Annotated in this window: 23 protein-coding genes; 6 read left to right on the top strand and 17 right to left on the bottom strand. The window is 70.2% G+C overall.

Going from position 1 to position 42393, the window contains the following annotated elements; all coding sequences use genetic code 11:
* The 3 genes from ACZ3H8_RS37360 to ACZ3H8_RS37350 all read left to right on the top strand — a co-directional run.
* The coding region (locus tag ACZ3H8_RS37360; RefSeq protein WP_467409397.1) for an SDR family NAD(P)-dependent oxidoreductase at positions 1 to 2730 on the top strand (2730 nt) is incomplete at its 5' end.
* Between the two features lie 52 nt (positions 2731 to 2782).
* Entirely contained in the window at positions 2783 to 13507 is a 10725-nt protein-coding gene (locus ACZ3H8_RS37355; RefSeq protein ID WP_467409395.1) for a type I polyketide synthase, read from the top strand.
* A 13-nt stretch (positions 13508 to 13520) separates the two neighbouring features.
* Positions 13521 to 14588 (top strand): ketoacyl-ACP synthase III family protein, encoded by a 1068-nt coding sequence (locus ACZ3H8_RS37350; RefSeq protein ID WP_467409394.1) that lies wholly within the window; start codon positions 13521 to 13523, stop codon positions 14586 to 14588.
* A 60-nt stretch (positions 14589 to 14648) separates the two neighbouring features.
* On the opposite strand, the gene ACZ3H8_RS37345 is transcribed toward ACZ3H8_RS37350, so the two are convergent.
* The 7 genes from ACZ3H8_RS37345 to ACZ3H8_RS37315 all read right to left on the bottom strand — a co-directional run bounded on the left by ACZ3H8_RS37345 (position 14649) and on the right by ACZ3H8_RS37315 (position 22181).
* A complete protein-coding gene (locus tag ACZ3H8_RS37345; RefSeq protein ID WP_467409392.1) occupies positions 14649 to 15422 on the bottom strand; it encodes an FkbM family methyltransferase in 774 nt (257 codons plus the stop codon).
* Positions 15423 to 15548: 126 nt separating this feature from the next.
* A complete protein-coding gene (locus ACZ3H8_RS37340; RefSeq protein ID WP_467409390.1) occupies positions 15549 to 16316 on the bottom strand; it encodes an ABC transporter permease in 768 nt (255 codons plus the stop codon).
* 1 nt (position 16317) lies between these two features.
* Positions 16318 to 17238 (bottom strand): ABC transporter ATP-binding protein, encoded by a 921-nt coding sequence (locus ACZ3H8_RS37335; RefSeq protein ID WP_467409388.1) that lies wholly within the window; start codon positions 17236 to 17238, stop codon positions 16318 to 16320.
* A gap of 76 nt (positions 17239 to 17314) precedes the next feature.
* Entirely contained in the window at positions 17315 to 17665 is a 351-nt protein-coding gene (locus ACZ3H8_RS37330) for a hypothetical protein (RefSeq protein ID WP_467409385.1), read from the bottom strand.
* 161 nt (positions 17666 to 17826) lie between these two features.
* Positions 17827 to 18042: a DUF5988 family protein gene (locus ACZ3H8_RS37325; protein ID WP_467409383.1), complete on the bottom strand. Its 216-nt coding sequence runs from the start codon at positions 18040 to 18042 to the stop codon at positions 17827 to 17829.
* Between the two features lie 170 nt (positions 18043 to 18212).
* Positions 18213 to 21152 carry an ATP-binding protein gene (locus ACZ3H8_RS37320; RefSeq protein ID WP_467409380.1) on the bottom strand — a complete coding sequence of 980 codons (2940 nt, stop codon included), beginning with the start codon at positions 21150 to 21152 and terminating at the stop codon, positions 18213 to 18215.
* Positions 21153 to 21407: 255 nt separating this feature from the next.
* Entirely contained in the window at positions 21408 to 22181 is a 774-nt protein-coding gene (locus ACZ3H8_RS37315) for a thioesterase II family protein (protein ID WP_467409379.1), read from the bottom strand.
* Positions 22182 to 22500: 319 nt separating this feature from the next.
* Between ACZ3H8_RS37315 and ACZ3H8_RS37310 the strand changes: the two genes are divergently transcribed.
* Complete coding sequence (locus ACZ3H8_RS37310) at positions 22501 to 23208, top strand: 4'-phosphopantetheinyl transferase family protein (RefSeq protein WP_467409377.1); 708 nt, start codon at positions 22501 to 22503, stop codon at positions 23206 to 23208.
* 71 nt (positions 23209 to 23279) lie between these two features.
* Here the strand turns inward: ACZ3H8_RS37310 and ACZ3H8_RS37305 are convergent, their stop codons facing one another.
* The 7 genes from ACZ3H8_RS37305 to ACZ3H8_RS37275 all read right to left on the bottom strand — a co-directional run bounded on the left by ACZ3H8_RS37305 (position 23280) and on the right by ACZ3H8_RS37275 (position 35694).
* Complete coding sequence (locus ACZ3H8_RS37305; RefSeq protein WP_467409374.1) at positions 23280 to 26162, bottom strand: ATP-binding protein; 2883 nt, start codon at positions 26160 to 26162, stop codon at positions 23280 to 23282.
* A gap of 226 nt (positions 26163 to 26388) precedes the next feature.
* Positions 26389 to 26646, bottom strand: coding sequence for a hypothetical protein (locus ACZ3H8_RS37300; protein WP_467409373.1), 258 nt, complete (start codon positions 26644 to 26646; stop codon positions 26389 to 26391).
* 518 nt (positions 26647 to 27164) lie between these two features.
* The gene (locus ACZ3H8_RS37295) at positions 27165 to 28688 is read right to left on the bottom strand and encodes a PucR family transcriptional regulator (RefSeq protein ID WP_467409371.1); all 1524 of its coding nucleotides are present in this window, start codon (positions 28686 to 28688) and stop codon (positions 27165 to 27167) included.
* A complete protein-coding gene (locus tag ACZ3H8_RS37290) occupies positions 28685 to 29806 on the bottom strand; it encodes a DUF917 domain-containing protein (protein ID WP_467409369.1) in 1122 nt (373 codons plus the stop codon). Before ACZ3H8_RS37290 ends, ACZ3H8_RS37295 begins: the two co-directional genes overlap by 4 nt.
* Complete coding sequence (locus ACZ3H8_RS37285) at positions 29803 to 31200, bottom strand: hypothetical protein (RefSeq protein ID WP_467409368.1); 1398 nt, start codon at positions 31198 to 31200, stop codon at positions 29803 to 29805. Before ACZ3H8_RS37285 ends, ACZ3H8_RS37290 begins: the two co-directional genes overlap by 4 nt.
* A 443-nt stretch (positions 31201 to 31643) precedes the next feature.
* Positions 31644 to 32429: a LuxR C-terminal-related transcriptional regulator gene (locus tag ACZ3H8_RS37280; RefSeq protein WP_467409366.1), complete on the bottom strand. Its 786-nt coding sequence runs from the start codon at positions 32427 to 32429 to the stop codon at positions 31644 to 31646.
* 472 nt (positions 32430 to 32901) lie between these two features.
* The gene (locus ACZ3H8_RS37275) at positions 32902 to 35694 is read right to left on the bottom strand and encodes a helix-turn-helix transcriptional regulator (protein ID WP_467409365.1); all 2793 of its coding nucleotides are present in this window, start codon (positions 35692 to 35694) and stop codon (positions 32902 to 32904) included.
* Positions 35695 to 36719: 1025 nt separating this feature from the next.
* Between ACZ3H8_RS37275 and ACZ3H8_RS37270 the strand changes: the two genes are divergently transcribed.
* On the top strand, positions 36720 to 37436 hold the full coding sequence (locus tag ACZ3H8_RS37270) for a VC0807 family protein (protein ID WP_467409364.1): 717 nt from the start codon (positions 36720 to 36722) through the stop codon (positions 37434 to 37436).
* On the opposite strand, the gene ACZ3H8_RS37265 is transcribed toward ACZ3H8_RS37270, so the two are convergent.
* From ACZ3H8_RS37265 to ACZ3H8_RS37255, 3 genes are read right to left on the bottom strand one after another with little or no spacing between them, the layout of a single operon-like run.
* The gene (locus ACZ3H8_RS37265) at positions 37412 to 38179 is read right to left on the bottom strand and encodes an NAD-dependent epimerase/dehydratase family protein (RefSeq protein WP_467409362.1); all 768 of its coding nucleotides are present in this window, start codon (positions 38177 to 38179) and stop codon (positions 37412 to 37414) included. The two genes, ACZ3H8_RS37270 and ACZ3H8_RS37265, sit on opposite strands and share 25 nt — an antisense overlap.
* Before the next feature lie 2 nt (positions 38180 to 38181).
* Positions 38182 to 39180, bottom strand: a complete 999-nt coding sequence (locus ACZ3H8_RS37260) for a Gfo/Idh/MocA family protein (RefSeq protein WP_467409360.1) — start codon at positions 39178 to 39180, stop codon at positions 38182 to 38184.
* Positions 39181 to 39182: 2 nt separating this feature from the next.
* Complete coding sequence (locus tag ACZ3H8_RS37255) at positions 39183 to 40595, bottom strand: NDP-hexose 2,3-dehydratase family protein (protein WP_467409358.1); 1413 nt, start codon at positions 40593 to 40595, stop codon at positions 39183 to 39185.
* 355 nt (positions 40596 to 40950) lie between these two features.
* Between ACZ3H8_RS37255 and ACZ3H8_RS37250 the strand changes: the two genes are divergently transcribed.
* Positions 40951 to 42393, top strand: a 1443-nt coding sequence (locus tag ACZ3H8_RS37250) for a type I polyketide synthase (RefSeq protein WP_467409357.1), incomplete at its 3' end; no start/stop codon positions are given.

Genomic DNA, 42393 nt, shown 5'->3' with positions numbered 1-42393 from the left:
GGCCTGGCGGCGGTCAACGGTCCGGATGCGGTGGTGCTCTCCGGCGTTGAGGAGGCGGTCGGGGAGATCGCCGAGTACTTCCGTGGTCTGGAGCGCAAGACGACGTCGTTGCGGGTGAGTCATGCGTTCCACTCGCCTTTGATGGACCCGATGCTGGAGGACTTCCGCCGGGTCGCGGAGAGCGTGACCTTCGAGCCGCCGCGGATCGTGGTCGTGTCCAATGTGACCGGCGCGCCGGCCACGCCGGAGGAACTCACCTCGCCGGAGTACTGGGTGGGGCACGTCCGCCACGCGGTGCGGTTCGCCGACGGCATCCAGCGCCTGGAGGAGCAGGGCGTCAGCCGGTTCCTGGAGTTGGGCCCCGACGGCACGCTGACCGCCATGGCCCAGGGATGTGTTGAGGACGCCGAGCAGTTGCTCGTGCCGGTCCTGCGCAAGGACCGGTCGGAGGCGGGCGCGCTGCTGTCGGCCGTCGCCGGGGTGTTCACCCACGGTGTGCGGGTTGACTGGAAGGCACTGTTCGATCGTGCGCGGCCGTCGAGGGTGGACCTGCCGACGTATGCGTTCCAGCGTGAGCGTTACTGGCCGGACGGCGCGCAGCCGGGTTCCGGACCGGTCGCTTCCGATGGAGCGGACGCGGGCTTCTGGGACGCGGTCGAGCGTGGAGACGTCCAGTCGTTGGCAGGTTCGCTGGGCGTCGACGAGCAGGTGCTGGGCGGCTTGGTACCGGCCCTGTCGTCGTGGCGGCGCGGGCAGCGCAAGCGGTCGCGGGTGGACGAGTGGCTCTACCGGGCGAGCTGGAAGCCGCTGGGCACGGTTTCCGGCGCCGTATCAGGGCGCTGGCTGGCCGTGGTTCCGGCGGGCCTGCAGAAGGACGCCTGGGCCGGATCCGTGATCGAGGCCCTGGCTTCCAGAGGGGCCGGCCTGGAGCCGGTGGCGTACGAGCCCGGCATGGGCAGGCCGGAGCTTGCCGCCGCCCTCGGTGCAGCCGGGAGCGAGGGGCCGGTCGAGGGTGTGCTGTCCTTCCTGGGGCTCTCCGGTGTCGGTGAGGACGGGGTGCCGGCGGGTCCGGCGGCGACGGCGGCGCTGGTTCAGGCGCTGGGTGACGCCGATGTCCGCGGGCGGGTATGGGTGCTGACGCGGGGAGCCGTGTCGGTGGGGCGCTCGGACGGGGCTCCGGATCCGGCCCAGGCGGCAGTGTGGGGTCTGGGCCGGGTGGCGGCGCTGGAGTACCCGGACCGCTGGGGCGGTCTGGTGGATCTGCCCGAGGTGGTGGACCGGCGGGCGGCGGCTCGTCTGGCAGGGCTGCTCGCAGGTGCGGAAGGTGAGGACCAGGTCGCGGTCCGGGCGTCCGGTGTGTTCGGGCGTCGGCTCGGACGGGTCTCGCCCGGCGGCCTCGGTGGGGGATGGAAGCCGTCAGGGACGGTGCTGGTCACCGGTGGCACGGGTGCGCTCGGCGTACGAGTGGCGCGCTGGGCCGCGGCGGGAGGTGCGGAGCATCTCGTGCTGGTGAGCCGTCGTGGCCTGGAGGCGCCCGGCGCGCCCGAGTTGCGCGACGAGCTGGCCGCTTCGGGTGTGCGCGTGTCAGTGGTGGCGTGCGATGTGGCCGATCGTGACGCGGTGGTGGGTCTGCTGGCGGAGTATCCGGTGGATGCGGTGGTGCACGCGGCCGGTGTGCTGGACGACGGGGTGATCGAAGCACTGACGCCGGAGCGGTTCGCCGCGGTGCTGCGGGCAAAGACCGCTGTGGCCACACACCTGGACGAGCTGACACGAGAGCGTGACCTGTCGGCGTTCGTACTGTTCTCGTCGTTCGCGGGAAGTATCGGTTCTCCGGGGCAGGGCAACTACGCGGCAGCGAACGCGTATCTGGATGCGCTGGCCGAGCAGCGCCGGGCGCTGGGGCTGACGGCGACGTCGGTGGCCTGGGGACCGTGGGCCGATGGCGGCATGGCGGTTGACGAGGGACTGGGAGAGTACCTGCGCCGACGGGGTCTGAGCGCGCTGGATCCGGAGTCCGCGTTGGTGGCCCTGGACCGGATCGCCGGCGGTGAGGAGCCTGCCGCCGTCGTGGCCCAGGTGAACTGGTCGCAGTTCATACCGGCGTTCACCGCCGGCCGGGTGAGTCCGTTGCTGGCGGATCTTCCCGAGGCGCGCGCCGCATGGGAGGCGGCGCGGTCGACGGCAGGAGCCGATGGGCTGCGGGAACGGCTGGCGGCATGCCCGGCCGAAGAACGCGGCCGCATGCTGGTGGATGTGGTGCGGGAGCAGGCTGCTCTGGTGCTGGGGCACGCGAATGCGGAGTCGGTCGACGCGGCCCGTGCCTTCAGGGAGTCGGGTTTCGATTCACTGACGGCGGTGGAGTTCCGAAACCGGCTGAATGCGGTGACGGGGCTGCGCCTGCCCGCCACCCTCGTGTTCGACCATCCGGCTCCGCTCGACCTCGCCTCGTTCCTGCACAGCGAGCTCCTCGGTCCTGACACCGATGCTCCGGAAAGCACCGGGGTCGTCGCCGACGTCGACAAGCTGGCAGCTGTGCTGGCCGCGGCCGGGCCGGCGGAGACGAACGGGGAAGCGCACCTCAGGGTCACCGCCAAGTTGAGGGAACTCCTGGCCCTTTGGACGGGCGTCGAGGCTGCGGACGATGCGGGCCGCAAGGTGGCGAAGCTCGACGAGGCCACCGATGACGAGATGTTCGATCTCATCAACAAAGAACTGGGAATCTCCTGACCCCAGTCTCTGTAACGCTCGCTCATACCTCACCTCGGGAAAGTGGTAGACGATGGCGAACAACGAAGAGAAGCTGCGGGAATACCTCAAGCTGGTCACAGCAGATCTTCGGCAGACCCGCAGCCTCCTTCAGGAGGCGGAGACGCGTCGGCAGGAGCCGGTCGCGATCGTCGGTATGGGGTGCCGGTTCCCGGGCGGAGTGGATTCGCCCGAGAGCTTCTGGCGGCTGCTGACCGAGGGAGAGGACGCGGTTTCGGAGTTCCCGGCGGACCGCGGGTGGGACCTGGACGGGATCTACGACCCGTCAGGCCGGCAGGGGACGACGTATACACGCCAGGGCGCCTTTCTCTACGATGCACCGCGCTTCGATTCGTCCTTCTTCGGGATATCGCCGCGGGAGGCGGCGGCGATGGACCCGCAGCAACGGCTGCTGCTGGAGACGTCCTGGGAGGCGCTGGAGCGGGCGGGCATGGAAGCGGGTGCGCTACGGGGAAGCCGCACCGGCGTCTTCGTGGGATCCAACGGCCAGGACTACCTGGCCCTCATGCTGAACCGGCCCGAGGACGCCGACGGGTATCTCGCCACGGGCATCACGGCGTCCGTGATGTCGGGCCGGATCGCGTACGTACTGGGTCTGGAGGGCCCCACGCTGACGGTGGACACGGCGTGCTCGTCGTCGCTGGTGGCGCTGCATCTGGCCGCACAGGCCCTGCGGTCGGGGGAGTGTGACCTCGCGCTCGCCGGTGGTGTGACCGTGATGGCTACGCCGCATGTGTTCGTGGAGTTCAGCCGGCAGCGCGGGCTGTCGGCGGACGGCCGGTGCAAGGCGTTCTCCGACGACGCGGACGGCACGGGGTGGGGCGAAGGCGTCGGCGTGCTCGTGGTGGAGCGGCTGTCGGACGCGCGGCGCAACGGGCATCCGGTGCTGGCGGTGGTGCGGGGCAGTGCGGTGAACCAGGACGGTGCGTCGAACGGCCTGACCGCGCCCAACGGGCCGTCGCAGCAGCGGGTGATCCGGGCCGCCCTGACGGGCGCGGACCTTGCGGCGTCCGATGTGGACGCCGTGGAGGCGCACGGCACGGGTACGACGCTGGGCGATCCGATCGAGGCTCAGGCGCTGCTGGCCACGTACGGGCAGGACCGGGATGAGGACCGGCCGTTGTGGCTGGGTTCGGTGAAGTCGAACATCGGTCACACGCAGGCGGCTGCGGGTGTGGCCGGTGTGATCAAGATGGTGCTGGCGCTGCAGCACGGTGTGCTGCCCCGCACCCTGCACGCGGACGTGCCGTCCTCGAGCGTTGACTGGTCGGCAGGCGCGGTGGCACTGCTCCGGGAGAACACGGACTGGCCGGTGGACGGGCGTCCGCGCCGGGCCGGGGTGTCCGCGTTCGGGGTGTCCGGGACCAACGCGCACGTGGTCCTGGAGCAGGCTCCGGCCGATGTTCCAGCCGAGGGCGACGAGCAGAGCGACGAGCCCGCGGCGTCCGGGCCGCTCCCGGTGGTGCCGTGGGTGGTGTCGGGGCGCAGCCGTGCGGCGCTGCGCGCCCAGGCGGAGCGGTTGTCGGAATGGGTGGGTGCCCGCCCTGAGCTGGATACGCTGGAGGTCGGCGGATCCCTGGTGACGACGCGGTCGGCGTTCGAGCACCGGGCGGTCGTGCTGGGCTCGGATCGGGCGGAGTTGCTGGCGGGACTCGATGCGCTGGCGGCCGGTGGGGCCGCGCCATCCGTGGTCACCGGTACGGCGGGTGGCGCGGGGAAGACGGCTTTCCTGTTCGCGGGTCAGGGTTCGCAGCGGTTGGGGATGGGCCGGGAACTGTACGAGGCGTTCGACGTGTTCGCGGACTCCTTCGACGCGGTGTGCGCGCACGTGGACGTGGAGCTGGAGCGCCCGCTGCGGGACGTGGTCTTCGGCGAGGACGCCGCACTGCTGGACCGGATCGACTATGCGCTGCCCGCGCTGTTCGCCCTCGAAGTGGCTTTGTTCCGGCTGGTGGAGTCGTGGGGCGTGCGGCCGGATGTGCTGCTGGGGCACTCGACCGGTGAGTTCGCGGCAGTGCATGTGGCGGGGGTGTGGTCACTGGAGGATGCGTGCCGTCTCGTGGCGGCACGCGGCCGGTTGATGCAGGCCCTCCCGGCAGGCGGCGCCATGGTCGCTCTCCAGGCGTCGGAGGCGGAGGTGCTGCCGCTGCTGGCAGGCCGCGAGAGCGAGGTGGGCATCGCCGCGGTCAACGGTCCCGACGCGACCGTGATCGCCGGCACCGAGGGCACGGTCACCGAACTGGCGGAGCGCTTCCGTGAACTGGGCCGCAAAGCGACGCGGCTCCGGGTGAGCCTTGCGTTCCATTCGCCGCTCATGGAGCCGATGCTGGACGATTTCCGGCGGGTTGCGGAGAGCGTGACCTTCGAGACGCCGCGGATCGCGATCGTCTCCACCCTCACCGGGGAGTCCGCCAGGCCCGAGGACATCGCGTCTGCGGACTACTGGGTACGCCACGTCCGGCAGGCCGTGCGGTTCGCCGACGGCATCCGCCGGTTGGAGACGGAAGGCGTCACCCGCTACCTCGAGGTGGGCCCGGACGGCACCCTGACCGCCATGGCCGCGCAGAGCCTGTCTTTGGACGGCGGGCTGCTGGTCCCCGCCCTCAGCAAGAACCAGCCCGAGGACCGTGCGTTCACGGCGGCGATGGCGGGCCTGTACGCCCACGGGACGGCCGTGGCCTGGCCGGCGTTGTTCGCCGGGGCCGGGTCGCAGCCGGCCGGGTCCCAGCCGGCCAGGTCCCAGCGGGTGCAGCTGCCGACGTACGCCTTCCAGCGTCGGCACCACTGGCTGCCGACCTCGGGCTCCGCCTCGGCCGGGGTCGCGGCGGCGGGTCTGGGCGCCACGCGCCACCCACTGCTGGGAGCCGCCGTCGAACTCGCCGATGCGCGCGGCATCCTGCTGACGGGACGGCTCTCCCTGCAAGCTCAGCCCTGGATCGCCGATCGCAAGGTGGCGGGGGCGGTGCTGATGCCGGAGACGGCGCTGGTGGAGCTTGCGGTCCGGGCCGGGGACGAGGTGGGGTGCGGCCTGCTCCAGGAGCTGACGGTTCAGACCCCGCTGGTGCTGCCGCGCAGGGGAACAGTCCAGCTGCAGATCCTCGTCGGGGCCGCGGACGAGGCCGGGCGGCACACGGTGACGATCCATTCCAGGCCGGGCGACGAGGAGTTGGAGCCCGCCTGGACGCGCCATGCAGCAGGGGTGCTGGCACGCGAGGCACCGGTCCCCTCCTTCGATCTCGGTGTGTGGCCGCCGAAAGGCGCAGAGCCCGTCTCCGTGGACCGGCTCCACAACCGGCTCGCCGCAGCCGGGTACGAGTACGGCCCCGCGTTCCAGGGGCTGCGGGCGGTCTGGCGGCTCGGCGGGGACTACTTCGCCGAGGTGTCCATGGAGGAGCCGGGGCAGGATGCCGGTGCGTTCGGGCTGCACCCGGCGCTCCTGGACGCGGCCCTGCAGACGATGCTGACGGCCCTCCCGGAGGCCGACCCGGCAGAGATGGCTCTGCCCAGTGCCTGGAGCGGTGTGTCCCTGTTCGCCTCGGGTGCCACGGCCGCGCGGGTGAAGCTCTCCGGCGTGGGGACGGACACGGTCTCACTCGCCCTCGCGGACACCATGGGCCGTCCCGTGGCCACGGTGGATGCGCTCTCGGTGCGGCCTGTCCCCACGGAGGCGCTGGCGGGAGCGGGAAGCGCCCAGCGCGATGCGCTGTTCACACTGGACTGGAAACCGGTGACCGTCGTTGCGGACGCCGCGCCGATCGAGACGGCGGCCGACGGATGGGCGGTCCTGGGCACGGGTGGTGTGCCGATGGCGGCCGGGCTCGCGGCGGCCGGAGTGTCCGCGCAGGCGTACGCGGACCTGGCAGCCCTGGGTGCGGCCCTGGACGCGGGTGCCGCGAAGCCCGGGGTGGCGGCGCTGGTCCTCGGGCCGGAAGCAGACGCAACGGGGTCCGGTGTCGCTGAAGCGGCGCAGGAGGCTACGGCGGACGTACTGGCGTTCCTTCAGGCATGGTTGGGCGACGAGCGCTTCGACGCGACGCGGCTGGCCGTGGTGACCTGCGGGGCCGTTGCCGCCGGAGCGGACGACCCGGTGTCGGACCTGGTGCATGCCCCGGTGTGGGGACTGGTGCGTTCGGCGCAGTCCGAGCATCCGGGGCGCATCGTGCTGGTCGACCGGGAATCCGCGGAAGGGCTGCCGACCCAAGCGGTGCTGAGCGGTGAGACGCAGGTCGCGGTGCGGGCAGGTGAGTTGCTGACGCCTCAGCTGGCCCGGATGCGCCCGCCCGCGGACGAGGGAACGGACCCGCGGTTCGGTGCCGAAGGGACCGTGCTGATCACGGGCGGCACCGGAGGACTGGGCCAGGTGTTCGCCCGCCACTTGGTGAACGTGTACGGCGTCCGGCGTCTGCTGCTGACCAGTCGCCGCGGACCGGATGCACCCGGAGCGGCGCAGCTCCGGGACGAGTTGACCGCCCTCGGGGCCGATGTGACGGTCGAGACCTGTGACGTGGGCGACCGGGAGGCGCTGGCGGCGCTGCTGGCGCGGATACCGGCCGAACACCCGCTGACCGCAGTGGTCCACACCGCGGGGACGTTCGCCGACGGGTTGCTGACATCACAGACGCCCCAGAGCGTTGCCAACGTCTTCCGGGCGAAGGTGGATGCGGCGGTGAACCTGCACGAGTCGACCCGTGGCCTCGACCTGTCGGCGTTCGTGGTGTTCTCCTCCGTCGCTGGTCTGGAGGGGAACCTGGGACAGGCCAACTACGCGGCTGCGAACACCTTCCTCGACGCCCTCGCGCATCACCGGCGGGCGGCCGGCATGCCGATGACCTCGCTCGCGTGGGGGCCGTGGGAGCAGGCCACCAGCGGGATGACCGCGCAACTGGCCGAGGCGCACATCGCGCGTATGACCCGGGGCGGCGTGCTGCCGCTGTCGACCGAGCAGGGGGTGGCCCTGTTCGACGCCGCAACAGCGGCCGACGGGGCGTTGTTCGTGGCGACCCGGCTGGACATCGCGTCGCTGCGGTCGCGTGCGGAGGCCGGCGAACTGCCCGGTCTGCTGCGCGGTCTGCTGCGTGCCCCCACCCGTCGGGCCGCCGAGTCCGGCGTCGGGGCGGCTGATTCCGGGCTCGCCCGGCGACTGGCCGCGATGGGGCAGGCACAGCGGCGCCGGGTGGTCTCGGATCTGGTGCGTACGCAGGTGGCCACGCTCCTCGGATACGACACGGCCGAACTGGTCGAGTCCGAGCGGCCGTTCAAGGAGCTGGGTTTCGACTCGGTGACCACGATCACCCTGCGGAACCGGCTGAGCCAGGAGACCGGTCTCCGGTTGCCCGCCACGCTGGTGTTCGACCATCCCACCGCAGGCGCCCTGGTGGGGCATCTGCTGTCCGCGCTCGGTATGGACGGCGACGGCGCAGCGGAGGACGTGCCCGCGGCAATGCCGCCGCTCGTGGCGGTGAACGACGACCCGGTCGTGATCGTGGGGATGGGGTGCAGGTACCCCGGCGGAGTGGACTCTCCTGAGTCGCTCTGGCAACTGGTCGCCGAAAGCCGGGAAGGCCTCGGGCCGTTCCCGACCGACCGCGGCTGGGACATCGAGGCACTGTACGACCCGGATGCGGACCGGCCCGGCACGACATACCTGCGGCAGGCCGGATTCCTCTACGACTCCGGAGAGTTCGATGCGGAGTTCTTCGGGATATCGCCGCGCGAGGCCCTGGCCATGGACCCGCAGCAGCGGCTGATGCTGGAGACATCGTGGGAGGTGTTCGAGCGGGCCGGCATCGCCCCCGCCTCACTGAAGGGCAGCCGGACCGGGGTCTTCGCCGGTGTGACGTACCAGGACTACGTGTCGGGCATGCAGATGGGGACGGCCGGCAACGTGATAGCCGGGCGGGTGTCCTACGCCTTCGGACTGGAGGGGCCGTCGGTCGCCGTCGATACCGCGTGCTCGTCCGCCCTGGTGGCGCTGCACCTGGGTGCCCAGGCGCTGCGGTCGGGCGAGTGCGACCTGGCTCTTGCAGGTGGGGTCACCGTCATGTCGCAGCCCGATCCCTATCTGGCGTTCAGCCGGGAGAGGACGCTGGCCTGGGACGGGCGGTGCAAGCCGTTTGCCGCGGGCGCGGACGGGACGAACCTCTCCGAGGGCGTCGGCCTGCTGCTGCTCGAACGGCTCTCCGACGCCCGGCGCAACGGTCACACAGTGCTGGCCGTTGTCGCAGGTAGCGCGGTGAATCAGGACGGAGCCTCCCACGGGCTCACCGCGCCGAACGGCCTGGCCCAGCAGCGGCTCATCCGGCAGACGCTGGCGAGCGCGGGGCTGTCCGCCTCGGACGTCGACGCGGTGGAAGCCCATGGAACGGGTACGCCGCTGGGCGACCCGATCGAGGCGCAGGCACTGATGCTGACGTACGGACAGGGCCGTGAGCCCGGCCGGCCGTTGTGGCTGGGATCGATGAAGTCGAACTTCGGGAACAGCCAGGCGGCGTCGGGTGCGGGCGGCGTCATCAAGATGATCATGGCCATGCGTCATGAGCTGCTGCCGGAGAACCTGCACACGGACGAGCCCACCCCGCACGTGGACTGGTCCCAGGGCGACGTCCGGCTGCTGTCCGAACAGACGGCCTGGCCGAGCAGTGGCCGGCCCCGCCGGGCAGGGGTGTCGGCGTTCGGTATCAGCGGCACCAACGCGCATGTGATCATCGAGCAGGCCCGCGACGAGGACGGCTCCGCAGCCGGCTCGTTCGGTACGCAGAGCACGGGCGGGCAGACCGGCTCGGGAGACTGGTCCGAGCTGTCGGTGGTTCCGCTGCCCGTCTCCGCCCGGAGCGCGGATGCGCTGCGGGGACAGGCGGCACGGCTGTGCTCGTTCCTGGAGGCCGATCCGAAGTTGCGGCTCCGCGATGTGGGCCTGTCCCTGGCCACGACCCGGTCCGCGCTGGAGCACCGTGCGGTGGTCCTGGCCTCCGGGCGGGAAGCCGCCCTGCGGGAGCTGCGGACGCTCTCCGAGGGCGATCCCGGCGGCACGGTGGTGCGAGGCAGGGCCAGATCCGGTGACAACGCCCCTGCGCTGGTATTCGTCTGCCCGGATCCGGGGCGGCCGGTGCCGGGCCCGCTGACCGCGGCGGCCGCGCAGCTGCTGGAGTCCTCACCCGCGTTCGCCGAGTCGATGGCCCACTGCGAACGCGCGCTGTCCAGTTACGTGGAGTGGTCGCTGCTGGAGGTGGTGTCGGGATCGGCGGAGCCGGGATGGCCTGACCGGGGCGACATCGCCCTGCCCGTCCAGTGGGCGGTGACGGTCTCGCTCGCCTCGCTGTGGCGCTCCTACGGAGTCGGGCCGGCGGCGGTGGTCGGCCATTCCCAGGGGGAGATCGCGGCGGCCTGTGTGGCCGGTGCCCTCTCGCTGGAGGACGGCGCGCGGGCGGTGGCACTGCACAGCAGGGCGCTCGCCTCCCAACGGCTGTGCGGGGGTGCGGTGTCGGTCGCCCTGCCGCTCGCGGAGGTGCAGGCCCGTCTGCCGCGGTGGGAGGGAAGGATCTCGGTGACCGAGGTGAACGGACCGGCCTCTGTTGTGGTGTCCGGCGAACCGGACGCACTCGACGAACTGCTCGCCCAGTGCCGGGCCGACGGTGTCCCCGCACAACGGGTACCGGGGGGACGGCCGTTGCCCTCACAGGTCGAGCAACTGCGCGAGGAGCTCGTCGAGGCGCTGTCGGACATCCGGCCGGTGCACGCGCAGGTGCCGTTGTGCTCGACGGTCACGGGCGGATGGCTGGACACGGCCGGGCTGGAACCGGAGCACTGGCTCGCGCACCTGCGGGAACCTGTGCGCTTCGGGGATGCCGTACGCACGCTGCTCGACAGCCGGCATGGCGTGTTCGTCGAGCTGGGCACTCACCCGGTGCTGGCCGGCGCGGTCTGTGAGACCGCGGAGGAGGCCGGGGCGGCCGCGGTGACGGTGTGCTCGGAAGAGGCCGGCCAGGGCGGTGCCCCCCTGATGGCGGCGGCGATGGCCGAACTCCATGTGCACGGGGTCGAGGTGGACTGGCGCGCGGTGTTCGCGGGCTCCGGAGCCCGCCGGGTGGACTTGCCGACGTACGCCTTCCAACGCCGCCACTACTGGATGAAGCCGTCCGCACTGCCGTCCGGCGTCACCGGCACGCCGGACGGTCCCGGGCGGGCCGACCACCCGTTGCTGGACACGGCGGTGGAACTGCCCGATGCGGACGGCTGGCTTCTCACCGGCCGTCTCTCGCTGACCTCGCACCCGTGGCTCGCCGAGCATGCAGTCGTCGGTATGGTGCCGCTGCCGACGTCCGTATTCGTGGAACTCGCAGTCCAGGCCGGTGACCAGGTCGGGTACGACCACGTGCAAGAACTGACGGTGGAAACCCCGCTGGTGCTGCCCGAGCGGGAAGGCGTTCGGCTGCGGCTTACGGTCGGAGCGGAACAGGAGCCAGGCAGGCGCACACTGCGCGTGTTCTCCCGGCCGGAGGCCGCGCTGCCCGGGGAACCCTGGACGCGTCACGCCACTGCCATCCTGGCCCCGGCCGTCCCGCACGTGCCGTTCGACCTCGAACTGTGGCCGCCCGCGGAGGCGGAGCCGGTGGAACTCGACGGCTTCTACGACGCCCTGTCGCAGGCGGGTGTTGTGTACGGGCCGGCCTTCCAGGGGCTGCGGGCGGCATGGCGCCGGGGCGACGACCTCTTCGCGGAGGTCGTACTGCCGGAGGAACAGCGCGAGCAGGCAGCCCGGTTCGGTCTGCACCCCGCCCTGCTGGACGCCTCGCTGCATGCGCTGGCATCCGGGGCGGACGACTGCCGGGCGCCGGGGCTTCCGTTCGCGTGGCGCCACGTGGCGCTGTACGCCTCGGGCGCCTCCTCGCTACGGGTGCGGCTGTCCTGGACGGAACCGGACGTGATCACGGCGGCGGTGGCCGACGACACCGGACTGCCGGTCGCGTCGATCGGCGCTGTCGCACTCCGGCCGGTCGCCCCCCGGCAGCTCAGGAGCGCTCGCGCGGAGCAGCGCAGTCGGTTGTTCCGGCTGGACTGGCTCGAAGCGGCGTGCAACACGCCTGAGTCCGGGGCCCGCTGGGCCGTGGTCGGCCATGACGCCCTGGCAGCCAGGCCGTCACTGATGAATGCCGGGGTCTACACGGAGGTGTACGCGGATCTGGCCGCGCTGGGCACGGCGCTCGACGCCGGAGTTCCTACGCCGGAAGCAGTGATCGTCAGCGGCCTGCAGGAGTCTGCGGCATCTGCCGCCCGCCGGGCACTGGAACTCGCCCAGGACTGGCTCTCCGACGAACGGTTCGCCTTCTCCAGGCTGGTGTTCCTCACCCGGGGGGCAGTGGTCGCCGGTGACAGCGCTGCCGGTCCGGATCTGGCCGCCGCACCGCTGTGGGGTCTCATCCGCTCGGCACAACTGGCGGACCCCGGGCGGTTCGTCCTGGCCGATCTGGACGGACACCGTGCGTCCTGGCGTGCGCTGCCTGCGGCGCTGGCGGCCCAGGAGCCCCAACTGGCGCTGCGCAAGGGCACCCTCAGGGTCCCCCGACTCATCAGGACGCAGGACCCGGCGGCCTCGGTGGGCGCCGCCTTCCCGTCCGGCCCGGAAGGCACCGTCATGGTCACCGGTGCCACCGGGACGCCAGGTGCGGCCGTCGCCCGGCACCTGGTCGCCGAGCACCAGGTGCGGCGGCTGCTTCTCACCGTCCGGCCGGGCCTCGAGGACAGTGCCGGCGCTGCCGCGCTCAAGGACCGGCTCACCGCCCTCGGCGCTCACGTCACGGTCGCCGGCTGCGATCCGGCCGACCGCGACGCGCTGGCCGGGCTGTTGGCCGGGATCCCGCCGGAGCACCCGCTGACGGCGGTCGTGCATGCCGCGGGCGCGCCGGACGGCGCAGAAGCTGCCGCAGCGACCCCCGAAGGCCTCGACGCGCTGCTGCGCCCGGGCATCGACGCGGCCCTGAATCTTCACGAGCTGACCGCCGATCAGGATCTCTCCGCATTCGTGCTGTTCTCGTCCATCGAGGGGACGCTGGGAGCTCTCGGCCGGGGCGGCCACGCGGCACTCAGCGCCTTCCTGGACGCACTGGCGCAGCACCGGCGGGCGGGCGGCCGCGCCGGCCTGTCGCTGGGCTGGGGTCCGTGGGACGCGGGGGACGGCGCGGAGCCGGCGGGGGCAGACCAGCGCAGGGCGCTGCACGCAGGTCTGGCCGAGCTGTCCTGTGCGGAGGGCCTGGACCTGTTCGATACAGCCTGCCGTCTGGACACGGCAGCCGTCGCGCCGGTGCGGTTCGACCTCGCGGCCCTAGACACACAGGAGGTCACCGGCGAGGGTTCCGCCCCGCTCCGCGGTCTGCTTCGGACGCCGACCCGGCGCTCCGCAGAGCAGCCGGGCAGTCCGTCGGGAGTCCTCAGCCTCCTGAAACGACGTCTGGCGGGTCTGCCCGACCCCGAGCGGGACTCCCTGCTGATGGACCTCGTACGGGCGGACGTGGCGACCGTACTGGAGTACCCGTCGTCCGACGCGGTGGAGATGACACGGGCGTTCAGGGAGATCGGGCTCAACTCGCTGACCGCCTTCGCCCTGCGCAACCGGCTGCGGGAGACCACGGGGCTACGCCTCCCGGCGGCGCTCCTGTTCGAACAGGACACTCCTCAGCGGCTGGCATCGCACCTCAAGGAAGAGCTTCTGCGCCCCCGGGCCGCAGTGGACCCGCAACACTAGGGAAAGGCAGTAAATGAAGATAGACGGCGTCTACGTCGACACAGTCGGGGTGCACCTTCCGGACGAGTGGGTGAGTGCGGAGAAGGCAGTTGAGGAGGGCCTCTACGATGAATACTCGATTCAGTACGGCACCGGGCTGACCGGTGCCTACATCGCCGGCGACCTCCCGGCGGTCGACATGGCGGTCTTCGCCGCGCGGCAGGCACTTGGCCGGTCGGAAGAGGACGTCGACTCCCTCGACTTCCATATCCACTGCACCTCCGTACAGCAGGGGCCCGAGACGTGTCACCTGCCCGGCTACATCCTGCGGGAGCTCGGAGCAGGCGACGTTCCCAGCGTCGACGTACGCCACCACTCCAATGGGATGCTCGGGGCGTTCGAGATCGCAGTCGGGCAGATGACGGGTGCGGCGGCGGCCTCCTCGGTGCTGGTGACCGGGGCGGAGAACTTCACCTCCCCCATGATCGACCGCTGGAAGGGATTCGGCACGGGCTTCACCGCGAGTGACGCGGGCGCCGCCGTGCTCTTCAGCGGCGAAAGTGGCTGCGCGGCGCTGCGGGCGGTCAATTCCGGCACGCTGCCCGAGCTGGAGCAGTGGCACCGCGGTGAGGAGTCCCTGCTGCCGTTCCGGGAGAAGACCAACGGTGCTTCGAGCGTTCTTGAGCTGCTCTCGTATTTCAACCAGCATGTCGTCCCGCTGGACAAATGCATGGAGATGATCCGGGACTTCGAACTCGAGATCGTGCACCGGTCGCTCGTCGATGCCGGTCTCAACGCCTCGGATCTCGCATGGGTGGTGGCGTCCAACACCGACGCGCGCATGATCGACCAGATGAAGATGCAGCCCCTCGGGCTGCCGATGTCACGCTCCAACTGGGAATTCGGCAGGATCTTTGGGCATATGGGTGGTTGTGATATGGCCGTGTCGCTCAACCATCTGCTGACGACCGGACAGGTGGCCCCGGGCGACCACATCCTGATGACGAGTTCGGGGCCGGGCTGGGTCTCCTCCTCGGCAGTGCTCACCATCCTCGACGTGCCGTCCTGGGCCAGGCAGGAGGCTTCGGGCAATCCGGCCTGAGGCCACAACGCAACGGCCCGGCACCTCAGCCGAGGTGCCGGGCCGAGCTGCCGACGGGCGTCACGGCTGACGCGTGGCGTACACCATGAAGTAGTGGAAGACCTCGGGCAGGTCGGCGCGTTCGACGGTGACGGAGAAACCGTGGCTCTCCAGGATCCCGGTGATCGTGTCGAGTCGTCCGTCGAGGTCCTGGACCTCGATGACGGTCTGCCTGATCCGCTGCCAGTCGTCCGCGTCCAGGCCCTCCAGGACGTCCAGTTCGGCTCCCTCGACATCGACCTTGAGCAGATCGACCGGGCCGTCCGGAGCCCACTCGCGAAGGACCGTGGACAGCCGGTCGACCTCGACGTCGACCTCCACGCCCTGCATGACGCGGTCGACGGCCTCCTGCCCGATCTGCTGGACGGTGACGTCCTGGCCGACCTTCTTCTGCTCCGGATAGCGGGTCGAGTTGCCGGGGATCGCGGGATAGAAGGTGAAGCGCACGCCCGGCTCGTGCTTCAGCCCGAGCGCCATCCTGCGGGTGTCGACGCCTTCGACGCCGTGCGCGTCGAGGTTCTTCCGCAGGGCCTCGTGGATGTCCGGGATCGGCTCCAGGGCGAGCACCTGCGCGCCGGGAAACTGCTGCTTGACGAAGATGGTGAAGAGCCCGACATTCGCACCGGCGTCGACGATCCGCGACGAGTCCGAGAGCTCGATGCCGTGCCGGAGATAGGTGCGGTCCTCGAATATCTCGTTGTAGATGAAGCCGATCTCGGAGAACAGCACCCCCTCCGCCTGCGGTACGAAGAACGAGACGCCGTCGGCGACCTGTACAGACCTGATGTCGGTCATGATGGATTCTCCCGGAACGGTGTGTAGTGCCGCAGGTCATTGGCGCCCGCTGTGGAAGCGTGCACCAATGGGCCCCGGCATTCTCCTAAAAGGGAACGTGGATTCAGGTTCCGAAGGTCGGTTGATTCAGGCGTCCCGCTTCCGCAGCAGCACATAGCCGCCGATGACCGCCACAGCCACCCACAGCATCATCACGCCGAATCCGCCCAACGGGCCGTACGGTGAGTCGGAGTGCTGCACGACGCGCGCCATCGCCGCGCCCGCCTGGTCCGGTAGGTACCGGGAGACCTTCTTGGTGCCGGGCACGGACGCCAGGATCTGGGTGATCAGGAAGAAGAAGGGCATCAGGATGCCCATGGCCAGCATGGTGCTGCGCAGCATCGCCGCAACACCCATCGAGAGCAGGGCGATCAGCGCCATGTACAGTCCCGCACCGATCACCGCGCGCAGCACATGGTCCTCGCCGATCGTCGTGCTGTGGGTACCGAGCGCTGCCTGCCCGGCGAAGAAGGTGGCAACGCTCGTCACCAAGCTGACGACGGTCGCGACGACCGTCGCGACCGTGAGCTTGCAGACGTAGAAGACGCCGCGCCGCGGCACGGCCGCCAGTGAGATACGGATCATCGTGGTGGTGTACTCGCTGCCGACCACCAGCACACCGAACGCGACCATCGCGAGCTGGCCCAGTACCCCGCCGGCGAAGGCGGTACCGGCGGCGTCGAAGGACAGTTGGTCGGCCGTCGACAGATCGTCGAACTGACTGTTGGACAGAGCGCAGATCAGGGTGCCGAATCCGACGGTGATCACAAAAGCGGCGGCCAGCGTCCAGCCGGTGGAGCGGACCGACCTGATCTTGACCCACTCCGAGTGGAGGACTGCGGACAGTGCGGGCATGTCAGGCATCCTTTCCGCCCGGCTCGGTGCGGTACTCGGCCGCTTCCCCGGTCATCCTCATGAACGCCTCCTCCAGCGAGGCGTGCTGTGTGCACAACTCGTGCAGCGGCACCTGCTGTTGCCAGGCCAGTTCGCCCAGCCGCTCCACCGGGACGTCGGACACCTCGAAGGCGCCCTCCGAGGTCATCCGCGGGGTGATGCCGGCGTCGGCGAGCGCGTCATGCAGCTTCTCCGGCTCCGGGGTGCGGATACGGACGTACGAGTGGGAGTTACGAGCGATGAAGTCGGGCATGGGCGTGTCCGCCAGCAACCGGCCCCGGCCGATGACCACGAGGTGATCCGCCGTGAGCGCCATTTCACTCATCAGGTGGCTGGAGACGAAGACCGTGCGTCCCTTGGCCGCCAGATCCTTCATCAGCGTGCGGATCCAGACGATGCCCTCGGGGTCGAGCCCGTTGACCGGCTCGTCGAACATCAGGATTTCCGGGTCGCCGAGCAGCGCGGCAGCGATACCCAGCCGCTGACCCATGCCCAGTGAAAAGCCCTTGGAGCGCTTTCTGGCCACCGAGCCGAGCCCCACCTCTTCCAGGACCTCGTTCACCCGGTTGAGCGGAATACGGTTGCTCACCGCCAGGCACTCAAGGTTGTCGTAGGCGCTGCGCCCGCTGTGCATCACCTTGGCGTCCAGCAGCGCGCCGACGTGCCGCAGCGGCTCCGTCAGCTCGGCGTAGTGCTTGCCGCCGATCCGCACATGGCCGGACGTCGGGCGATCCAGGTCGAGCACCATGCGCATCGTGGTGGATTTACCGGCCCCGTTGGGACCGAGAAAGCCCGTGATGGAACCGGGCCGGACCGAGAACGTGAGGTCGTCGACCGCCACCTTTTTCCCGTACCGCTTGGTCACGCCCGTAAGGTCGATCATTCGGCCAAGGTAGGGGGCCCGTCCAAGGCGTGTCTGGGGGGTTCCCAGGACCTTTAGGAGTTTGTTCAGTTGTTTTTCAGCGCCTCGCCCGGTCACCCGGGAGGTCCACGCCGAAATCGAAAATGGCGGCCAGCGCCCTCGCGACCGCCTTCGGGGAATCGACATGGACCACGGGAAACGGGCAGGCCGGCACATCTGTGATGCGCGACGGGCCGATGACGAGCCCGAGCTGTGCACCGTGCCGCTTCATGACCGCGCCGAGGCACACCGGGAACAGATCACGCCGCCGCAGTGAGCCGGCGACGCAACTGCTCACCATGCCGCCGAGGCTGAGGCCTCCGACGATCCCCGGGCGGATGCCCTGCTCCGCCAGCGCGTCGTGGATGCCGAACTGTGCGGCGGCCAGGGCGATGGAGACCGCTCGCAACCGGAGCTGCTCGTCACCGTCGAACCCCTGCTGGTGCCCCCTCGAGAGGAGAGTCCGGTGATTGTCCCTTTGCGCGGCCCGCTCCCGATGCAGGCACGGGCGGCGGCCGGGCTCCCCGTACATCCAGCGGGTGCCCGGCTGCCGTCAGGTCGCCTTGGGGGCTACTCGGCCATGTAGGTGCAGCCCGTCCAGACGAACACCTGGAGCGTCTGGCCGTTCTGCCGGACCATTTCCGTCGTCGGCTCAAAGTGCTCGTAGCGGTTGCCGCATGCGAGCTTGAGCTTGGAGGTCACGTCCTTTACGTAGCGGACCCTCTCCTTGTCCGCGACCAGGTTGGGGCCACCGCGAAGCAGTACATTCATTTCGTTCATCAGCATGGCCAACTGCCCTTCTTCAAGGCCGTTCGACTGCTCACCGACCGATTTCCGGGAAGGCGATTCATTACAGGCCATTGGAGCAGCGGCAGCGCTCGGGAAACCCCTAAAGGCGTGCCGTGAGGCGGGCCTCGCACGGAGTCCCGGCACGTCGGCCGCGGGTACGGGGACGCCTAACTCCAGGAAGGGCGGCCCGCCGACGCCGACGCCGACGCCGACGCCGACTTCGCAGTGAGCAGGGCGTCGCGCAACTGGACCCGACCGGTGATGCCCAACTTGCGGTAGCTGCTGGTCAGGTGAGTCTCGACGGCCCGGGGCGTGACGAAGAGGGCCTGCGCGATCTGGTGGTTCGAATGCCCCGTGGCCGCCATCCCGGCTATCTGGTACTCGCTGGCTGTGAGCGGCTGCCGTTCCTGCCGCTGCCCGCGTCGTGGCCGGGAACCCGTGGTGCGCAGGGCCGCTCTGGTCTTTTCCGACAGGGCGGTTGCGCCGCACTCTTCCGCCAGGTCGAACGACCGGCGCAGCGTCGTACGCGCCGTCCGCATGTCCCCCGCGCGCAGTTGCGCCGCTCCGAAGTCGTACAGTGACTTGGCCAGTTCGAGGGGTGCGGGGGAGTCCTCCAGCCGGTCCACGGCCTGACGGAGAAGGTCGAATCCGGCGTCGCCCCCGGTGACCAGCCCCAGATGTCGCAGGCTGACCCCGATCATGCGTGCCGTGCCCCAGTTGCGCGAAAGACGCAGCTCCTCGGTGGCCATCTCGATGGCCTCCTGTCGTTTGCCCAGGGCCGCGTACGCGAGCGCGGCCTGCGACCGCCAGGCGGTCACCGCCGGGTTCACCAGTCCCGCCGCGTCCTGGCGTTCGCCGCAGTAGAGCAGGGTTTCCAGCGCGGCCTCGGTGTCTCCGGAAACGAGCTGCCAGCGGCCCTGGGCCAGCAGATACGGACCGCGGTCCCACACCGCGTCGGGGCTGTCGTAGCGGCGGTTCGCCGCAAGCACCTCTCCGGCCGCTCGGAGGTCCCCCAACTCGATCAGGTTGTTGACGATGAGGGCCGCTATCGGAAGGGTCGAGTAGCCGAGGTCGGGTGAACGGTCGAGCAGGGCCTGCGCCTGCATCAGCGCGTCCACCACCCGTCCCTGTCGTGAGGCCGCCGAGGCCTTCCCGTACGACGCACCGATGGAAATACGCTGGGCCCCGCAGCGTATGGCCTGGTCGCTCAACTGGTCGTACCAGGTGACGGCTTCCTGCAGCCGGTCGGTCGTGATCAGCCCGAGGGTCGAGAGGGCGAACAGCATTTCCGTCGGCCCACTGAGATTGATGCCGCCGCGCAAGGCGCGGTCGGCCAGTTCGTTGGCGTGCGCCGCGCTCTCGTGGCCCGCCATGGCGTGGATCAGTGAAGCCGCCAGCACCGCGCGTTCGCCCGGGGTGTCCCCGCGCAGCGAGGCAGGGGACACGCTCGCGATGAGCGGGCCGACCAGCTCGATCGTCGTCTGGTCCTCGTACGCCACCTGGATGAGCTGTGCCTTGAGATGGAGCAGCAGTTCGCGCTGCGGGCAGTTCTCCGCCGGGTCTTCGAGACCGGCCACCGCCTGCTGGAGCACCGTGACGGCCTCCGGGCCGCGCTGTGTCATCTGCAGAGCGGCGGCGAGCATCGCCGAGACCCGCCCGCGGACCGCCGGATCCTCGATGATGAGCAGGCTCTCGCGCAGCCGGCCCACCGCGGTATGCGGCACGTGCATCAGTTCGTCGGTGCCCAGCTCGACGAGGACCGCGGCCCGCTCGTACTCGGACAGCGGTTCGTTCAGGGCCCGTTGCAGATAGCGGACCGCGGCGTCGGGCGCGCCACGGTGCCGCGCGACGCGCCCCGCGTCCTTCAGCACCTCGGCCGGCCAGCTGCCCCCCGCGCCGGGCTCGCAGTGCATGAGGTGCGCGGCGACCTGCTCACTGGAGGCGCCTTCCTGGTGGAGAATGCGGGCGGCCCGCACGGAGCCGGCGGCCAGGTCGTCGGGGGTCATCGTGTCCTCGATGATGGCGGTCCGGATCAGCGGGTGCCTGAACCGCGTCGGGGCGTCCTCGTGCAGTACGCCGATGCGGCGCAGCACCAGCTCGTGCCTGGCCACCTCGGATGCGCCGAGCCCGGAAAGTGCCGCGGCGACGCGGGTGGGAGTGTCGTCGCCGAGAATGGCCAGGGCGCGGGCGAGTTCGACCGTATCCTCGATCTGGCGGCCGACGCGGTGGAGCACGGTGCGGGCGAGGACGTGCCCTCGGAATTCCTCCACGGCCCCGATGTGCTCCGCGTAGGGCGGCACCCGGTTGTCGACGAGGGTGCGCAGCAACTCCACCAGCAGTAGGGGGTTCCCCTCGGAAGCCTGCTCGCAAGCATGGCAGAACGCGTCGTCCGTGTCGCCGTCCGTGGCAGCGCGCACGATCACGGCCACGTCCGGGCCGGTGAGTGGCGAGAGGGGGATGAGTCGGCAGTCGGGCTGGGTGGCGATCTCCGTGAGCTGGGGGCCGGTCGGGTGTTCCTCACCCGTCCGTTCGGTGAGGACCAGCAGGACGGGCAATCCCTCGATGCGGCGGGTGATGTAGGAGATCCAGCGCAGCGACGGCGCGTCGCACCAGTGGGCGTCGTCCACGACGATGACGAGCGGGCCGCGAGCTGCGAGATGGATGAGCAACCAGTACAGACCGTGCAGCAACGCGAACGAGGCATCGCTCCGCACCGGGCCCTCCTCCGGACTGCCGTCGTCCGTGCCCAGCGTCCGGGCAGCGAGCTCCGCGGGCCCGGCCAGTAGCTCTGCGCGCTCCTTCTCGTCAGCGTCGGCCAGGACCGGGGCGAGCAACTGGCGTACCAGCGAGAACGCGAAGTCCGTACGTGTCTGGCCGCAGGTCGAGCGCAGGACGCGCATCCCGTTCCGGCGCTCGATGCCGACCCAGGCATCCACGAGCGAGGTCTTGCCGATCCCGGCCCCGCCCTGGACGACAGCCACACCGGCGCGGCCGTCGCGCGCACCGGCGGCGAGGGTTCGCAGAACTGCCAACTCGGCATCCCGGCCGACCAGCCCGTCAGTACCGCTGCCGTCGGAATCCGGGGAGGGCTGAGTCGGGTCTGCCATCGTCGCCGCCGTTTCTGCATCGCCCCCCTCGGAACGCCACGCTGCGCGCCGGGCAGGTGGCGACCACCCTAGTTGCAGCGTGTGTTCCGCTTGTGGCGGGAACGAAAAATCGACGGCAGCCGCCCGGACGGGACCGGTGACCGCGGAGGGCGGCGCCGGCCTGCTCAGTGGGGACCCGTCACCTCAGCCCCGGGAGTGCCCAGGGCCTCGGCGCGGTCTCTGCCGCATCGTCGGCGCTGGAGTTCAGGCAGGTGATCACGACGCACGGCCGGACACGGCGGTGGAGGCGAAGTGATCGCCGAGCAGCCTCATGACCTCGGTCTGCTGATCGGTGAGATAGAAGTGCCCGCCCGGCAGGACCTGTAGGTCGAATCCGCCCCTGGTGTGATCCTCCCAGGCCAGGGCTTCCTCGAGGGAGGTCTTCGGGTCCTCGTCCCCCACGATCGCGGTCACGGGGGAGCTCAGCACCGCCCCCGGCTCACAGCGATAGGTCTCGATCGCCCGGTAGTCGCAGCGCAGTGCCGGCAGGACCATCCGCAGCATCTCCTCGTCGCCGAGGACTCTGGTGTCCGTACCGCTGAGCGCCTTCAACTCGGCGACGATCCCGTCGTCGTCGCGCTGGTGCACGTTCTCGTCGCGGTAACGGGAGGGCGCCCGGCGCCCGGACGCGAACAGCCGCAGCGGCGCCACGCCTTGGTCCTCCAGGCGCAGGGCGACCTCGAACGCCACCAGTGCACCCATGCTGTGGCCGAAGAAGGTCAACGGCCGGTCGGTCCAGGGCCGGAGGGCGTCGACGACGTTATCGGCCAGCTCACCGATCGTGTCGATGCCTGCTTCCCTGCGCCGGTCCTGCCGGCCCGGGTACTGCACGGCGAGTACGTCCACGGCTGGGCTGAGCGCGGAGGCCACCGGGAAGTAGAAGCTCGCCGAGCCCCCGGCGTGGGGAAAGCAGACCAGGCGGTCGCCCGCGTCAGGAGCCGGATGGAAGCGCCGGCACCACAGACCCTCGTCCACAGAGGATGAACTCATGGGGCTGATCCGTCCTTTCCAGTAGACCGGCGCCTCGGAGTCGGTACGAAGCGGGCGACGGTTGTCCCGAGCCGATCGGGAGATGCGGGCTGTTGCCCTGGACATATCCAGGCAGTGCGGGCTCCGCGGCGCAAGGGCTGTCAGCAGGATGCGGGGGAAGTCTGGTCATTTCCCCCGTACTTCACGGGCGGTCTTCGACTTCGGTGGTCCGCTCCGCGGGCGCAACCTAGTCTCACCCCTGGCCAAGCACGGCGAGTGGCTGCTCTGCGCCGAAGTCTCGCGAGGTCAACCACCACAGGTGCACCGACGGGAGACTGCGATGATCGACGAGCTGCTGCCCGACTCGGCCTCCGTGGCGGAGCTCTTCGGCGACCCGCCGGCCGGAGCGCTTCTGAGCCAAGAGGAGTCCTTCGTCTCTCGCGCGGTTGACAAGCGCAAACGGGAGTTCGCGGCAGGCCGCTGGTGCGCCCGCCGGGCAATGGCCGGGATCGGCGTGCCGCCCGCACCGATCCTGCCGGGGCCGCGTGGGGAACCGCGGTGGCCGTCCGGAGTCTTGGGGGCCATAACCCACTGTGACGGGTACGCCGCCGCCGTCGTGGCGCGGCAGGGGGACGTGCTCTCTCTGGGTGCCGACGCGGAGCCCGCGAGTCCACTGCCGGACGGGATCCTGGAGGCCGTGGCGCTGCCCGGGGAGCGTGCCGGGCTTCTCCGGTGCCGCCGCCGCGAACCGTCGTTGCCCTGGGACCGGCTCCTGTTCAGTGCCAAGGAGTCCGTGTACAAGGCGTGGTTCCCGATGACCGGGCGTCCGCTGGAGTTCGAGGACGCGTTCATCACCTTCGACCCGGACGGCGGGACCTTCACCGCACAGCTGCTGGTGCCCGGATGGCGGCTCGGTGACTCCGTGCTGACCGGATTCGAGGGGCGCTGGGCCGTGCGGGCGGGCCTGGTCATGACGGCAGTCGCCGTACCCTCCGATCGCTCACGCACGGCGCACGGAGCCGGGATCGCGATGGGGGCACGGCGCTGACAGTCTGCACACCCTGACGCCGACGGCCCACGTGGCGCAGCCGTCGGCGACATGGTCCCGCGGTCGGGGCGTTACTGTGCCGCCCGCCCGGCGCCGAAGAACGTACCGAGACCCCGGCGCCCGGACACCCCGAGCTTGCGGTACACGGATGTCAGATGCAGCTCCACCGTGCGCTGGGTCACGAACAGTTCTTCGGCGATTTCCCGGTTGGTCTCGCCGGCGGCGGCCAGTTGAGCCACCTGGGCTTCGCTCGGGGTCAGCGACTCCACGCCGCTCGACGTGACGGTGCGCGGTCGGGCACCGGTGGTCAGCAGCGCGTCATTGGCCTCGGCGCGTAGCACTGCGGCGCCGATCGAATAGGCCAGATCGAGCCCCTGGCGGAGCGTCTCTCGCGCCGCCTCGGTGCGTCCGCACGCATGGAGCGCAGAGCCGTAATCGACCAGCACGTGGGCCCGTTCGAGCCGCGCGGGGGAATCCTCGAGGACGGACAGCGCTTCCTCGAGGAGGGGCAGTTTCCCGGGGCCACTCTCCGTTTCCGCGAGGAGCCGCAGACCGGCGCCGAGCGCGTCGGTCAGGTTCCCCTTCCGGGCTCGCGCCACTGCGGTCTCGGCGAGCTCCCGGGCGGGTGCGAGGGCCCCAAGCGCTAGGTGCGCACGGCCTGCCCAGGCCCACCAGGACGAGACGGCAGGGCTCGTCCGGGTCCACTGGTGCTGTCGTCTGCCTGCCTCCAGGAGGTACACCAGCGCCGCCTGCGGTTCGTGGTGGGCGAGCCGCAGCCGTCCCCTCGCACACAGGAACTCGTTCCACTGCCAGGTGTCCAGGCTCGTCGGCGGGAATTCCTGTGCGGCCGCCGCATCGGCAGCCGCGAGGTCACCGGAATCGATCAGCGCGTGTATCTGCGTCGCGATGGGCAGCGCCAGTGTGCGGCCCCAGGTTTCGGGCGGTACCACGTTCAGCGCCGATCTAGTGGCCGCCACCGAGTCGGACAGCGCGCCCACCCGGTACAGCGCCTCGGCCCGCAACGCCAGGCACAGGCCGTACAGCTGGCGCTGGCTCTCCCGGGTGCTGTCGATGACCCGCTTGTAGGCGGCATCCGCCTCGTCCGACAGGCCCGCGTACAGCAACGCCGTCGCCGCCGTGGCCAGGAAGAACGGCGAGTCGATGCCGGGCACGCTGCGCTCCAGCATCCGGCGGGCCGCGGCAGCCGACTCCTCCGCCCGCTCCTCACGTACGGCGCTGAGGCCGGCCCCGGCGGCGATCAGGGCCCGTTGACCCGGGGAGTCGCCGGGCAGGCTGATGTCGAAGGGGTACTCCTTCAGCGTCGCTCCGAAGCTCTGCAGGTCCTCCGCAGAGGCCAACAGCCGCTGCCCCTCCAGAAGCCGCTGCAGATCGCCCGTGACGTCGCGGACCGTCGGCGCCTGCTCGGCGAGCAGGCGCACCGCCTGGAGGGACTGCTCACTGCGGATCAGGCCGCTGGCCAGCGAGGTGAGCACGAAGAAACGCGGAAGCGGTTCGTTCACGTACTCCAGAGCCGACTGGAGATGCCGGACACTGGCCTGAGGGTCCACTCCCGCCTCGGCCAGCCCCAGTTCCACGAGTACGGAGGCGTCCTCGGGCACCTGCACCTGCTCACGCAGGCAGTGCCGCAGCAGATCCACGGCCAGTGCGGGGGCGCCGCGGAACGACGCCTCGCGGGCGGCCTCCCGTAGCACGGTGACCGCCCATTCCTCGGTGGCCGGCAGCGCGGTCATCAGGAGGTGTCCGGCCACCTGCTCGGCGCGCGCGCCCACGTCCAGCATCAAGCGGGCGGCGCGCTGGTGCGCCTCCGCGCGCTCCTCGGGCGGTATGTCCGCCACGATGACTTCCCGTATCAGGCCGTGGTTGAAGGACCATGTCCGGCCGTCGTCGACCTCCGAGACCAGGCCGTTGGACTGCAGTGCCTGCATCGCGGCGAAGTGGGTCGCGTCATCGAGCCCGGCCAGCCGTGCGCATACCTCCGTCATGGCCTCGTCACCCATGACGGCCATCGCGCGGGCTGCGGCCACGGCGGACTCGGGCTGTCGCCGCAGGACGGACCGGACCGCCTCGTTGAAGAACGCACCGTCGTGGGTGGTGACGTACTCCAGGCCGCCGACGCTCGGCGGCTCGCCGCCGAGCCGCAAAACGGTCAGCAGGGAGTGGACGAGCAGGGGGTTGCCGCCGGTGATCGCCAGACACGCGTCGTGGAACTCGTCGTCCGCCTCGTGGTCGAAGACGGTCTTCACCAGGTGGGCGACCCCGTCGGCGGTCAACGGACCGGGCCGCAGGATCCGGCAGAGCGGCTGTCCGGCGATGTCGTCGAGGAGCGCGGCGTCGGTCGCCTCGTCGCCGGTGCGCCGGGACAGGGCCAGCAGGATGGGGAGCCCTTCGATCCGCCGTGCGAGGTGGGTCAGGAAGCGCAGCGAGGCCAGATCGGCACAGTGCGCGTCGTCAACGACGATGACGATCGGCGCATCGTCCGCCAGGTTGCAGGTGAACCAGTACAGCCCGTGCAGAACGGCATACGACACATCCTCGGTCAGGGGCATGACATTCCCCTGCAGGGCTTGACTGCTGAGCGCCAGCGCGGCCGTACGGGCACTGCCGGCCAGCAGACGTGCCAGCTGTGGTTCGTCGAGTGTGACGAGCAGCGGCTCGAAGAGCTGCCGCACCACGCCGAAGGGGAAGTCGCGCTCCAGGGCGTCGCAGCGTGCTTCCAGCACGCGCAGGCCTTCGATGTGAGGCGCGGACGTCAGGCTGCGCAGCAGCAGACTCTTGCCTATGCCGACGGAGCCCTCCAGCAGGGCGATACCGCCTGACCCTGCGCGGGCGTTCTGCAAGAGGGAGGAGAGGGCGGATATTTCCAGCTCGCGGTTGACGAGAGTCAACTGGTCCCGCTGGCATTCGAACGTTCCGATCGGCATCCCGTCGGTCATCGGGAGTCTCCTGTCCGCTACTGCGCCCGGCACGGCCGTGCCCGGCGGTCCGCCGGATGGCAAGCGTGGCCCGTCCGGTCAATTCGGGCCCGCGCGTTCTCTGTTCTGCCGGCTGGAGCGCAAGGTGCTGAATGCCGGCAGCAAGGGGTGGGGCCCCGCGCGGGGACACCCGTATGCCCGTAGCCCGGGGCAAGGCCGCTCTGTACTGTGCCGAGGTCATCCGGGCCTAGCCGGTACCAGCCACGCCGGGGTCACCCCCGTGTGCGGCCTCGAGCCGCGGCAGGTCGGCGCGGTCCCGTACGTAGCGGCGTACGGAGGCGGCCTGGCGTGTTTCCGGGAAGACTTCGGCGCGGTACGTCACATCAGCCGGGCGCCGCGGCCGGTCGGAATTCGCCAGGAAGAGCAGTCCGGCGAGGCATGCGCCCCGCGGGGACAGGTCTGCACCCCGCACTTCTTCCGGCACCTGACGATGTATATCGGTCATGAAAGGCGCCCCCCATCAACATCGTGCGCCACATCTGATACGACCTTAGCCGGATCCCCCGGTCGACAGTGGGCCATGTGCACAGCGGAAACCGGACACACTGTGTCGACGGCACATTTGCTCTGCCACCAGAGGTGTCATTCGGCGCAGCACCGAAGTGGTGGTGGTGCGTATCGCTGCAGATGGCCTGAAATACGGATTAGAAAAGGGGCTGATGGCCGCGCATTCTTCGCTCTTCAGCGGTGCTCCCCGTAGATCCTTCAGCGTAACGCCCCATCTGGCCTGGCCTGAAGACGCCGCCGACAACAACGCCGAACGGTGTGGGCGGTTCCTTGACGCTCGGATGCGCGTGCCGGCAAATCCCGCAGAACGGTCCCCGGCGTTGCCACCTGCGGCAAGCACCGCATGGGTGCTACCGCCCGCGGCCGGGATCGCCACCTGCCGTTGAATCCTCGGCTGAGCTGACGTGGCATCAATTTGTCAGTGAATGGCGGAGATGCGCTGAAGCCGGTGGGTTCTCAGGTGTTCAGCAGCGTGTAGCACGCCACATGGAGGGCGAGCCGCTGATCGGGCGACTCGAGGTCCACCCCGCAGGCCCGGATACGCTCGATCCTGCCGAGCATGGTGTTGCGGTGCAGGCCGAGCCTGGCAGCGGCCTGGCCGGTCGAGCCCCCGCAGTCCAGCAGGGTCGCCAGCGTGGTGATGAGGACATCCGCCTTCGGGTCCGCGATCAGATCGGCGAGCAGCACCCGCGCCGCCGTCGCGACATCCGCCACCGGCAGGCAGGCCAGGACCGCGCGGGGGCCCAGATCGGCGTACAACTCGATGGGTCCGCCACCCAGCTGCCCGGCCGCTGCCGCGGCCAGCTCCGCCTCGCCCACGGAGCGCCGGATACCGTCCATGCCCTCGCCGACCCGGCCGATGCCGACAGCCAGGCGGATGGGGACGCGGGCCGAGGCCCATTTCCGCCTGACCTGCTCCGCGACCTCACGCGGCTCCATCCCCTCATCGGTGAACCAGGCCACCCAGCGGTTCCCTCTAGGCACGATCGGTGCGTACGGGAAAGCCTCCTGCCAGGCCGCGACCACCACCGGGACGGCCGCTTCGAAGGCGGACACGTCCGGATCGGCGGGCCGCAGGGCCACGGCGACATGGTTCCCCTCGACGCGCCATCCCGCTTCGCGGGCCAGCTGTTCGGGGTCGTTCGTCCCGTCATCCCCGAAAGGCGTCATGGCACCGTTCGCGCCGGGCACCGAGTGGGAACCCCGCAGCAGCGTCTCCAGCAGCAGGCGGTCCTTGCTCGCCTGCTGCGCGAGGGAGAGCCGCAGCCCGGCGACGGAGGCGACCAGCGGGGCCCGCGCAAGGCGCAGGATCGTCTCGACCGTCTCCACCCAGGACGGGGACCAGGCGGCGAGCTGTGCCACGAGAGCCGCCCAGGGGCGCCCGTCGGGACCGGGCACCGCGACCCGTACCCGGTACGCCTCGTTGTCCGCCCGGCCGGCGGCCGACCGCCCGGCGAGTACATGCCCGTCCTCGGTGACCAGTGCGGCGCTCACCCCCGGCACCTCCGTGTTGATCACTCCGACGATGTCCCGAAGACGCGCGTGCTCGCCGAAGAGCACGGCGCAGCGCGCCATCAGGCGGGCCCGCGCAGCTTCGGTGTCCGCGATTGCCGCCGCCAGCTCCAGCGCCTGCTGCGCCGGGTCGGCCACGGTGAAGAGGGGAATCCGCAGCCGCTCGGCGAGCTGGATCGTCGAGCTGGTCACAGCGATCTCCGCAGGGGCCACGACGCACGAGGCGTTCCGTTCCCAGGCGTGGCGCAGCACCGACTCAAGCGCCCAGATGCCGTGCGCCGCCGCCGGGTGCACAACCAGCGCCGTGTTCGGCTCGCACCGCTGCGCCTTCTCCAGCTCGGATATCAGGCTCACTCCGGTCACCGGCCGGTCCTGGTGGCGAGTGGCGAAGGAGCCTGCCCGGGCCAAGGGGCCGCAGCGCACCAGCTCCGCCACGGTCAGCGGCTCGGACGAGCGGGTGCGGTTCACCGCGGATCATCCTCGGTGGGGTGACGTACCGGGATGCCGAACGCGCGCGGTCCGGCCAGAGCGAGCCCGGCGGGCGTATGCCACATCGGCGCCGCGGGTACCACGAGTACGTCCACATCATCGGCAACGGCCACCCACTCCAGGCCGACAATACGCAGCTTCTGACGGTCGAACAGGCACAGGTGATCCGGCACCGCGGCAGCGACCGCCCCGTCTGTCAGCGCGAGCAGTAGCTCGTTCTGCGCCTCGAGGCGGACGATCCGGTCGGTCCCGCCATGCTCGGCCACCACGATGGTGCTCGGCATGGACGGGTAGTGACGCGTGCCCTCCGATCGGCTGGCGCGCCCGATTTCCACGACCCGGCCGCTTGCCAGCACGCCCGCACCCACCGTCCGGGCCAGGTCGCCGAGCAGCGTCCGGCGGTCGGAAACCGCGGTCAGGAGCTTGCCGACCCGCATGAGCCGACTGGTGGACCCCACGATGGCGGACCGGCTCAACTGCCCGGCGGTCGCGGGGTACATGGCGCAGATCATGAAACCGCCCGAGGCATCCACGACACCGCGCAGCAGCGGATCCGCCCGAACCGAGCCGGTCTCCAGCACTACCACGTCGCCGGTCTGGCTCACCGCTGCGAGCGGTGTGACGGGAAGCCCTGCGAGCGCGTACGTCGTCTGGTGGATCAGCGGCAGGATCCGCCCCATACCGTCGCAGTCGACCAGCGGAAGCCCCAGCGCGGCCGCCGCGGCGATGGGGAAGAGGGCGTTGGGCCCGGCCGCGTTGAGTGACACCAAGGCGTCTATCCTGCGGCCGACACGCGCCTCCAGGGCTCGTACCACCAACACGAACTCGTCACCGCATGGGGGGAGTTCGATCAGCGGGGCGAATCCCCCGACCGCGCCCACCGAGGCACACAGGGCGTCGGGCGGGAGGTCGTCGATGTCGACCAGCGACACCGGGCCGTGCCGCTGGAGCAGCTCCTCGACACAGACCGTGACCCCGTCCACGCCTGCCGCGCCCGTGGCCGAGCACATCAGCTGGTTGCCCGCCACCATGGCCGGCAGATCCTCGGCCGATATCCGCACCGGTTTCGCCGGATCGACCGCCGTGTCGTCGTTCACCGCTCGCCCTTCGGTTCGGGCCTGCTGCTCGCACGTACTTGCAGGCGGTAGAGGTTGGCGCGGAGGTAGCCGACCACCGTGGCCGCCGATCTGACGATGCGCTCGCTTCCCGGACTGGCGCCGTTCGCCGCGACCAGGGTGCGCGCCTGCTGCTCGGCCCGTGTCTGCAACTGATCGAGCTCCTCGGTGCCCTGGACCGCGACCAGCAGGTCGAGCCAGGCGCCCGGTTCCGTGCAGGCAGCGCCGACGGCCCTGAGGTCGGCGCCCGGATCCACCAGGACCGGCACCTTCTCCGCGGCCCTGTGGATCTCTTGCGCGACGTGCGACCAGCCCTCGTCGAGCACGGCCACCACATCCGTCGTACGGCGGCTGTGGTCGTTGAGCAGGGTGGCGACGGCGGACGCCCCGTCCACCCGGCTCGCGGTGAGTACGGGCTGCGGCGCGGACATCCGCACCCCGAGGGGCCCCGCGAGGTCGGACTCCACATGAGGCAGGCCCTCGCGTATCTGCCCCATGGCGACGCCCGACGCGCCGGTCAGCACCACCAGCGCGTCCGCGCTGCCGGACAGTGTGGCCGCTCCGATCAGCGCGGTCGCGCCGCTCGCGGTCAGTCCGGAGACGGGGGACCGGCGCAGCCGTTCGGCGGGCACCCGGCCGCCGTCCCCCGTGGCGAACCAGCAGGACGTCCGGCCGGAGCCGAGCGACTTTGTGGCGCGCTCGCTCCGGCCGACCAGCTCCTCGGCCACATTCAGCAGCGCGGCGTTGACCACCGTCGTCGCCTCGCGCTCGAGCAGCCCCAGCCCTCCGCCCTCGTGCGACAGGCACAGCCGCATGTCGGGGCAGCGCTCCAGCAGCCGGGCCGCGACGGCTTCTTCGTGGGTGGCCAGTGCGGCTGCCCCCGTCGCGGTGATCGCCAGTGTGGTCAGCCCCGCCGACCGGGCGTTGTCCGCGCACCGGTCGGCAGCCGCCAGATCGAGTTCGGCGAGTTCGTTGCCGAACAGGTCGTGCCCTCCGATGACGGTGTCACGCCAGGCGACCAGTGCCCCCACCAGCGGCGCAGGATGTCTGCCGGCTCCCGGGAGGCTGCGGCGGGGCACAACCCGCACCGCTGCCACCGGCTGGGCCCGCAGGCGGCGTATCACCGTTGCGGAGTCGGAGCGCGGCAGGGTGCCGGCCCCCGCAGCCTGTTCGAGGGAGGCTTTGAATACGGCGGAGACATCCCAGGTGACCGAGTCGACGACGGCCGGAGCCGCAGCGCTCAGTTCGTGAAGCAGGGTCGCAAGCGGCTCCGTCCAGACCGTGGCGAGCGGAACCGAGGCCGAGGCGAGGACGTGCTCCTCGTCCACGAGCGCGGCATGTGCCCGCGAGGGAGTCAGCCGGATCCCGATGCGCATGCGGTCTCCCAGGCGTTCTCGGCGGGCGGACGGGGGCGATCCCACCACATCCTGCCCGAGGAGCGCCGAAAGGGGGATGGCCTGGACGCAAGCGTCCATCGAGGGCACCTGCTTGTCGGGAGCCGATATCGAGAAGCGGCCGCCTGTGCGCTGTCCGAGCCGCACACCGACCCCGCGAGGATTGGGCCGTCCTCGCGGAGCCGGGTGCGCCTCCGGCCGGATATGTACGGTGCCGGCCTTGCCGCCGTCCTCGCTGCTCCCGGCCGCCGGAGGGGGGTGTGCGGACCATGAGCAGCCGCGTCAGCGGCATCCCCATCTTCGCCGGACTCCCTCTGGGGAAAACCCCACACACGGGAGCGGTCTACTGGTGGGGACGGTGCACAGCGGTGCCGTCGCCGGCTCGTCGCGGCCGGCGCGGTCGGCCGCGCGCGATGTGCCGCGGCCTAGGGGCGGGCCGCCGCCGGGCGTTGTGCGGGGGTGTCCGGCCTGCGACCGCGCCGGTTGTCCGCGTCCTTGACGAACTCGGAGATGACCCGGGGCGGCCAACTGCCGACCGTGAGCATGCCCATGGAGTGCGCCCGCGCGACCAGCGCGGCGCGGTTGGGCGCTTTGAGCCTGCGCAACATCAGGCCGACGTGGTACTCCACGCCCTGCCTGCTGAGGTAGAGCCGGGCGGCGAGCTGCACGGTGGAGGCGCCGCTCGCGACGCCCTCGAGTATCTGTGCGTCGAGCTGGGTGAGCAGCTGCCTGCGCTGGGCCGGCGCGTCGTCCTGGCCGGCGAGGGACACCGACTCGTCGTCGGGCCGGATGACCACGACGAACGACGGTGCCTGTTCGGACTCGCTCTGCACTGCTACGCCGGTGAGTTCGCCCGAGAAGGGCGCCGCCTCGCTCCGGATCCCCACCATCCGCTCCACGAACCGTGCGCGGCGTCCCTCGGCCAGGCGGGTGAAGTGCCGGTTGAGCAGCCCGGGAGCGCTGGGATGCAGCAGCGTGTAGAGGCTGCGGCCGCACATTTCGGCGGCGTCATGGCCGAAGAGCCGGAGAAAGTCCGCGTCGGCGGCAACGATCGCCAGCGAGGCGTCGAGGCTGGCCATGCAGGCCCGCTGATGCTCGGGGGAGCGCCGTCCCACCCCGAGGGTGGGCTGGTCGGGCGCGGCGGCGGTGTGGGGGACTGCGGCGTGAGGGGCCGCCGCAGGGGTCATCGGGTCCGCGTAATGCTGGGTCAAGGGAGCTACCGTCTTTCTGCGGTCGGCACACCAGGGAAATCTGACAGATCGGATGAGGCATTTTGACCGTCTCCGCTTCCTCAATATCTGGAGCGAAGTGCCTTTCTGTGCAGTGGTATTCCGCGGACCAGAGCGTAGGAACGTCGCGTCCCGAGAGTCAACGCGACATGTGCTAATGAGCAAAACACTGTGGTGTCTCGGTGCGATGGTTCGGTACCCGTTGCGGGGTTGGGTGCGGTGGTTCGGTGTCAATACGGTGGAGTAGCAATAACTCGTTGTTGCGACTGGATTACGGGAGCGAGCCGACGCTTCGAAGTGAAGCCTGCGGTACCGCAAAGGGAGGCGCGCGCACGGCTGCAGCGCGTAGTGGGATACCACGCCCGATGCGATTACTCACTGGTCAGTAAGTTGCCAACCGCTCAGTAAGATTACTCACCGGTCAGTAAGGGGTGGCCGTCCAGGGAGAGTCGGACTACTGGTCGAGTTCCCGCAATGAAGCAGCGAGAACTGCCCGTCCTTTGATTGACATCTTTCGGTAACAATTCGTCAGATGCTTTTCCACGGCCCGGCAGGTGATGTTCAGGTCGTCGGCGATCACCTGGTTCGTCAGCCCCGAGGCGGCCAGCTCGGCGACCTTCCGCTCCGCCGGGGTCAGTTGACCGCGCGTGGCTCGGGTACTCGGCATTGCCTCGGCGAGCCGCGCCTCCGTGCGGCGGGCCAGCCAGGGGGCGTCACACTCGACCGCTTCCGCATGCGCACGGTCCAGAGCCGCCCTGCCACGGACGTCGGCCGGGCCGCACCGCTCGCCGAATTCCAGCAGCGCCAGGCACAGTTCGTAGCGGTTGGCGGACAGGTCCAGCACGTCAACCGCCTCCAGCAGCAGTTCCCTGCTCCCCGGGCCATCGACGATCCGGCTGTGCACGCGCAGAGCCCGGCCGAGAGCCGCCGGCGCGCCCCAGACACGGGCCTGTTCCAGCTCCTGGGAACTCAGCTCGGCGGCATGCTTCAGGTCGCCGAGGCGCAGGTGCACGAGCGCGGCGGACGATGCCCAGGGGAGCAGCACGGGATTACGCCAACCGCACTGTTCAAGACGGTGACCGACGTCGAGGAAGTGGGAGAGGGCCGTGCTCAGATCGCCCTGCCGGCCTGCGCTCTTCGCCCTCAGCATGGTGAGCGCCGACCACAGGTACGGTTCCTCCGCGGCCCGGTACCTGCCCGCGAGCAGCCACTCGGCGAGCTTGGAGTCCTGGGTATGGATCGCGACCGAGGCGAGGGCGATCGCCGAAACGGTGAAGACCTCCTTGTGCTCCGCCCCCGCCAGGTCGTAGGCCGCGAGCGCCCGCTCCTTGGCCTCCGTGACACGGCCGCGGGCCAGTGAGACGAGCGCCTGCTCAGCGCCGATCAGCGCCTGTTCCAGGGGCGTTTGCCGCCCGGCCGCGTTCTGCTGGGCCGCGTCGAGCCAGGAACCGAGGGTCTCGATGGAGTCCGCCGCCACGAGGTTCGTCACCAACATGGGCAACGTGGTGTGCACATACGCGGGGAAGGCCGGCTCCCGTTCCAGGATGCGGTTCGCCAGCCGCGCCACCTCCTGCGCGGGCAACGCGTTGGCGAATGTCGCGGCCCCGAGCAGCGTCGCCAGTAATTCCCGCTCGGCCCGGGTGCCGGTGCTCGGCTCGGGGCCCAGACCGACGAGACGGGCCACGGAATCGGCCAGCTGCACCGGGACCGACAGGGCCGATTGCCTGATACGGGCCTCGAGGCGCAGCGCCAGCTCACGGTCGGGCCCGCGCATCCGGTCGGGTCCCAGAGCGTCCGCCACCTCGCGCAGCAGTTCATGGATGGGCCGCACCGTGGAGGAGAACGCGGTCGGCGCCAACCGCACCACGGCCTGGGCGCGCTCCACCGGTTCATCGAGCAGCGTTACAGCCTGCGCTATGTGGCGTACGGATGCGGAGGGGGCGAAACTCCGCTCCGACGTGCCCAGATCGACCAGCAGCTTCGCCCGGTCGCTGCCCGGTGGGCTGACCAGCAGCGCCCGCCGCAGATAGCGGGCGGCGGCCTCGGGTGCGCCCCTGCTCTGCGCGGAGTAGGCCGCTGAGCGCAGCACCTCGATGGCCCAGGCGTACGTGGGTGCGGTGAGGGCCATGAGATGCTTCGCCACCTGCTCGGGCGGGCGGCCTGCCCGGTGCAGCAACTCGGCCGCGAGCGCGTGCATGGCGGTCCGTTCCGCCAGGGGCATGCCCTCTTCCACGGCCTCCTGCACGACGGGGTGTACGAATCGGGGGCGCCGCCGGTGGGTCATCAGGCCGAGCGACGAAAGGTGCCGGAGGGCTTGATCCCGCCCGACCGTGTCCAGCTCGGCCAGCCTGCTCAGCAGCTCGGGGTCCGCGTCGTCGCCGAGTACGGCTATGGTCCGCGCCATTCGCCTGACCTGCTCCGACTGCGCGTCCAGGCGCAGCAGTAGCCGGTGCCGCAGCGGTGAGGGCCGGAGCGCGGCGGCGGCTTGCGCATGCTCCGCGGTCGGATGGAGGCCCCGGGACGCGGCGTCCGCCAGAAGGGACCCGAGGAACAGGGGGTTGCCGCCGGAGGCCGCGTGGCAGGCCATGACGAACGCCTCTTCCGCCTCTTCCCGGTAGTGCTGCCGGATCAGCTCGCGAGAGTTGTCGAGAGTGAAGTTCTTTGGGCGCAAGGCGTGCGTGGCGTACCCGATGACTCCCTGGACGGCTGGATGCTCGGTGAGCGTGTCGCCCTGGCGAACAGCACAGACGAGCAGGACCGGCATGGAGGCCAGCCGCCCGCCCAGGTGCCGCAACCAGTGGAGGGTCGCGGGATCCGCCCACTGCAGTTCGTCGACGAGCATGAGAATCGGCCGGTCGCGACCGATGTTCTCGATGAGCGCGGTGAGGCCGCCCAGGACGGTCTTGTCCGGATCCGCGCCGCCGAGCCAGCCGGCATCGAGGGCTGTGCGAGCGTGGCGCGCCGGCCCCGAGGTCCAGCGAGCCAACGCCTCCCGTGAGGCGTGCCGCAGTGCCGGTTCGAGGAGCTGGCGGGCCACCCCGAGGGAGAAGTCACGCTCCATCGGCGCCGCGCTCGCCCGCAGGCGCACGAACCCCTGAGCTGCACCGAGTTCGCCGATGGCGTCGAGGAGGGCTGATCTGCCGATGCCCAGCGGGCCGCTGACCAGCATCAGAGCGCCCCGCCCGGTCCGCGCGGTACACACGGCGGCGGCCGCCAGGCCCAGCTCGGCCTCCCGGTCCAGCAACATCAGGTTCAGATCCCTCCAGGCCGCGAGGTGATGTCGCAGCGGTGCATGCGGAGCGTGTCTACCCTGTGTGCGCAGTGTGGAGACGGTGGGAGGGCGGCGCAAGTCCGTTGTATTGAATGCCGCACCGGGGCGCACGAAATCCACAGGGCGCGCAGGGATACGGGCATGGCACCGCGATGGTGCCCGCACGGCTCGCAGATGGGGCTGGAAAGAAGGAACTGCGGATAGCCAAGTCCCTTGGCGCTACCCACTGGTTCACCAGTCAAATAGAGTTTGCTGTGCGGGGTTTTCTTCACTCTCCGCGACAAGGCTGTCCACGTGGTTCGGCGAAGCCCGCTGGAGGGGTGGCGAACTCTTCGTGAGGGCGTCAATCGAAGAGCTGCCCTTCCGGTCTCGGAAGGGGCACACGAAACGCCCAACGGCATGGCTTCCAGGGAGGGTTGAGGGGCGTCCAGCATGAATTTCTCGTGGGGATTCATACTTGGTGATGCCCCGGCTCCGGGCGGCGCCTGCGTACCGCGGATCACGCGGTAACAGCAATCAGAAATCCGGCTTCGGGACTACTGAGGTGTAAACGATGTGCCCCATGATGCGCACGGAACTCGTGTGCGGTGCAACGCTCTTGAGGAAGATCTGAGGATCCGCTTTTGCCGGGAGGGCAGTCGGCGGCTTGCGGTCGGTCCGCGCGGGCACGCTGAGGGGTGGGAACGGGCGGTCGCATCCTCAAGGCCCTCGGACTCCTGTCTGGCTGTCTGACAAGTTCAGGGAGTCATCGTGGAACCTGGGGCGGGAGGTGTCAAGCGCATCGCCAAGCAGCGTCGGAGCGAGGGGTGCGGAACCGGTGCCGCAGAGCGGCCGGCTGCCCCGGCTCGAGGTCTGCCGCAAGGCGTCAGGTCCAGGGAAAACCCCAGTGCAAACGCCCGCAGAATCGGGTCAACTCGCAGACATCTTCGATCCCGCCACGCGGACCGCGCCCTGGCCGGCGTCGGACGGCCTCGCACGGTCGAAGAACGCAAGGAGCGCACATGACTTCGGCAGGCCAGGACAACCCAGTACCGGAACGGAGCAGCGACACCACCGCTTCCCCGGGCGGGACGTTCGGGCGGACCATCCTGTTCGACGTGGTGCTTCCGGTCGGGCTGTACTACATCCTGCGTGCGGCGGGCCTGAGCGAGTTGGTCTCCCTGCTCCTCAGCGGAGCGCCGCCCGCGCTGCACACCGTGCATACGATGGTGAGGCACCGCAAGGTGGACACCATCGGGCTGTTCGTCCTTACCGTCGTGGTCGCCGCCGCCGTCGGCTCGCTGATCAGTGGCGACCTGCGTCTGGCGCTCGCCCGGAGCGGCTGGATCACCGGCCTGGCCGCGCTGTGGATGCTCGCCACCCTGACCTTCAAACGGCCCTTCACCTACCGTGCTCTGGAAGCGCTTGTGCCCGGAAGGGCGCAACTCCTCGACCGGTTGTGGTGCACCACTCCGCTCTTCCGCAGGGTGTGGCGGGGACTGACCTGGCTGTGGGGCCTGGGGCTGATCGTGGATGCCGTGCTACGCGTCGTCTTCGCGTACACCCTGCCCGTCGACACCGTTCCGGCGCTCGACGGAGCCCTGTACGGCGTCACCTATGTCGTCCTGCAGGTGATCACGCAGATCGTCCTGGCGCGGACAGGTACTCTGCGGATGATCTTCGGGGAAGCGGGCGAGGACGAGCCCGACCGCGCTCACGATGCCGGCAGTGACGCGTAGTACGGCAGGTAGGCGTCCAGCATCCGCTCCAGGTATCCGGTGCCGACGCGTTCCACGCCAAAGCCCGGTACGAGCTTCTCCAGCTGCTGCGTCGACACCGGTGTGCGCACCACGTTTCCCTGAGCCGGCACCTGCACCCGCCGGGGGGAGAGGCCGAGACGCTCCTCGATGCCGTCCACGAGCCGGACCACCGGCACCGGTGTACCGGACACCACGTTCACGGTGTCGCCTTCTGCGCCGTCCTCCAGCAGCCGCCCGATCACGTACACCAGATCGCGGACGTCCAGCAGATCGCGGTAAGCGCTCTCGTAAACCGAGACGGAACCCGACTGCACCTGCCGGGTCATCGCGGGCAACAGCTGATGGGCGCGCTGGTGACGGCCCACCAGATGGCTGACCCGAAGGATCAGATGCGGCACCCGGGCCGACCGGATGCTGGACTCGAGCGCCAGCTTGTGCCGCCCGTACGTCGTCGGCGGGAAGAGCGGCCCGTCCTCAGCGGCCGGCTCGTGCTGTGACCCGTACATCGCGAACGAGGCCGTGGAGAAGAACAGCAGCATGCGGCGTTCCTCCCGGCACCGCCGCAGCTCCTTGTACAGCAGTGCCGCCTCGCGGTCGAACTCCTCCGCCGCCGTCACCGAGGTGCTCGACACCCCGGCCGCGAATGCGGAGACCTCGGGAAATCTCCCTGAGAACGCCTCGGAGAGGTGCCGGGCCAAGAACCCTCTGCCGACGATGTCCATCGCTACTCCTCTCCTTCGACAGTGACGTGTACAGCCCGCTCTCGGATCGCGTCCACCAGCTCCATCGTGGCCACCGCCCCCGCATGCCAGGCCGCCTCCCCGGGCGAGGTGCCACCGCCGGTGCGTACGGCCGCAGCGAACGACGAGAGGCAGCGGGCGAGTTGGTCGGCCGGCCCCAGCCGAAACGTCTCCTCGTGATCCTGTTCCTCGAGCACCACCGAGGGCTGAAAGGACGCGGGCGGGGTGAATGCGCGGTCCACGGTGATCCGGGCGCGGCTGCCCCACAGCGTGTACCGCGAGCCGTAAGCGTGCTCGAAGCCGAAGGTGAGGCTCGCCAGCACCCCGGACGGGGAGTACACCAGCGCCTCTCCCGAGAGATCGAGCCCGTCAGAGGGCCGCACCCGCAGCGCTGCCCCTGCCACGCCGAGACCCGGGCCGAGCATCGACAGTGCGGCGCGCAGCGGGTATACCCCGACGTCGAGCAGCGCCCCGCCGCCCAATTCCGGCACATAGCGGATGTCCGACGCCGGGAGCGGCGGGATGCAGAACGAGCTGCTGAAACCGCGCAGTTCGCCCAGCCTGCCCGAAGCCACCATGTCGCGGACGGTGTCATGCTGCGGATGGTGCAGGAACATGAAGTTCTCCCGAAGCACCAGTCCGCGGGCCTCGGCGAGCCGCACCAGTTCGTACGCCTCGTCCGCCGTCGTGGCGATCGGCTTCTCGACCAGGACGTGCTTGCCCGCCGCCAGGGCCCTCGCGGTCCACTCGGGGTGCGTGGAAGTGGGCGTGGAGACATACACGGCGTCGATGTCGGCGCGGCCGAGCAGCGCCTCGGCATCGGCATCGGCACAACTGCCGAACGGGTCGGCGAAGCTCCGGGCCTTCGCATGGCTGCGCCCGGCCACCGCGACCAGGTCGATGTCCTCGTTCGCGGCCATCGCCGGCAGCACACGCCGCCGGGCGATGGACGACGTACCGAGGACGCCGAACCGGACCGGCACGGCTACAGCAGCGTCCTCATACCCACGACCAGGGTCCTGGCCTGCACGTTCAAATGGTGGCTGTACTTCAGAAGTTCGTTGATCTGGCACAACGTCACCCAACGGAAGTCCTCGGGAGTGGCGGTCGGGAAGTCCTCGTCCACTTCGGTGATCAGGTAGCGGTTCTGGGCGTGGTGGAAGCGGCCTCCCTCCTCCGACAGCACGGCATCGAAAAGCGTCCGCTCCGGACGGCGGTCCAGTACGGCATCCAGATACCTGGGGCGGTCCTCGGACGGAAGATGGGCGTAGCTCTCCGGGGTGCACTGCACGGTAGGGCCGAGCTCCACCACATCGAGGAACCCCGGCTCGACCCGTGCACTGAGCAGGGCGTGCGGTACGCCGCGGATCCGCTTCACCAACAGCGCGGCCACCCCCAGCCCGTGCGGTTCGAGCAGTGGCTGCGACCAGGCAGGAACCTCGCGCCGGTGCGAGCTGACATCGACAGCGACGATGCTGAAGAAACGCCCGCTCTCGTGCGAGATCGCCTTCTCCGAGCGGTGCCAGCCCTCCGTCTCCCGCAGGGGCAGCGGCTCGGTGGTGATCTGGCGCGTGGCTCGCCGCCCGGTGACCCAGCTGCGGATCTCCGTGTCGGAGTGCAGGCCGGCACCGGCTCCCGCCGTCCCCGAGTCGGCCCGCCAGTCGGGGAAGCAGGACAGCACCGTACGGGCATCCATGTTGACCAGATCGGGGTGGCGCAGGAGCGCGCCGAGCTGTCCCAGAGTGAGCCAGCAGAAGTCCTCGCCCGCCTCGACCTCGGGGCCCACCTCGACCACCATGTTGCGGTTGCGCTTCCGGAAGAACCACGAACCCTGTTCCGACTGGAGCACATCGGCCACGACCCGCAGCGGATCGGGGTCGATGAAACAGTCCAGGTACGGGACGGCGGAACCGCCGTGCACCCGGGTGTAGTTGCTCTTGGTGGCCTGCACCGTGGGGGAGAGCTGTACCGCGTTGACGTTCCCCGGCTCCGGCTTGGCCTGCATCAGACAGTGCAGCACTCCGTCGATTTCGCGGACCGCGATGCCGAGTATGCCGATCTCCGGTTGGTGGATGATCGGTTGGCACCATTCGCGGACCCACCCGTAGTCGGAGCGGACCCGGATGCCTTCGACAGAGAAGAAACGCCCGCTGTCGTGCCGCAGGTTTCCGGTTGCGGGATCGAAGTTCCAGCCCTGCAGTTCATCGAAGTTGATGCGGGTGACGCGGAGCGCATGTTTGCGCTGTCGCTCCTCGAACCAGGCGTGGAACGCCTCGTTGCTCATCACCTCGCCTCCCGTGGCCAGGGCGGAGGCGGCCAGTCGGGAGGACAGCGAGGCAGCCGGGTGGGACGACAGTGCGGAGCCGGGTGTGCGCAACAACTCCGCTGCCCTGTCCATATGCATCGCTGTGCCTCTCCGTGCCGGCGTGTGTACGGCAGTTGGACTGCCGCCCTCTCCCGTTGCAGCCTGCACCGGGGTGCACCGGCATTCACCTAGTCTCTGCGCCTTGTCCGCCGACGGCCGCGCGGCTATGGAGCCGAGCGGTTTCCCGGTGGTCTGGGGGCGCAAGACCCCCGGGCCGGGGCCGCGTATCCGGTCTGGAAGCCCTGTTCAGGGCCGTGCGGAAAGTGTCTCCGCCCCGCCTAGGAGTTCCCCTAGAGCCTGCCTTCGACCCCCTTTTCGAAGCCGGCGCTGTGGAACGGTGACGTCAAGCCGTGACCGTGTGTCGCTTCGGGTGTTGGGAGTGCGATTGATGAACGGGTCGGAAACCGCGGGCTCCACGATTCCATCGCCGCACGCTGAACCGATCGCTGTCATCGGCCTGTCCTGCCGCTTGCCCGGGGCGGGCGACCCTGCTGCATTCTGGGAACTCCTCCGCGAAGGCAGGAGCGCCATCACCGAAGCGCCCCCGGACCGGTGGACCGCCGAACTCCTCGCACAAACCGGGGTTTCCGAGCCCGCACGAGGTGGGTTCCTCGACGACGTCGCCGCGTTCGACGCCGGATTCTTCGGGGTGTCACCGCGCGAGGCGCAGGCGATGGACCCACAGCAACGACTCGCCCTCGAACTCGGCTGGGAGGCCCTGGAGAACGCCCGCATCCGGCCGGAGCAGCTCAACGGCCGCCGGGCCGGGGTGTACATCGGAGCCACCGTCGAGGACTACGCCATACTCGTGCACCAACAGGGCACCGAGGCGCTCGACCACCACACGCCGACCGGCCTCAACCGCGGACTCATCGCCAACCGCCTCTCCTACTTTCTCGGTCTGCGCGGGCCCAGTATGATCCTGGACACCGCCCAGTCCTCGTCGCTCGTCGCGGTCCAGACGGCGTGCGACAGCCTGCGCCGCGGAGACTGCGAAGTCGCCCTCGCGGGTGGTGTGCACCTCAACCTCGTACCCGAGACCACCATCGCCATGGCCCGGCTCGGCGCGCTGAGCCCGGACGGCCTCTGCCATACGTTCGACGCCCGGGCCAACGGGTTCGTACGCGGCGAGGGCGGCGGTCTTGTCGTCCTCAAACCGCTCGCCAAGGCGCTGGAGGACGGTGACCACATCCGCTGCGTGATCCGCGGCGGAGCGGTCAACAACGACGGCGGTGGGGACGGCCTCACCACTCCGGACGTCTCCGCGCAGGAGGAAGTGCTGCGCCTGGCCTGCGAACGCGCCGGTATCCGGCACGGCGACGTCGACTACGTCGAGCTGCACGGCACCGGCACCAAGGTCGGCGACCCCGTCGAGGCGGCATCGCTCGGCGCCGCTCTGGGCACCGACCCGCGACGGAGCGCCCCGCTGCGGGTGGGGTCGGTGAAGACGAACATCGGCCACCTGGAGGGCGCCGCCGGGATCGCGGGGCTGCTGAAGGTGGTGCTGTGCGTGGAGAACGGCCGGCTCGTGCCGAGCCTGAACTACGCGGCGCCCAACCCCGACATCCCGCTCGACAGGCTGAACCTGCGCGTGCAGACGGAGTCGGGCGAGTGGCCGACGGGGGAGGGGCGGCCGCTCGTGGCGGGCGTGTCCTCGTTCGGCATGGGAGGAACGAACGCGCATCTGATTGTGGAGCGAGCGGGGTCGACGGAGCAGGCTGACGAGGGGGAGTCTGCGTCGTCGTCGGGTGTTGTGGTGCCGTGGGTGGTTTCTGGGCGTTCTGTTGAGGCGTTGGTGTCTCAGGCGGCTCGGTTGGCGTCGTGTGTGGAG

The sequence above is a fragment of the Streptomyces sp. NPDC002868 genome (assembly GCF_055563295.1).
Note: the sequence above shows the minus strand (reverse complement) of the source record. Positions and strands in the feature narration are given on the sequence as shown.

Excerpts from the sequence above, each read along its gene's own strand:
- ACZ3H8_RS37355 (WP_467409395.1), top strand. The coding sequence starts at position 2,783 with ATGGCGAACAACGAAGAGAAGCTGCGGGAATACCTCAAGCTGGTCACA.
- ACZ3H8_RS37350 (WP_467409394.1), top strand. The coding sequence starts at position 13,521 with ATGAAGATAGACGGCGTCTACGTCGACACAGTCGGGGTGCACCTTCCG.
- ACZ3H8_RS37345 (WP_467409392.1), bottom strand. The coding sequence starts at position 15,422 with ATGACCGACATCAGGTCTGTACAGGTCGCCGACGGCGTCTCGTTCTTC.
- ACZ3H8_RS37340 (WP_467409390.1), bottom strand. The coding sequence starts at position 16,316 with ATGCCCGCACTGTCCGCAGTCCTCCACTCGGAGTGGGTCAAGATCAGG.
- ACZ3H8_RS37335 (WP_467409388.1), bottom strand. The coding sequence starts at position 17,238 with ATGATCGACCTTACGGGCGTGACCAAGCGGTACGGGAAAAAGGTGGCG.
- ACZ3H8_RS37325 (WP_467409383.1), bottom strand. The coding sequence starts at position 18,042 with ATGCTGATGAACGAAATGAATGTACTGCTTCGCGGTGGCCCCAACCTG.
- ACZ3H8_RS37320 (WP_467409380.1), bottom strand. The coding sequence starts at position 21,152 with ATGGCAGACCCGACTCAGCCCTCCCCGGATTCCGACGGCAGCGGTACT.
- ACZ3H8_RS37315 (WP_467409379.1), bottom strand. The coding sequence starts at position 22,181 with ATGAGTTCATCCTCTGTGGACGAGGGTCTGTGGTGCCGGCGCTTCCAT.
- ACZ3H8_RS37310 (WP_467409377.1), top strand. The coding sequence starts at position 22,501 with ATGATCGACGAGCTGCTGCCCGACTCGGCCTCCGTGGCGGAGCTCTTC.
- ACZ3H8_RS37305 (WP_467409374.1), bottom strand. The coding sequence starts at position 26,162 with ATGACCGACGGGATGCCGATCGGAACGTTCGAATGCCAGCGGGACCAG.
- ACZ3H8_RS37300 (WP_467409373.1), bottom strand. The coding sequence starts at position 26,646 with ATGACCGATATACATCGTCAGGTGCCGGAAGAAGTGCGGGGTGCAGAC.
- ACZ3H8_RS37285 (WP_467409368.1), bottom strand. The coding sequence starts at position 31,200 with ATGCGCATCGGGATCCGGCTGACTCCCTCGCGGGCACATGCCGCGCTC.
- ACZ3H8_RS37275 (WP_467409365.1), bottom strand. The coding sequence starts at position 35,694 with ATGTTGCTGGACCGGGAGGCCGAGCTGGGCCTGGCGGCCGCCGCCGTG.
- ACZ3H8_RS37270 (WP_467409364.1), top strand. The coding sequence starts at position 36,720 with ATGACTTCGGCAGGCCAGGACAACCCAGTACCGGAACGGAGCAGCGAC.
- ACZ3H8_RS37265 (WP_467409362.1), bottom strand. The coding sequence starts at position 38,179 with ATGGACATCGTCGGCAGAGGGTTCTTGGCCCGGCACCTCTCCGAGGCG.
- ACZ3H8_RS37255 (WP_467409358.1), bottom strand. The coding sequence starts at position 40,595 with ATGGACAGGGCAGCGGAGTTGTTGCGCACACCCGGCTCCGCACTGTCG.